Annotated in this window: 50 protein-coding genes and 2 pseudogenes (2 of these 52 only partly in view); 34 read left to right on the top strand and 18 right to left on the bottom strand. The window is 61.7% G+C overall.

Annotated features, from left to right (window positions below; all coding sequences use genetic code 11):
• The 8 genes from ASG19_RS17570 to ASG19_RS17535 all read left to right on the top strand — a co-directional run.
• A protein-coding gene (locus tag ASG19_RS17570) for an ABC transporter substrate-binding protein (RefSeq protein WP_082476391.1) crosses the window boundary here: on the top strand, positions 1–619 show its 3' end. It extends 890 nt beyond the left edge of the window; 619 of the gene's 1,509 nt are visible here — the last part of the coding sequence; the start codon falls outside the window, past its left edge; it ends in the stop codon at positions 617–619.
• A gap of 67 nt (positions 620–686) precedes the next feature.
• Positions 687–1,613 (top strand): ABC transporter permease, encoded by a 927-nt coding sequence (locus ASG19_RS17565; RefSeq protein WP_062460129.1) that lies wholly within the window; start codon positions 687–689, stop codon positions 1,611–1,613.
• A 47-nt stretch (positions 1,614–1,660) separates the two neighbouring features.
• On the top strand, positions 1,661–2,476 hold the full coding sequence (locus tag ASG19_RS17560; RefSeq protein WP_092661010.1) for an ABC transporter permease: 816 nt from the start codon (positions 1,661–1,663) through the stop codon (positions 2,474–2,476).
• Positions 2,477–2,484: 8 nt separating this feature from the next.
• Positions 2,485–3,273: an SDR family oxidoreductase gene (locus tag ASG19_RS17555; protein ID WP_062460125.1), complete on the top strand. Its 789-nt coding sequence runs from the start codon at positions 2,485–2,487 to the stop codon at positions 3,271–3,273.
• A gap of 22 nt (positions 3,274–3,295) precedes the next feature.
• Positions 3,296–4,219, top strand: a complete 924-nt coding sequence (locus tag ASG19_RS17550; RefSeq protein WP_062460122.1) for a polysaccharide deacetylase — start codon at positions 3,296–3,298, stop codon at positions 4,217–4,219.
• A complete protein-coding gene (locus ASG19_RS17545; RefSeq protein ID WP_062460118.1) occupies positions 4,212–5,756 on the top strand; it encodes a gamma-glutamyltransferase in 1,545 nt (514 codons plus the stop codon). The genes ASG19_RS17550 and ASG19_RS17545 overlap by 8 nt, the downstream gene beginning before the upstream one ends.
• Positions 5,753–6,727: an ABC transporter ATP-binding protein gene (locus ASG19_RS17540; protein ID WP_062460116.1), complete on the top strand. Its 975-nt coding sequence runs from the start codon at positions 5,753–5,755 to the stop codon at positions 6,725–6,727. The genes ASG19_RS17545 and ASG19_RS17540 overlap by 4 nt, the downstream gene beginning before the upstream one ends.
• Positions 6,724–7,704, top strand: a complete 981-nt coding sequence (locus ASG19_RS17535; RefSeq protein WP_062460114.1) for an oligopeptide/dipeptide ABC transporter ATP-binding protein — start codon at positions 6,724–6,726, stop codon at positions 7,702–7,704. The genes ASG19_RS17540 and ASG19_RS17535 overlap by 4 nt, the downstream gene beginning before the upstream one ends.
• Before the next feature lie 216 nt (positions 7,705–7,920).
• Here the strand turns inward: ASG19_RS17535 and ASG19_RS17530 are convergent, their stop codons facing one another.
• The 4 genes from ASG19_RS17530 to ASG19_RS17515 all read right to left on the bottom strand — a co-directional run bounded on the left by ASG19_RS17530 (position 7,921) and on the right by ASG19_RS17515 (position 12,219).
• A complete protein-coding gene (locus tag ASG19_RS17530) occupies positions 7,921–8,952 on the bottom strand; it encodes an SMP-30/gluconolactonase/LRE family protein (protein WP_062460112.1) in 1,032 nt (343 codons plus the stop codon).
• A gap of 39 nt (positions 8,953–8,991) precedes the next feature.
• A complete protein-coding gene (locus ASG19_RS17525; RefSeq protein WP_062460110.1) occupies positions 8,992–10,374 on the bottom strand; it encodes a tripartite tricarboxylate transporter permease in 1,383 nt (460 codons plus the stop codon).
• Between the two features lies 1 nt (position 10,375).
• On the bottom strand, positions 10,376–10,834 hold the full coding sequence (locus ASG19_RS17520) for a hypothetical protein (RefSeq protein WP_156466543.1): 459 nt from the start codon (positions 10,832–10,834) through the stop codon (positions 10,376–10,378).
• Between the two features lie 101 nt (positions 10,835–10,935).
• Positions 10,936–12,219 carry a hydroxymethylglutaryl-CoA reductase, degradative gene (locus tag ASG19_RS17515; protein ID WP_062460106.1) on the bottom strand — a complete coding sequence of 428 codons (1,284 nt, stop codon included), beginning with the start codon at positions 12,217–12,219 and terminating at the stop codon, positions 10,936–10,938.
• A gap of 136 nt (positions 12,220–12,355) precedes the next feature.
• On the opposite strand from ASG19_RS17515, the gene ASG19_RS17510 reads away from it, so the two are divergent.
• The 9 genes from ASG19_RS17510 (at position 12,356) to ugpC (ending at position 21,913) form a co-directional block, all read left to right on the top strand.
• Positions 12,356–13,753 (top strand): PLP-dependent aminotransferase family protein, encoded by a 1,398-nt coding sequence (locus ASG19_RS17510; protein WP_244476205.1) that lies wholly within the window; start codon positions 12,356–12,358, stop codon positions 13,751–13,753.
• A complete protein-coding gene (locus ASG19_RS17505) occupies positions 13,746–14,636 on the top strand; it encodes a hydroxymethylglutaryl-CoA lyase (protein WP_062460102.1) in 891 nt (296 codons plus the stop codon). Before ASG19_RS17510 ends, ASG19_RS17505 begins: the two co-directional genes overlap by 8 nt.
• A gap of 545 nt (positions 14,637–15,181) precedes the next feature.
• A complete protein-coding gene (locus tag ASG19_RS17500; RefSeq protein WP_200933917.1) occupies positions 15,182–15,817 on the top strand; it encodes a TetR/AcrR family transcriptional regulator in 636 nt (211 codons plus the stop codon).
• Between the two features lie 41 nt (positions 15,818–15,858).
• The gene (locus tag ASG19_RS17495) at positions 15,859–16,710 is read left to right on the top strand and encodes a metallophosphoesterase (RefSeq protein ID WP_062460098.1); all 852 of its coding nucleotides are present in this window, start codon (positions 15,859–15,861) and stop codon (positions 16,708–16,710) included.
• A 29-nt stretch (positions 16,711–16,739) separates the two neighbouring features.
• Positions 16,740–18,038 carry an ABC transporter substrate-binding protein gene (locus ASG19_RS17490; RefSeq protein ID WP_062460542.1) on the top strand — a complete coding sequence of 433 codons (1,299 nt, stop codon included), beginning with the start codon at positions 16,740–16,742 and terminating at the stop codon, positions 18,036–18,038.
• Between the two features lie 89 nt (positions 18,039–18,127).
• Positions 18,128–18,847: a tyrosine-protein phosphatase gene (locus ASG19_RS17485; RefSeq protein ID WP_062460096.1), complete on the top strand. Its 720-nt coding sequence runs from the start codon at positions 18,128–18,130 to the stop codon at positions 18,845–18,847.
• A 76-nt stretch (positions 18,848–18,923) separates the two neighbouring features.
• Positions 18,924–19,844 (top strand): sugar ABC transporter permease, encoded by a 921-nt coding sequence (locus tag ASG19_RS17480; protein WP_062460094.1) that lies wholly within the window; start codon positions 18,924–18,926, stop codon positions 19,842–19,844.
• Entirely contained in the window at positions 19,834–20,706 is an 873-nt protein-coding gene (locus ASG19_RS17475; protein ID WP_082476388.1) for a carbohydrate ABC transporter permease, read from the top strand. Before ASG19_RS17480 ends, ASG19_RS17475 begins: the two co-directional genes overlap by 11 nt.
• Before the next feature lie 85 nt (positions 20,707–20,791).
• Positions 20,792–21,913 (top strand): sn-glycerol-3-phosphate ABC transporter ATP-binding protein UgpC, encoded by a 1,122-nt coding sequence (gene ugpC, locus ASG19_RS17470; protein WP_062460089.1) that lies wholly within the window; start codon positions 20,792–20,794, stop codon positions 21,911–21,913.
• A 210-nt stretch (positions 21,914–22,123) separates the two neighbouring features.
• On the opposite strand, the gene treS is transcribed toward ugpC, so the two are convergent.
• The 8 genes from treS to ASG19_RS17430 form a co-directional block, all read right to left on the bottom strand.
• Positions 22,124–24,190 (bottom strand): maltose alpha-D-glucosyltransferase, encoded by a 2,067-nt coding sequence (gene treS / locus ASG19_RS17465; protein ID WP_062460087.1) that lies wholly within the window; start codon positions 24,188–24,190, stop codon positions 22,124–22,126.
• A gap of 423 nt (positions 24,191–24,613) precedes the next feature.
• Positions 24,614–26,266, bottom strand: a complete 1,653-nt coding sequence (locus ASG19_RS17460; protein WP_062460085.1) for a dihydroxyacetone kinase subunit DhaK — start codon at positions 26,264–26,266, stop codon at positions 24,614–24,616.
• Between the two features lie 11 nt (positions 26,267–26,277).
• Positions 26,278–27,273 (bottom strand): ABC transporter ATP-binding protein, encoded by a 996-nt coding sequence (locus tag ASG19_RS17455; protein ID WP_062460540.1) that lies wholly within the window; start codon positions 27,271–27,273, stop codon positions 26,278–26,280.
• Positions 27,266–28,363: an ABC transporter ATP-binding protein gene (locus tag ASG19_RS17450; protein WP_062460083.1), complete on the bottom strand. Its 1,098-nt coding sequence runs from the start codon at positions 28,361–28,363 to the stop codon at positions 27,266–27,268. The genes ASG19_RS17455 and ASG19_RS17450 overlap by 8 nt, the downstream gene beginning before the upstream one ends.
• A gap of 3 nt (positions 28,364–28,366) precedes the next feature.
• Complete coding sequence (locus ASG19_RS17445; protein WP_062460081.1) at positions 28,367–28,555, bottom strand: hypothetical protein; 189 nt, start codon at positions 28,553–28,555, stop codon at positions 28,367–28,369.
• A complete protein-coding gene (locus ASG19_RS17440; RefSeq protein ID WP_062460078.1) occupies positions 28,552–29,496 on the bottom strand; it encodes a carbohydrate ABC transporter permease in 945 nt (314 codons plus the stop codon). The genes ASG19_RS17445 and ASG19_RS17440 overlap by 4 nt, the downstream gene beginning before the upstream one ends.
• Entirely contained in the window at positions 29,493–30,440 is a 948-nt protein-coding gene (locus ASG19_RS17435; protein ID WP_062460076.1) for a sugar ABC transporter permease, read from the bottom strand. Before ASG19_RS17435 ends, ASG19_RS17440 begins: the two co-directional genes overlap by 4 nt.
• Positions 30,441–30,651: 211 nt before the next feature.
• Positions 30,652–31,938 carry an extracellular solute-binding protein gene (locus tag ASG19_RS17430; RefSeq protein ID WP_062460537.1) on the bottom strand — a complete coding sequence of 429 codons (1,287 nt, stop codon included), beginning with the start codon at positions 31,936–31,938 and terminating at the stop codon, positions 30,652–30,654.
• Positions 31,939–32,252: 314 nt separating this feature from the next.
• Between ASG19_RS17430 and ASG19_RS17425 the strand changes: the two genes are divergently transcribed.
• Positions 32,253–33,275 carry a LacI family DNA-binding transcriptional regulator gene (locus tag ASG19_RS17425; RefSeq protein ID WP_062460074.1) on the top strand — a complete coding sequence of 341 codons (1,023 nt, stop codon included), beginning with the start codon at positions 32,253–32,255 and terminating at the stop codon, positions 33,273–33,275.
• A 573-nt stretch (positions 33,276–33,848) separates the two neighbouring features.
• Here the strand turns inward: ASG19_RS17425 and ASG19_RS17420 are convergent.
• On the bottom strand, positions 33,849–34,604 hold the full coding sequence (locus ASG19_RS17420; RefSeq protein WP_062460072.1) for a phosphatase PAP2 family protein: 756 nt from the start codon (positions 34,602–34,604) through the stop codon (positions 33,849–33,851).
• 95 nt (positions 34,605–34,699) lie between these two features.
• On the opposite strand from ASG19_RS17420, the gene ASG19_RS17415 reads away from it, so the two are divergent.
• The 7 genes from ASG19_RS17415 to ASG19_RS17385 all read left to right on the top strand — a co-directional run bounded on the left by ASG19_RS17415 (position 34,700) and on the right by ASG19_RS17385 (position 41,327).
• Positions 34,700–35,398, top strand: coding sequence for a response regulator transcription factor (locus tag ASG19_RS17415; protein WP_062460070.1), 699 nt, complete (start codon positions 34,700–34,702; stop codon positions 35,396–35,398).
• A complete protein-coding gene (locus ASG19_RS17410) occupies positions 35,391–36,533 on the top strand; it encodes a HAMP domain-containing sensor histidine kinase (protein ID WP_156466541.1) in 1,143 nt (380 codons plus the stop codon). The genes ASG19_RS17415 and ASG19_RS17410 overlap by 8 nt, the downstream gene beginning before the upstream one ends.
• A 357-nt stretch (positions 36,534–36,890) precedes the next feature.
• Positions 36,891–38,456, top strand: coding sequence for a GMC oxidoreductase (locus ASG19_RS17405; protein ID WP_200933916.1), 1,566 nt, complete (start codon positions 36,891–36,893; stop codon positions 38,454–38,456).
• Positions 38,457–38,523: 67 nt separating this feature from the next.
• Positions 38,524–39,267 (top strand): SDR family oxidoreductase, encoded by a 744-nt coding sequence (locus tag ASG19_RS17400; RefSeq protein WP_062460066.1) that lies wholly within the window; start codon positions 38,524–38,526, stop codon positions 39,265–39,267.
• A complete protein-coding gene (locus ASG19_RS17395) occupies positions 39,264–39,710 on the top strand; it encodes an SRPBCC family protein (protein WP_062460064.1) in 447 nt (148 codons plus the stop codon). Before ASG19_RS17400 ends, ASG19_RS17395 begins: the two co-directional genes overlap by 4 nt.
• An 84-nt stretch (positions 39,711–39,794) precedes the next feature.
• On the top strand, positions 39,795–40,715 hold the full coding sequence (locus tag ASG19_RS17390; protein WP_062460062.1) for a LysR substrate-binding domain-containing protein: 921 nt from the start codon (positions 39,795–39,797) through the stop codon (positions 40,713–40,715).
• 36 nt (positions 40,716–40,751) lie between these two features.
• Positions 40,752–41,327: an NADPH-dependent FMN reductase gene (locus ASG19_RS17385; RefSeq protein ID WP_062460060.1), complete on the top strand. Its 576-nt coding sequence runs from the start codon at positions 40,752–40,754 to the stop codon at positions 41,325–41,327.
• Positions 41,328–41,472: 145 nt separating this feature from the next.
• Here the strand turns inward: ASG19_RS17385 and ASG19_RS17380 are convergent, their stop codons facing one another.
• The 3 genes from ASG19_RS17380 to ASG19_RS17370 all read right to left on the bottom strand — a co-directional run bounded on the left by ASG19_RS17380 (position 41,473) and on the right by ASG19_RS17370 (position 45,338).
• Positions 41,473–42,480: an Atu2307/SP_0267 family LLM class monooxygenase gene (locus ASG19_RS17380; RefSeq protein ID WP_062460531.1), complete on the bottom strand. Its 1,008-nt coding sequence runs from the start codon at positions 42,478–42,480 to the stop codon at positions 41,473–41,475.
• Positions 42,481–42,615: 135 nt separating this feature from the next.
• A complete protein-coding gene (locus tag ASG19_RS17375) occupies positions 42,616–44,199 on the bottom strand; it encodes a Na+/H+ antiporter (protein ID WP_062460057.1) in 1,584 nt (527 codons plus the stop codon).
• 365 nt (positions 44,200–44,564) lie between these two features.
• Complete coding sequence (locus tag ASG19_RS17370) at positions 44,565–45,338, bottom strand: SDR family oxidoreductase (RefSeq protein ID WP_197978113.1); 774 nt, start codon at positions 45,336–45,338, stop codon at positions 44,565–44,567.
• A 108-nt stretch (positions 45,339–45,446) separates the two neighbouring features.
• Here ASG19_RS17370 and ASG19_RS17365 point away from each other — a divergent pair, with 108 nt between their 5' ends.
• Positions 45,447–46,322, top strand: a complete 876-nt coding sequence (locus ASG19_RS17365; RefSeq protein WP_062460056.1) for an AraC family transcriptional regulator — start codon at positions 45,447–45,449, stop codon at positions 46,320–46,322.
• 1,007 nt (positions 46,323–47,329) lie between these two features.
• Here the strand turns inward: ASG19_RS17365 and ASG19_RS17355 are convergent.
• Positions 47,330–48,316 carry an MBL fold metallo-hydrolase gene (locus tag ASG19_RS17355; RefSeq protein ID WP_062460052.1) on the bottom strand — a complete coding sequence of 329 codons (987 nt, stop codon included), beginning with the start codon at positions 48,314–48,316 and terminating at the stop codon, positions 47,330–47,332.
• Positions 48,317–48,625: 309 nt separating this feature from the next.
• Here ASG19_RS17355 and ASG19_RS17350 point away from each other — a divergent pair, with 309 nt between their 5' ends.
• Entirely contained in the window at positions 48,626–50,530 is a 1,905-nt protein-coding gene (locus ASG19_RS17350) for a PAS domain-containing sensor histidine kinase (RefSeq protein ID WP_156466540.1), read from the top strand.
• Positions 50,520–51,137: a response regulator gene (locus ASG19_RS17345; protein WP_062460050.1), complete on the top strand. Its 618-nt coding sequence runs from the start codon at positions 50,520–50,522 to the stop codon at positions 51,135–51,137. Before ASG19_RS17350 ends, ASG19_RS17345 begins: the two co-directional genes overlap by 11 nt.
• Before the next feature lie 126 nt (positions 51,138–51,263).
• On the opposite strand, the pseudogene ASG19_RS24505 reads toward ASG19_RS17345, so the two are convergent.
• Positions 51,264–51,840: pseudogene (locus tag ASG19_RS24505) on the bottom strand (integrase core domain-containing protein); the annotation flags it as partial.
• Positions 51,841–52,044: 204 nt separating this feature from the next.
• Between ASG19_RS24505 and ASG19_RS17340 the strand changes: the two are divergent.
• The 6 genes and pseudogenes from ASG19_RS17340 to ASG19_RS17315 form a co-directional block, all read left to right on the top strand.
• A pseudogene (locus tag ASG19_RS17340) lies at positions 52,045–53,173 on the top strand (transporter substrate-binding protein).
• A complete protein-coding gene (locus ASG19_RS24690) occupies positions 53,170–53,751 on the top strand; it encodes an ANTAR domain-containing protein (RefSeq protein WP_062460048.1) in 582 nt (193 codons plus the stop codon). The pseudogene ASG19_RS17340 and the gene ASG19_RS24690 overlap by 4 nt, the downstream one beginning before the upstream one ends.
• A complete protein-coding gene (locus tag ASG19_RS17330) occupies positions 53,751–54,599 on the top strand; it encodes an ABC transporter permease (protein WP_062460046.1) in 849 nt (282 codons plus the stop codon). The genes ASG19_RS24690 and ASG19_RS17330 overlap by 1 nt, the downstream gene beginning before the upstream one ends.
• The gene (locus ASG19_RS17325) at positions 54,599–55,519 is read left to right on the top strand and encodes an ABC transporter permease (protein ID WP_062460044.1); all 921 of its coding nucleotides are present in this window, start codon (positions 54,599–54,601) and stop codon (positions 55,517–55,519) included. Before ASG19_RS17330 ends, ASG19_RS17325 begins: the two co-directional genes overlap by 1 nt.
• Positions 55,520–55,541: 22 nt before the next feature.
• Positions 55,542–57,170, top strand: coding sequence for an ABC transporter substrate-binding protein (locus tag ASG19_RS17320; protein ID WP_062460042.1), 1,629 nt, complete (start codon positions 55,542–55,544; stop codon positions 57,168–57,170).
• A gap of 69 nt (positions 57,171–57,239) precedes the next feature.
• On the top strand, positions 57,240–57,671 hold the start of the coding sequence (locus tag ASG19_RS17315; protein WP_062460040.1) for an acetamidase/formamidase family protein. It continues 513 nt past the right edge of the window; only the first 432 of its 945 coding nucleotides appear in the window; its start codon is at positions 57,240–57,242; its stop codon lies beyond the right edge, outside the window.

The raw sequence follows: 57,671 nt of genomic DNA, 5'->3' as shown, positions 1-57,671 counted from the left end.
GATCGTCGATGGTCTTCTCGGTGGCGTCGACAAGCCGCTCGACCAGATGGCGACATCGGCGCATTTCGGTTACGTGGAAGGCCTGAAAGGCTACCCTTATGATCTTGATGAGGCCAAGCGCCTGATCAAGGAAGCGGGTGCGGCCGGCAAGTCGGTCGCCTTTGCGACATCTCCGACATTCGACCAGCGCATCGTTCAAGCGGTGGCGCAGATGATCAGCGATACCGGTCTGACCGTCAACATCGAGATGACGGACATGGCGACCTATCTCAAGAAGGCCCAGAGTGCGCCGGCAAGCCAGCCGTCGATCTCCTTCGGCCGCTGGTCCTGCGCCTGCCAGGATGTCGATGGCGTGCTGTTCTCGCTGCTGCATTCGTCCAGCGCGTGGGCTTCGATCGCCGACCCGAAGATCGACAAGCTCTTGGAAGATGCCCGCAACACGCTGGATGAGAAGAAACGCCTCGAAGCCTACAAGACGGTGAGCACCTACGTCGTTGAGGAGGTGCCTATGGTGCCGATCTATCAGGCGGCGATCATCTACGGCGCAGCCAAAAACCTTGAGTGGCAGCCGACGGCGAACGAAAGCCTGTTTCTCAACCGGATGAAGTGGACCGATTGATTTCGGTTCAGGGCCGGCCCCGGTTGCGGGGCCGTTTTGCCCGCAAGTCACGAAGTGGACTGCAATATTGCCGGCATTCTTCCTCAAGCGCGCTTTCCAGGCCCTCATCGCCATTATCGGCGTGATGACGCTGATCTTCTTTCTGCAGCGGCTTGCGGGGGATCCCGTGCTTCTGCTCGTGCCTGAAAATGCCACCAAGGCAGATATCGAGGCGCTGAGGGCGTCGCTCGGTTTCGATCGGCCTCTGTCGGTCCAGTATCTCGAATATATGGGCGCGCTCCTGACCTTCGATTTCGGCCGTTCCTATGTTCAGAACGTGCCGGTCTGGACGCTGATCGCCAGCCGTCTTCCCTATACGCTGATGCTGGCCGGCGGCGCTCTCGTCGTCGCCTTCGGTGTCGGCATTCCACTGGGTGTGGCAATGGCCGTGCGCCGCGGCTCGGCGGATGCCAAGGCGATGATGGGCGTGGTTCTGGCGGGACAGTCGATGCCGACATTCTGGAGCGCCATCCTGATGATCATGGTGTTTGCGGTGTGGCTCGGCTGGTTGCCTCCATCGGGCGCCCGCGACTGGCCAAGCATCATCATGCCGTCGATAGCACTCGGTCTTCTCTCCATGGCGACCTTCGCCCGTGTTTCGCGCACGGCGGTTCTCGACGAACTGGAAAAGGACTATGTCCGCACCGGCCACGCCAAGGGGTTGCCGATGATCCGCATCGTCATGCGCCATCTGCTGCGAAACGCCGCGATCCCGGTGGTAACCGTTGCAGCTCTCGAAATCGCCAATCTTCTCGCGGGTGCCGTGATCGTCGAGACGGTGTTTGCCTGGCCGGGGCTCGGCCAGTTGACCGTGCAGGCCATCAACGCGCGTGATTTCATGCTGGTTCAGGGCGTCGTACTGCTTGGCGCCATCACGGCCATCGTTCTCAACCTCGTCGCCGATCTGCTCTACAGCATCATCGATCCCCGCATCCGCATCGAAGGGAGCGCCTGATGGCAGCGACCACTCCCGCACCGCGCGCGGTGTCGCGATCCCGGCGCATGCCGTGGACCGTGGTGCCCTTTGCCGCCATTCTGGTCGCTCTGGTGCTGATGGCGATCTTTGCGCCTCTCGTGGCGCCGCTCGATCCCAATGCCCAGAACCTTCTGGCGCGCTTGAAGGCACCGGGGTTTCAAAGCCGCGGCCTTGTCTATTATCTCGGCTCGGACGAACTCGGCCGTGATGTTCTCAGCCGGACGATCTATGGCGCAAGGGTGTCGCTGCTGGTTGCCTTCGCCTCGGTCATCCTGTCGGGCATTTTCGGAAGCGCGCTCGGCATGATCGCTGCCTTCTATCGCGGCTGGGTCGAAACCATCATCATGCGGCTGGTCGATATCGTCTTGTCGGTGCCCGCCATTCTTCTCGCGATCATCACGGTTGCGGTACTCGGCCCGAGCCTTTCCAACGTGGTCATCGTGCTGGCTCTGACGCGGTGGCCCCGTTACGCGCGCGTTGCCTACGGCCAGACGCTGTCGGTCGCGAACATGCCCTATGTCAGGCTCTCGCGGTTCATGGGCGCAGGCTGGTTCCGGCTGCTGTGGCGCCACATCCTTCCCAATATCGCCGGCGGCCTGATCGTCGTCGCGACGCTCGAGTTCGGCCTGATGGTGCTGTTCGAGGCTGGACTTTCGTTCCTCGGCCTCGGGGTGCAGCCGCCAACGGCGAGCTGGGGCGCAATGCTTTCCACCGGCCGCAACTATGTCGGGTCTGCCTGGTGGATCGCGACATTTCCGGGACTGGCGCTGTTTCTGCTGGTTCTCTCCATCAATCTGATTGGCGATCATGCCCGCGACCGCCTCGATCCGCGTGGGCGATAGGAGTTTTCATGAATTTCGAAAATGAATTCAAGGCGAAGAAGGTCATCGTCACAGGTGCCTGCGGCATCATCGGCGGATGGATCGTCGATGCGTTTGCGCGCGAGGGGGCAGAGGTCTGCCTGACCGACCGCGATGCCGAAAAGCTCGAGGCGAAACTGGCGACGCTGCCCGGCACCGGCCATCTGGCGATCGCCGCAGATCTCACCGATACCGGCTCGATGACCGCATTTGCCGATGAGGTTTCGGGACGCTGGGGCGCTCCGGATATTCTCGTCAACAATGCCGGCATCTATCCGTCGGGGTTCCTGCTCGACATCTCGATCGACGACTGGGACGACATCATGGGCGTCAATCTGCGCGCGCCGTTCCTGTTGTCGCAGCTGTTTGCCAAGCAGATGATCAGCGCCGGCAAGCCGGGCTCGATCGTCAACATATCCTCCGGTGCGGCGCGGAAAATGCGCACGACGGTGGTTCCCTACTGCACGTCGAAGACCGCACTCGACCGCCTGACCAAGGGTTTTGCGCTGGAACTCGCCGAATACGGGATCCGCGTCAATGCGGTGGAGCCGGGGTTCATTTCCGGCAGCGATGTCAGCGCGCTGGCGCAGGATCATATCGACACGGTGACGGCCTCCATACCGCTTGGCAGAACGTCGTCGGCGCAGGATGTCGCTTCAGCGGTTCTCTACGTCACGTCAGCCGGCGGCGCCTACATGACCGGCGCGACCTTGACCGTCGACGGCGGCAATTCGATCGGCTCCCAGGTCGTCTTCCAGGCAAAGAAAAAGGCGCTGTAACAAGCGCTTCAAGCGAGGTCGGATGTCAAATCCCCTGCAGATAAAGTCCCCCTGGCCGGCCTATGAGTGGCCGCAAGACAAGCAGTCGGCAGTGCTGCTGTCGGTCGACGTGGATGCGCATGTGCCGTTCATGTGGGCGAACAAGGACTATGTGCCGGACCGGATGGGCACGCTCGAAATCCGCCGTTTCGGTCCGCGCACGGGGATCTACCGGTTGCTCGACCTGTTCGCCCGCTATGAGGCAAAGGCCAGTTTCTACGTGCCGGCGCTGACGGCCGAGACCAATCCCGAGATGCTTGCCGCCATCCTCGAAGGCGGCCACGAGATCGGCCTGCACGGCTATTTCCACGAGATCGTCTCGGAAGTCTCCGACGACGAATTTACCGGTGCGCTCGAGGCCAGCATGGAACTGCTGACCCGGGAAACCGGGGTAAAGCCCGTCGGCTTCCGCTCCCCGGCCTGGGAAATGACGCCGCATATGCTGACCGAGTTGCGTCGTGTGGGCCTCGCCTACGATTCATCGCTCTCGGGCTTCGATCATCCCTACGAGATCGACGGTGTGGTCGAGATCCCGGTGCAATGGGCGCTCGACGATGCGATCTTCTTCAAGTTCGAAGGGGGAGGCCGCGACAAGTGGCCCTATCAGTCCGGCCGTGCGGTGCTGCAGGACTGGATCGCGGAATGGCAGGCGCTTCACCGCTTCGGCGGGTTGTTCACGCTGACGGTGCATGACTGGATTTCCGGCCGTGCCCAGCGCATTGCGCTTCTCGAAGAGCTGCTGGATACGATCACTGCCGAAAAGGGCAGCTGGATCGGGACGGCCGCCGAGATTGCCCACCACCACGCCACATCCGGCAATGCCGGCCGCTTTGCCGTTGATGGCAAGGCTCCCGAGGCGATCGGAACCCGCAGGTTCGGACAGGATATTGGACACAGCCATGGGTGAACACTGGAACGTCCACAAGGGCGAGCGGCGCAGTGCCGGCGGGCTCGTCGCCTGCCAGAACTGGATGGCAGCGGAAAGCGGCGCCGATGTGCTGTCGCGCGGCGGCAATGCCATGGATGCGGCCGTCACGACTGCACTGACACTCAGCGTCGTCGAGCCGTGGCTTTCGGGTGTCGGCGGTGGCGGGTTTTTGCTGCGGGCCGACGGGCAGGATGGCCGGGTCGATACGCTCGATTTCAACGTCCGCTCGTCGCGCAACATCGATCCAGCCGATTATCCTGTCGTGGCGGGCCGTGACGGAGACTGGTTCGACTGGCCGCAGGTGCGCGATGATCGCAACCTCATCGGCTACAGCTCCATCTGCCTGCCCGGCGCCATTGCCGGCCTTTCGGCAGCACTGGAACGGTTCGGCACGATCAGCTTTGCCGAGGCACTGCAGCCGGCGATCGAGCATGCCCGCCGCGGCCTTGCGCTCGACTGGTTCACTGTGCTCTGTCTTGCCATCGATACGGAAGGCCTCGCACGCTTCCCGGCATCGTCGCAGCTGTTTCTGAAGGATGGCCGTGCACCGCGCGTGCAGGAAATCGGACCGGGCAGCACGATCCCGATGCCGCGCAAGGCGGCCATGCTGGAACGACTTGCAAAGGCCGGTGCGCGCGATTTCTACGAGGGCGAAACCGCAGCATCGATCGTCAGCGATCTCAACGCCGGCGGATCGCCGATCGACCTTGCCGAAATGCGTGACTACCAGCCGCGTTGGTCCGATCCGCTCCAGGTCGATTACCGCGGCATGACGATCAATGCGATGCCGGGTCTTTCCGGCGGTCCGACGCTCGTCGAGGCACTCTCCGAGCTTGACGGGACCCTGCCGCAGGACGGGCCGCTGTCCGGCGGGACGGCGCTTGCGTTTGGCCGCGCCATTCGCCGCGCCTCGGAACATCGCTTGCGCACGCTCGGCCACGGCAGCAGCGGAGAAAGCTGCACCACGCATATCAGCGTTGTCGACCGCGACGGCACGATGGTCTCGCTCACCAATACGCTTCTGTCGCGCTTCGGCTCGAAAGTGGTTCTGCCTTCGAGCGACCTTCTGATGAACAACGGCATGATGTGGTTCGATCCACGCCCCGGACAGCCCAATTCGATCGCCGCAAACGCTCGGCCGCTGGCCAATATGTGCCCGATTATCGCAACGAAGGGCGGGCGGCCGAAGCTTGCTCTCGGGGCTGCCGGCGGACGCCAGATCATGCCGGCGGTGGCGCAGATCCTCTCCTATGTCGCGGCCTTCGGCATGTCGCTGGAAGAGGCGATGCATGCGCCACGGATCGATGCGAGCGGCGTCACGCTGCGGGTCAACGACAAGGCAAAACCCGATGTCGCATCACGGCTCGGCGAGGAGTTTCCGGTCGAGATCATCGCCGACACGCTCTACCCGGTGAATTTCTCCATTCCGTCAGCGGTTCTTCGCGACGGAGCAGAGAATGTCGGGATGGCGCATCCGAACCATCCGCTTGCGGCCGTCGGGGCGGAGCGCACATGACCGGACCTGTGCTTGTGGTTGACGACCTCAGGGTTTCGATCGGCGCGCAGCCGGTGGTCGATGGCGTCAGTTTCCATGTCGACCAGGGCGAGATCCTGTCCGTCGTCGGCGAGTCCGGTTGCGGAAAGTCGATGACGGCGTTTTCCGTGATGGGCCTGCTGCCAAAGGTCGCCCGGGTCGATGGCGGCCGCGTCCTGTTCGGTGGAGAAAACCTGCTGACGGTGCCGGAAGCCAATCGGCGACAGTTGCGCGGCAATGATCTCGCGATGATCTTCCAGGAGCCGGTCGCCTCGCTCAACCCGTTGATGAAGATCGGCCGGCAGATCGAGGAAAGCCTCGTCGTGCATCGCGGGCTCGACGGCAAGGCGGCCCATCGTGCGGCGATCGCCATGCTTGAAGAGGTGGGTATTCCAGAGCCTGAAATCCGCTCCGGCCAATACCCGTTCGAGCTTTCGGGCGGGATGTGCCAGCGAGCGATGATCGCCATGGCGCTGATCTGCAAACCGAAACTGCTGATCGCCGACGAACCGACCACGGCGCTTGATGTCACCATCCAGGCGCAGATTCTCGACCTGATGAAACGGCTGCGCGACGAGACCGGAACCGCCATCCTTTTGATCACCCACGATATGGGTGTGGTTGCCGATATGGCCGACCGGGTCGCTGTCATGTATGCCGGGCGGGTCATCGAGGAGGCGCCGGTCGATACGATTTTCGCGCGTCAGGAACACCCCTATACGCGGCTGCTGCTATCGACCATCCCGCGGCTGGACGGTCAGCCGAAGGCGCTGCTGCCGACGATCGAGGGGCTTGTGCCCGATATCGGCCAGTGGCCGGTCGGCTGCCGTTTCAGCCCGCGCTGTCCGCTGGCCGACCAGCACTGTCTCGACGAAATCCCGCCGCTTGCGCCTCGCCGTGACGAGGGCAGTGCCGCCTGCTGGCATTCGGAACGGGTGGGAGAAATGCTATGACTGAACCGCTTCTGTCGCTGTCCGGCCTCAAGGTGCATTTTCCCATCCGCGGCGGCCTGCTCGGACGTCCGACCGGGTTCGTCAAGGCCGTCGACGGCATCGATCTCGACATCGCCCATGGCGAAAGCGTCGCTCTTGTGGGCGAGTCGGGCTGCGGGAAATCCACGCTCGGCGCGGCCATTCTGGGCATGACCAAACCGTCGGCAGGCAGCATCCTGTTCGAGGGCAAACCGATCGTTCACGGCGAGACCGCGTCTCGGCGCGCTCTGTCCCGCGAGGTGCAGATCGTTTTCCAGGACCCGGTTTCCGCTCTCAATCCGAAAATGTCGATCGGCGAGAGCATCGGCGAGCCGCTGGCGATCCATGGTGTCGGCAATGCTGCAGAGAGGGCCGAGCGCGTCGCCGAGCTTCTCGCCCTCGTTGGACTGCATCCACAGCATGCGGAGCGCAAGCCGAACGCGTTTTCGGGCGGGCAGCGTCAGCGGATCGTGATCGCGAGGGCTCTGGCACTCAACCCCAAACTGCTGATCCTCGACGAGCCGGTCTCCGCCCTCGATGTGTCGATCCGCTCGCAGATTCTCAACCTGCTTCTCGATCTGCAGAGGCGGTTCGGTCTGTCCTACCTGTTCATCAGCCACGACCTCTCCGTCGTCCGGCATTTTGCCGACAGGGTTGCGGTCATGTATCTCGGGCATCTAATCGAAACGGGCCGGACGGACGATGTGTTTGCGCGCCCGGTGCATCCCTATACGGAAGCCCTTTTGTCGGCGGTGCCGCTTCCAGATCCTGTAGCGCAGCGAAAGCGGCAGAGGATCGTGCTGAAGGGGGATCTTCCGAGCCCTGCCAACCCGCCCAAAGGCTGCAAGTTCGTCACCCGCTGTCCTCTGGCTGTCGATATCTGCCACGTCACGCACCCGCCGCTGGTCTCGACCGGGCCGGGCAGGGAGGCTGCCTGCCATGTCCGCGCCGGATTATGACCAGACGGCAGCATTCCCGCCGCTCTGGGAGCTCAAATGGCCTCCCATACCAGTAAGGCTGACATTCGATTCTGAGTGATCTCAAACAGATAGCTGTCGCAATCACAGGGTCGTCGGTTCGTATTCGTTCAGAAGCTTGAGAGCCTTAGCAGGCTCCGAGCGGCGTCGATCTGGAATGCCGATAGTGAAACTGGTAACGCACAACAGCTGCCAGCTTTAAGGCAGGAATGATGGTGCTGCTTTGCCGACTGCTTTTGCCACAAAGATGGTTGAACCTCGGCCCTTGTCCCAGTCATTCGTCAAAATCAGCAGCTCGTCCGTGCCAGGGCGGATAACCATGGAGGTTGAACGGAGATTGTGCCCGTCATCGCGACCGGGCAGCAGGTACTGGGCGATCGGCAGCCCCAGCGGATTGAAGACCATGATCCGCCCCTGACCGTACATCGCCACGTAGACGTTCCCGTCGGCGTCGACGCGCACGGAATCGGGTCCTCCGCCGACGAAGTTGTAGACGACAGATGATCCGAACGGCGCGATGGTGGTGGCGTCGGCAAGGGAGATGCGATGCAGCTGGCCACCTGCCAATTCCGTGACCCAGAGCGTCTTGCCATCCGGGCTCAGGCCGATGCCGTTCGCGATCCGCAGGTTCGGCACGACCATCACCGGCTTACCGCCGCCGGGTGCGATATAGTAGACGCCTCCGGATGGCAGGCTGGAGCCGCCTTTGAAATCGGTGAGGTAGAAGCCGCCCTCCTTATCGAAGACGAGGTCGTCGGGTAGAAAGCCGTCATCTCTGGAGACAATGGTGCGCACGTCGGATCCGTCGGCCGCCATCGAGACGACCGAACCTCGCGATTTGAAGTCCCCAAGTTCGGCCATGTAGACACGGCCACCGCTGTGGACTGCCAAGCCTGCAGGACGAAGCTCCCGGTCGGGCACGACGCTCGACAGTTGCTTGTCTGGCGTGAGACGGAATACCGTTCCGCCGAAGACCTCGCAAAACAGCAGATCGCCTTTCGCATCGAAGGTTGGGCATTCAAGCTGAACGCCCTTGTCGGACACCTTGAAGTACTCCCGTGCCTCCACCGAAGGCAGTTGCGATTCCGCCATCGGCAAGGGTACGACCCCTTGCAGGGACTGGGGAATGTCGAGTGCGGGCAGTATCGGCTTGTCATCGGCAGCCTGGGCTGCGGCACCGATCAGGATCAGGGCCACACAGAGAGCTGACGTGCGTAGATCCAAGGTCATTGTTTTCTCCTCTTATCGTTCGGTATGCTGACCGGCTGTTCAGCCGATCAGCTTCATGATGGCCGGAACGCTAAGAATCGCGGCATAGTAGCCCATGAACTGTACGCCGGTGTTCATGCCAAGTACGCGATAAAGCAGGCCTCCGACGAGACCGACCGTCACGATGACCAGCAGAGCGAGCAGTCCACCTTCCCAAAGACCGATCACCAAGATCAGACCGACGAATGTCGCGATAATGGCTTCATGGCTGATGTACTTGGCGACGAAGGCTGCGGCACTTCGTGCATGGTTCATAGCGAAGGGATAGGCGATCGCCGCCGCGATGACGACCGACACCAGCCCCCAGATCAGAAACTCCGACACTGACATCATCGTGTGCAGGTTGTTGACGACGCCGGTCCCGGCATCGACCGTGAAGCGTGGCGGCGCGTTGAACAGCGGCGCTGCCGGGCCGGCAGCGACCGGGCTGAGCGGCAGACCAAAGGCAATGAGCGGGATCAGCGCTTCGGCAATATAGGTTGACTCTGTCACGCCGTTTCGGACAGCCAGCACGGAGGTCAGCCGGTGATACGCGTGCTTGATGCGCGCGCCGACGATCTCGCCGGCAATGACGGTGACGGCGACAGGGCTGAACACGAAGGTTGCACTGGTCACGGCAGCCGCTGTCGCGGTCGTCACCACTTGGCTCCGGTCAAGCACGCGGAACGGATTGGGGAAGTAGCCACCCCAGCCTTTCACGTCGGGTGCAAGCGTAGTCTGCCGAGGCTCGCTGCGGTCCATGCGCTTGCGCTCGAGCGGCGACACGGAAGAGAAAAGCTCTGCAACCAGAGGCCCCACCGCGATGCCGAGAAAGTAGCTCACGCCGAGCTTAACGTTGTGCGTGGCGGTGTAGCCCTGCAAGGCTACGATCAGCAGCGTGAACGGTATAAGCGCCAGGATGGACGCCCAGCGACCGGCCGAGAAATAGGCGATGATGAGTGCCGCTCCGATGAATAGCCACGGCGCCGAGGCCGTGATGTAGGTTCCGAACGGAGCAAGAATGACCGCAAACAAGACTGCCAGCGGAACGGCGATGAATGCGGAGATGACGGAGCCCGCCAGCATCTTTCGCAGAGCGACATGTGGTGCCCCGAGATTGCGAAGCGCCGTTGCCTGCTGGAGAAGCGGCAATGCCATGGTATCGCCGGGAATTCCAAGGAGGGCGGTCGGTACCGCATGTGTCATGTGCTTGGAGACGGCCGCACACATCCAGAAGGTGAAGACGGCAACAGGCGGCGCACCCAGAAGAACGACGAGGAGCGTGACCGGGGCGATCGTGGTCGTTTCATCCGTTCCCGAGATCAGGCCGATGGCTGAAAACAGGATCGCTCCGAGAAGGCCGAGCGAGATGGCCATGATGATTTCATACAGCATGCCGTCCATGTCACTCTCCCTGCCGGCCGGCGCCGGGCCGGTCCTGGTATGTCTTGAACAGGTCGTAGAGACCGACCTCGCGCATTTCCTGAGCGACTTCGGGCGGAAGATCCTCAACCCGGCCGATCGGGCCTCCCTCCTGTTCTAGCTGTTGGAGGATGTCGATCTGCCATTCGGTGCCGGTCTGTGCCTGTTCCACCACAATGCGTTTGGGCAAGAACAGCCGCGAGCAAATGGCGCCGCTGACAACCGAGCCGACGATGCCGGTCAGCATCGCCAGCGCCTTTCCGATGGCCGGAGTGGCAGCCATGGGCGCGATCGTTGCGAGCGTGACGTAGTAGATCGCAACGCTCAAGATCGCGCCGATGATCATGGCCTTCCCGAGTTGGGGTCGAGATACGACGTCTCCCCAGATCTCGGCAAGTTGACCGTGCGGGCCGGCGGCGCGCGCACCATTCTGTTCTGTCATCAGATAACCTCCCCAGGTGTCGGCCTGTCGGCCGAAAAAAATTCCCATCAGTGCCCGGCAGCCGGCAAAGCTCCCCCTTTGCCCGGCTTGCGGTGTCAGTCCTACTTTCGCAATTCAGCGAGAATTTCCTCGGCCCGCGCAGCGCGAACGTCGTGATCGGCTGCAAGCCGGCGCGCAACGGCATCGATTTCATCACCGGAAGCCCCGGCGCCGATCGCGATGTTACGTGCATGCAGCGCCATATGGCCGCGCTGGATACCCTCCGTCGCAAGCGCCCGAAGCGCTGCCATGTTCTGTGCGAGGCCCACCGCGACCGTCACTTCGGCCAGCTCCACGGCTGAGGCAACGTTGAGGATCTGCAGGGCTGCCTGCGCCGCCGGATGGGTCTTCGTCGCGCCGCCAACCAGGCCGAGTGCCATTGGCATCTCGATCGTGCCGACAAGTGTCCCCTTGGCGCTGATCTCCCATGTCGTCAGCGAGGTATAACGGCCGGAGCGCGCGGCATAAGCGTGGGCGCCGGCTTCGATTGCGCGCCAGTCGTTGCCCGTTGCGACGACGACAGGATCGACGCCATTCATGATCCCCTTGTTGTGGGTCGCGGCCCGGTAGGGATCGACGGCTGCGAATTCGTAGGCGTCGACGATGCCCTCCATCATCCGGCGGCCGGAAAAATCCTTGGTCACAAGGGCTTCTTCCGTGAGCTCGATACGGGCTCTCGCAAGCCTCAGGTCGGCGAGGTTCGACAGGATGCGCAGACGGACTTCACCTCCGGTGATCCGCTCGACAATCGGTGCGATGGCTTCGGCCATGGTGTTGACGGTGTTTGCCCCCATGGCATCGCGGACATCGACCAGCAGATGCAGGACGACCATCGGACCGCGGGAGGTCGATGGGAAGACATGCACCTCGATGTCGCGGCAGCCACCGCCGAATTTCACCAATACCGGATCCTTGGAATTGGCGAGGGTGATGATTTCGTCGCGCGCGGCCAGAATGGCCAACCGGGCACCGTTGGGATCCGACAGGCCGATAATCTGGACCTGGGCGCGCATGATGGGCGCCGTCGATGACGTCTGGAAACCGCCGCAGCCGCGCACGATCCTCGCCATATAAGAGGCGGCAGCAACAACCGAGGGCTCCTCGACAGCCATCGGCACCAGATATTCCTGACCGTTGACCAGAAAGTTCGTCGCCACGCCGAGCGGCAGCTGGAACGTTCCGATGACGTTTTCAAGCATTCCGTTCGCGCGCTCGACGGACAGAGCGTCCGGTGCCGACAAGACGGCGCGTGCGCTGTCATCCATCTGCGTTGCTGCCGCAACCTGTACCAGCCTCTCGGCTGGAGAAAGATTGCGCATGTTCTCAATGCGCGATGTCACGGTCATTTTCGTCAACGGCTCACTCCCAAATCAACGCATACCCTTGCGTGGACGGCAAACTGTCCTAGAATGTCGGCGATGAGCAAGGGACAGTTGGCAGAATTATTACCTGTACTGTCCCAGCCGAAGGGTGGGACGATCGGTGAAGGTGGTTGATAGGATCCTTGGCGTTGTCAGCGAGCAGATCGCCAGCGGTCTGTACAAGGCCGGGCAGAAACTGCCGTCTGTCCGGGGCGGGGCCGAGCAATTCGGTGTTTCCAAGAACACGATGGCGGAAGCCTATGACAGGCTTGTTGCCCGAGGGCTCGCCACTGCGCGGCAGGGCTCCGGTTATTACGTGGCGGAGAACCGCCCAGCGCCGGTGCCGAGGATAAAGCCCGACGTCTCCGAGGCGACCAGCATCATGTCGCTGTTGCGGGAACAGCTGGACCAGAATTATCAAACGCGTCCTGGCGATGGCCGCCCGCCGGTCAGCTGGACGGAAGATTCCGACATGCGCCGTATCCTGCGCACGAGCCGCAACGCCACCGCGGAGGTGGATTTCGGCTACGGCAGTTCCTGGGGGCTTGGCCCGCTAAGGGAATGGCTTCGGGTTTCGCTCGCAGAACGGTCGATCGCGACCGAGCCCGACGGCGTCATGCTGACGAGCGGGGTCAATCACGGACTCGACCTGATTATCCGGCATTTCCTCGAGCCTGGCGACACGGTGTTCGTCGACAGTCCAGGCTATTATCCCCTCTATGCGAAGCTTCGGCTGGCCAAAGCAAACGTCATCTCGATAAGCCGGCTCCATGACGGTCCCGATCTCGACGAAGTGCGCCAGAAGCTCGCGCGCTATCGGCCGAAGCTGTTCTTTACCCAGAGCCAGGCCCATAACCCCACCGGCGGCACGCTCACGCCCGCGCATGCCTTCGCCCTCCTGCAGATGGCAGAGGTTCACGATTTTCGATTGGTTGAGGACGATATTTTCGCCGACCTGATCGCCCCGACACTGCCGCGGCTCGCGGCATTTGGCCAGCAGCAGCGGGTCCTCTACGTCGGATCATTCTCAAAGACTTTGTCGGCAAGTCTGCGATGCGGATACGTCGCAGGCGCGCCTGAGGCGATCCGTAGTCTTGTCGACCTGAAGATGATCACGATGGTTGCCACGTCCCTGCATGTCGAGCGGGTGGTGCTGGAGATGATCGAGAGCGGTCAGTATCTGAAGAACCTTAGGCGCTTGCGCGGGTGGATCGAGCATGGGGCAAAGGCGACCGCCCAGGCTCTGACAGCCGTCGGTTTGGAAGTTTCGCTCCCTAAGGTGCAGGGCTTCTACATCTGGGTACCGCTTCCAGCGGCTCTGGACGAAAGCGCCTTCTGTATCCGGGCTGCGAAAGCCAATATTTTCATCGCGCCGGCAAGTGTCTTCTACGCGGATCGCGAGAAAGCCATGCCGGCGGCGATGCGGGTGAATGTTGCGTATGGCGCAGATCCACGCTTCTGCGCCTTTCTGAAAGACGAGATGAAAATATTGACGGTCGTTGGAGGACACGATGGATAACGTTCGGCTGGTCGAAGTGGGGCCTCGCGACGGACTTCAGAACGAGAAGCGTCCACTCAGCGTCGCTGATCGCGTGCAGATGATCGAAGGTCTCATCGAGGCCGGCCTGACAACGATCGAAGCAGGCAGCGTCGTTTCGCCGAAATGGGTGCCGCAGATGGAAGGATCGACGGAGGTTCTGTCCTCGGTCGGTCATCGCGAGGGGATCACCCTGCAGATGCTCGTCCCGAACTTCAGAGGTTTTGAAGCCGCTCGCGATGCCGGCGCCGAAGAAATCGCAATCTTTGCATCGGCATCCGAGAGCTTTTCACAAAAGAACATCAACTGCTCGATCGCCGAAAGCTTCGACCGATTCCTGCCGGTCATGGAGGGAGCGCGCAACGCTGGGATGCGCGTGCGCGGCTACGTGTCATGCGTCCTGGGTTGCCCCTATGAAGGCCCAGTCGCACTGAGTTCCGTCGTCGCTGTCGCGAGCCGTCTCCACGCGTTCGGCTGCTACGAAGTCTCGCTTGGGGACACAATCGGTATTGGCACCCCGAGGGCTGCAGCCACGATGGTCAGGGCGGTTGCGGCCGAAATCCCGGTTTCATCGATCGCGCTGCACGAGCACAACACCTATGGCCAAGCGCTCGCCAACATCCTGGCCTGCCTCGAAGAAGGAGTGAGCGTGTTCGACAGCTCTGTGGGCGGGCTCGGCGGATGCCCTTATGCAAAGGGTGCAACGGGAAATGTAGCCACTGAGGAGCTCGTGTTCATGCTGGACGGCATGGGCATCAAGACCGGTGTCGACCTGCCGAAGCTGGCACGTGTGGCTGTGGAGACGGCGGCAAAACTCGGACGTGATCCCGTCTCTCCGATCTCGAGGATTTTGGCGGCCTCATGAGCCCATATCCGGGGCGATCGGCAGAATGACGTCATGTCTCGGAGTAACTCCCAACGCACGTTTGTACTCGCGATGGAATTGTGACACGCTCCCGTAACCGACGGTGTAAGCGAATTGTGCAATATTATCAGTCACCGCGGTGAGCAAGGAACGCGCATGCAGGAGCGCATCTGCTTCTGGTATTGCAGCGGCTTCATTGACGTCAGCGCGTTGAAATGCTGGTAGAACGACGGCGGGCTCATAGCGGCTGCAGCGGCAAGCTCCTCCACTTTGATCGGCTGCTGATAGTGCATCCGGAGGGTTTGGACGGCTTCCAGAACACGCCGTACCGCACCTTTGGCCAGCACCGGTCGGGTCGCAATATCAACAGGTGTCGGGACTGCTAGCGCGCGCGCTGTCCCTCATCCAGCGCGACCAGTAGGGGGCGCTGGAAGTGATGCATCGGGCAACGGCGCTCCGCGCCAGCCTTCACCGTGGACCTTCACTCGGATGTCACAGAGTTTGCGCTACGCAACCGTATGATAGTGAGCCATACGCGAGAGAAATTGCGCACTGCGTGCGAGCAACTGCTGTCGGCTGCTCGGCACCCCGATGACGTGACGGTGCGGACGATCACCTGTCGGGCGGGCACCAATGTGGCGGCGGTCAACTATCATTTTGGAACCCTTCAGCACCTGATTTTTTCGGCTGCCGAGCGCGTCTATCTCCGCCTTAATGCGGAGCGCCTGGCATTGCTTCAGGCGGCGGTTCAACGGGCCGATCCGGCGCCTGCCTGCGCCGGCGATCTTATCGCAGCGCTTGTCGGGCCATCCATCCGCTGGAGCCTCGATCCCCATTCCAGTTACGGGGTGCTCCGTCATCTGACGACGCTGGCACAATCCAGCGACGACCCAGAAATATTCCGGCCGATGGTTGAGGATATCGAGCATCATCGCCAGTTCGTCCCGCACTTCAGAAAAATCGCGCCATGGCTGAGCGAGGTCGATGTCGGATTCCGCATCTCGTGCCTTCTCGGGGTGCGCACGCAGATGACGAGAAGCCGCGGCCGCACCTACGAACTGACGGACCACCAGCTCGATCTTGGCAATGCCAGCAGCATCATTGCCCTCGTTGTTGCAGCAACGGAGCCGATGTTTACCACGCCGATTTCAAACAGCGTTTCAAAGCCGTCATCCCGCTGAGACGGGAAGCGCCTAGACAGGCTCCAACGCAGGAGCTCCCCATGGTCGAAACGACGTTCATCCACATCACCGATCTACATGTCGGCAATCCTTCCGTCGCCGATAGCCATCTGTTCAGCGACACCTCGGCCACGCTTTCGCGCGTGCTCGCGCTGATCGGGTCGATGGATCAGAAGCCGCAGTTCATTATCGCCAGCGGCGATCTCACCAATCGCGGCGATGTCGAGAGCTACCGCCAGCTGCGGTCGCTGATGGCCGCCACCGACGTGCCGGTCGTCTACGCGATCGGCAATCACGACACGCGCGCCGGGTTCTACAAAGGCATGCTTGACCGAACCAGCGATCTCGATGCCCCCTATGACCACGACCAGGTTATCGGCGGCATCCATATCGTCACGCTCGACACCACGACCCCTGGCGAGATCGGCGGCAGCCTGACGCCCGCGCAATTCGCCTGGCTCGCTCACGCGCTCGACCGGCACGGCGATCTGCCCAAGCTGATCGTTGCCCACCACGCCCCGGTGCTGGGCGACGCTGTTCCGTGGGACCACTGGCGCACGATCGAGTTCAGCCAAAGCCAGCAGCTGGCCGGCGTGCTCAAGGGCCGCAACATCCTCGGGATTCTCTCCGGTCATATCCATCACGACCGGTTCTCCTCATGGCATGGCATCCCCGTCATCGTCGGCATGGGCCAGCATGCCGCGACCGATATCCTGACGACAGACATCCTGCGCATGGTCGAAGGCGCCTCCTTCGGGATCGGCACCATTCGCACCTCGGGCCTGACCATGGCGCTTGTGCCCCTGCCGCAGACCCGCAACGAACTCAACCGCTACGACCTCTCGCTGCTGCGCCACAAGCAGGATGCGGCCATGGCGGGCGCCACCGAATGATCAACTTCTCCCAACAGGAGCTTCCCGCGATGAGAAAACGCACCTTCCTCGGCCTTGCGGTCGCCGCAGTCCTCGGTGCCGCCGGAACAACCGGCGCCGCGCATGCCGAAATGGCTGCCGAGATTACCAAGCCGGTAACCATCACTTTCTACAACTACAACCTCGCCACGGCGAGCGCCGGTGCGGACGCCACCCGCGAGATGATCGCCAAGTTCGAGCAGGAAAACCCGCTGATCAAGGTGAAGACTGTCGGAGTTCCCTCCAACGACATCATCACGCGCCTGCAGGCCGATATGGCCGCCGGCATGCAGCCCGACGTTGCCCAGCTGGTGTTTCGCGACCTCATCTATCTTGCCTCGGATCTGGGTGCACAGCCGCTTGAGGACTTGGCGGGCCCAAAGGGATATGCGGCCCTTACCGACGGACTGATCCCGCGTGGCGTCGACCTCGGCAAGATCAACGGCAAGACCTATGGGCTTGCCTATACGTTCTCGACGCCGATCCTCTACTACAACGCTGATCTCTTCCGCAAAGCCGGCCTCGATCCCGAGACGCCACCCAAGACCTGGGCCGAGGTGAAGACGGCAGCCGAAGCCATCGTCGCCAAGACCGGCGTGGACGGCTTCTTTCCCGGCGCCTACGGCCCGACAGACGGCACCTTCGTCTATCAGGCGATCCTGATGTCGAATGGCGGCAAGGTCCGCGATGGCAACACGCTGACCTTCGCCGACAAGAATGGCATTGAAGCGGTGCAGATGCTGCGCGACATGGTCGACAGCGGCGCCCATGCCCGCCTCGACCCGGCCAATCCGCAGGAGGCTTTTGCCGCCGGCCGGCTGGGCATGTATCTCTACACCAGCGCCCTGCAGAACTCCCTGTCCAAATCCGCCGACGGCAAGTGGGAACTGCGGGTGACCGGCATGCCGGCCTTCGGGACCAAGCCGACCGCGCCCACCAATTCGGGCTCGGCGCTCTATGCCTTCTCGCAGGATCCGGTTAAGCAGCGCGCCGCCTACGAGTTGATGAAGTTCCTCACCTCCGACTACGGCTACACAATCATCACCTCGAAGATCGGCTATCTGCCGCTTCGCCTCAACATCGTCGACGATCCGAAGCTGCTCGGCCCCTGGACAGCGACGCACCCGCTGATCCGTCCGAACCTCGAACAGCTGTCGCGCCTTACCCCCAATGTCGCCTTCCCCGGCCCGAACTATCGCCAGGCCGAAGCGATGATGAAGGAAGCCGTCTCGGAGGCGGTGCTCGGTCCCAATGACGTGGTGAAGGCCCTGTCTGAGGCGCAGGCCAATGCTCAGGCGCTGATGCCCTGAGCACGCGCGAGTGGGGGCGTTGCATCCGCGACGACGCGCGCCCCCATTTGTACCAAGACGAACAGACCGAAGCACAGCAGGAGGCCACCATGCGTCACTGGACGCTGCCCGACACCCACAACATCCGCGACCTCGGCGGCTACAATCGGCAGGCCGGCGGCACCACGCAATGGCGCCGGATCCTGCGCGGGGAAGCACTGCACCCGCTCAATGGCGAGAGCCTGGCGACGCTTGTCGCCGATGATCTCTCGCTCGTCATCGACCTGCGCGGGCCGCACGAGACTGCGGTCACAGACCATCCCTTCATCGGCCACGAGACGGTGTCCTACCGCAATATCGTGCTCTTCGACGCGCTGGCGCCGATCGCAATGGTGCGGCAGCCCTTCGACATGGCGGAGCGCTATTGCAGCGCGCTGGATCATTGTGGCGCGCAGTTCGCCACGGTCTTTCGCGCCATCGGGCAAGCCCGGCCGGGGATGGTGCTGTTCCACTGCACGGCCGGCAAGGACCGCACCGGCGTCGTCGCTGCCATGCTTCTGGCCACCGCCGGCGTCTCACATGCCGACATCGTTGCCGACTATGCGCTCACGGCCTCCGCCGAGGGCCTGATCGCGCAGCTTCGCGCCCGTTCGCTTGCCGCAGGCATCGATGCCGACCATGTGGAGCGGATGCTCGCCAGTGACGCCGCGACGATGGAGGCCTTCCTTGACTGTCTCGATGCGGCGCATGGCGGGATCGCGGCCTATCTCGAACGTATCGGTCTTAACGCAGCAGAGATCGACGCGCTGACGGACCGTCTGTGCGCGTAACACACCCGTCGCGCGCTTTTGCCACGACCGGACCGACGGAAAAGGCCAACGCCTTTCAAACCCACTGGAGCGTAGAATGGCCCTGGCCGCACAAGCACCGACCCGCCGCAGACGGATGACCCAGTCGCGCTGGGCACCCTGGCTCTACCTGTCTCCGGCCCTTATCCTGCTTGTGGTTTGGATCTACTGGCCGCTGGTCGATGCGCTGCGTCTGAGCTTCTACCAGTGGAACATGCTGCCCAATTCGCCACAGATCTATGTCGGCTGGAACAACTACACGCGCATCTTTGCCCTGCCCAAATTCTGGCAGTCGCTGCGCAATACCGGGATCTACATTTTCGGCATTTTGCCGCTGGCCGTGCTGATCCCGCTGGCGATCGCCATCTATACTCATGACCTTCCCGAGCGCTCGCGCAACATCTACCGCGCCATCATCTTCGTGCCGATGATCATCGCGCCGGTGGTGGCCGCCGCCGTCTGGCGCTGGCTGCTCGATCCCGGCTACGGCCTGGTCAACCAGATGCTCCAGGGCATCGGCTTCAAGCCCGTGAAGTTCCTCTCCGATCCCAACACCGCGATCTGGACCGTCATCCTGATCACCGGCTGGAAGCTGATCGGGTTTTCGACGCTGATCCTGTCTGCCGCCAATGCCAACATCAACCCCTCCCTGGTGGAGGCCGCCCGCATGGACGGCGCCAGCAAATGGGAGATCATCCGCGACATCCGCCTGCCGCTCCTCAGTTCCACGGCTCTGTTCCTGGTCGTCATGACGATCCTGCTCGGCGCGCAGTGGAGTTTCACCTATATCAACGTGCTGACAGGCGGCGGCCCGCTCGGCTCCACCTCCAACATCTACTATCTCCTTTGGGATTTCGGCTTCTCCACCATGTCGGTGGGCTGGGGCTCGGCTGCGGCCGTCATCCTTTTCCTCGGCTTCGGCGCAGTGGCCTTTGTGCTCTTCCGCCTGATCGACAGGTATACCTTCCATGACAACTGACGTCCTGCGCGCGCCCCGCCCGATGGCGCGCCCGCTTCGCCGCATCTCGGACAAATCCGGCCTCGACACCGCGGCTGGTCATGTTCTCATGGTCCTCCTGTCGATCCTGTGCCTTTTCCCGGTCTACTGGATGCTGGCGAGTTCGCTGCGTCCCGCCAATGCCATGTTCGAGACGAGCCTATGGCCGACGAGCATGTCGCTCGACAATTACCGGCAGGCTCTGGAGGCCATCCCGATCGGCCGCATGCTGGTCAACACGCTGGTCTTTTCCGTCGTCTCCACGGCCTTTCAGCTTCTGACCGGGCTTCTTGCCGCCTTCGCCTTCGCCCGCTGGACATTCGCGCTCGACAAGCTGGTGTATAGCGCCGTGGCGCTGACCTGGCTGGTACCCTTTCAGGTGGTGATGATCCCGAACTATCTGCTGATTGCCCAGATGGGTCTGCTCGATAGCATCGTGGCGCTGATCCTGCCGAACCTTGTCTCGGCACTTGCCATCCTGCTTCTTGCCCAGGCAATGCGCAGCTTCCCCCGGGAAGTCATCGAGGCGGCGCGTATGGACGGCGCACGCAACTGGCGGATTCTCTGGGAGGTGATGGTGCCCAATCTGCGCGGCACGATCGCCTCGCTTGCCATCCTCATCTTCATCTCGACCTGGAACGAGTATTTCTGGCCACTGCTGCTCAGCCGCACGGCCGAAAATTCCGTCATCCAGATCGGCATCCAGATGTTCATGACGGCCGAGGGCAACCAGTGGGGACCACTGATGGCCGCCTCGACGCTCGCAAGCCTGCCGGTCCTCGTCATTTACGTCGTCCTGCAGCGCCAGGTCGTCCAGTCCTTCATGAAATCCGGTATCCGCTGATGCGCGGCAGGCCCAATCTCGCAGGCATCGGCCGCGACACGTCCACCCTCGCACACCTGCACAACCGTCGTCCGGGAGACATCTGATGGCTGATCTGACACTCTCAAACCTGAAAAAATCCTACGACGGCAAGCCGGTCCTGCATGGCGTCGATATCACCATCCCCGATGGCCATTTCGTCGTCATCGTCGGTCCGTCGGGCTGCGGCAAGTCGACCCTCCTGCGTATGATCGCGGGACTGGAGGAGGTCACGTCAGGCACGATTTCCATCGGTGAAACGGTGATGAACGACATCGAGCCGGCCGATCGTGGCTGTGCCATGGTGTTCCAGAACTATGCACTCTATCCGCACATGACCGTGCGCCAGAACATCGCCTATCCGCTTCGGATCGCCAAGCTGCCGCGGGCCGAGCGCGACAGCAAGGTCGAGGCTGTGGCGAAGATCCTGAACCTGACGGAGTATCTCGACCGGCGCCCGGCGCAGCTCTCCGGCGGGCAGCGGCAACGCGTGGCCATGGGCCGCGCGATGGTGCGCGAACCCGACGTCTTTCTGTTCGACGAACCGCTGTCCAATCTCGATGCACTGCTGCGCGTCCAGATGCGCATCGAGATCAAGAAGCTGCACCGGCGCCTCAAGGCGACGTCGGTGTTCGTGACGCATGATCAGGTCGAAGCGATGACGCTTGCCGACACGCTGATCGTGATGAATGCCGGTCGCGTCGAGCAGATCGGATCGCCCGCCGAGGTCTACCGAAAGCCGGCCTCGGTCTTCGTCGCCGGGTTCATGGGGGCGCCGGCCATGAACCTTTTCCCGGCCGCCATCGGGGCCGGCGGCGCTCTCGTCATCGATGCGCCAACTGGCGGGGTCGGCATCGGCCGGACAAGCCTTGCGGAAGGAACTCCGGTCACCGTCGGCGTCAGGCCGGAAAACCTCCTGCTGAGTGAAACTGCCGGAGCCGGCCTTCCGGCGACGGTCGACTTTGTCGAGGAACTGGGTGGCTCGCGTGTCGCCTATTGCACCCTTGGCGACCGGGAGATCGCAGCGACCCTGCCACCCGGCGACCAGCAACTGGAAGGCCGGCCCGTCTGGCTGACCCTGCCGCCAGAGGCACTGCACCTCTACGACCGGATCACAGGACAGCGCATCGACGTGCCGGTCCATGCCGCCAGGAGCAGCATCCCGAGCGCTTTCGCGCCGTCCATGTGATGTGACGCATGGAGGCAGCTCAATGTCGCCCGCTTGGTCCTGCGATTGGTTGCCACTCGACAGCAGGTGAAGGCGTCAGAGATCCCGTATCGTTGGATCACCGCCGGCCAAGGCGTGTAAAATCCCGTCATGTATCACGTCCGCAAGCGGGTCGTAGACCCGCAAGCGAACGCACAAGCGCGGCTATTTGCAGAGATATACGCGTGACATTTAGAGCGTCGGGAGCGTTCCAACAACTCTGAGGGATAGACCCTCGTAGGGCTCCAGATTGATAGTCAATGCGCCATCTTCTGTAAGGTCGCCTTCGATTGACTCCGCAATCATGTCGACGACAGGTCCTGGCCTGACGTTCTGCAAGATCACGACTTCGGAGATCGCCGAGGAGCTGAAATTCAGGGCGGTCACCTGCGTGCCTCGTAGATCCGGAAGTTCGTGGACCATGATGAGCAAACCTGGGGCGGTGGTATCAGGTATCGAGACTTGTCGACTGGCCGCGATCCCATAAGCTTCCCGAACGGCCAGCAGGCGTTTGAGCTGCGAGGCAAACGAGTCCGGCTGCGCGAGCTGCTCGCTGATCGGGCCGTATAGGGCGCGGGCACGCGGCATGCCGTCGGCGGAAAACTCCTCGCCAGAGTTCTGACCCGTCAGATCATAGGCGCCGCGTTCGATCCAGCGGGTGTCGCCGTCGGCCATCAGGTGCTGCACCTGAGCCGGCGTTAATGGCAAAGCGCCGACCAGATCCCATCCGGAAAGCGCGAATACGCCCGGCTGAAAAGCGTTGTACATCACCAGCAGAAGGTGAATTTTCTGGATCAGCTTTGTCGTCTCGTCATCGATGCTTTCCAGGTCGGCAATGTCGAGGGCTGCGGCAATGACGCTCGCTGTCGTGCAGGCGATGCCGTTGGTGACAAAGGGAAGGTTATAGGGGGCGTTGGGTCCCGAAAGGCGCTCGCGTATTACGTCGCGAATATGCATGCGCAGCGTACGCCCCTGCCAGGTCTGGCCGGCAAAGGTGTAAATATCGTCTGCATGCAATGTCCAGAAATGCACGAGTTCCGTCGTCAGTTCATCGTGATTCTGGAGCGCATGAATAAGCGACGCAGGATCGATGCCAAATTCATGGACCATCCGCAGCATCATGCGCAAGAACTCGGTATTGCCTGTCAACAGCGCGTGATGATAGGCCGGGCGCGTGATGAAATCGTAGGACAGATCCGCTCCACCCTTTGACATCGCGGCAATATCATCGATCGTCAGGTTAAGCTCCTGAAACGAAAACCCGCCGGCCTTGCGGATCATGCCAGCGAGCAGTGCGTTGCCCGTCACGGAAAGCGGATGGCTTTCCGACCATGCCGGCCCCTCCACTCGGCGCTCGACGCCGAGAAATCCATTCGCGTCCAACCGCAGGCCACGGGCGCCCATCTGGTCGATCGAATGCAACGCATCGCCGATGATCATCTGTTGCGCGGCAAATGATGGATCCAGCCAGTTCAGGCTCGGCTGCCCCTCCTTGAAGTAGTGCAGGTAAACCCAGCGGCGCTCCTTGCCGTCGACGCCGGTAATAGGGCCGGTCGCACTCCAGTCCGTCTCTTTGACGCCGGGCTCGAAGAAAATGACCCGCTGGAGCTGGCCGACAATCAAGCCACGATCCCTCAGGTAGTCAACGGTATCGGCAGGCAGGTTGACCGCCTCCCGGCCCTCAGGCACGTCCGGAAGACGCTGCCATTCTTCCTCTGGAATTTCGACCATGTGATAGAGACCAGGGTAGGTCGAATGATTCATTTCGGCGAGCCGAAAATCCGGACCCTTGCCCGTGTGTGAAGGAATGACATCGTCAATGACAATGGCGTTGTGTGCCGCCGCCATGCGGCTGATGGCAACGAATTCCTCGTTCGTGCCGAAAGTCGGATCGATGTCGAAGCTTATTCTGTCGAAATTGCCGTCGATCGTCGGGCTGTAGACGCCGTCTTTCATACTGCCGGCACGTTTCATCGGTCCCGTGTGAATACCGCGTACGCCGATCGCCGAAAGGGCTGACCACAGATGTGCGTCGCCAAGGGTCCTGAGAACGGATTCGCCGGGCAACGGGATTACCGAAGGGGGATAGGCCGTCATCCATACCGATGCGATCGATGAAGCGACACGAGGCCGCGCCTCTGCATAGGGCCGCTGCCATAGGCGCGACTGCCCGCCGTAGGCCTCGGCAAATGTACGTGCTTGTTGCAACATCGACAAAGCGACGAGCTCTTCGATTGATTCATTGCTTGGTAGCGTCATTAATGCCTCGAAGCCGGAGCGGGAGTACAGGGATTATTGCAGGCCGATGCAGGTAGCAAGCCTCCCGAAAAGAGCCTGCCTATTGGAAACTGCATCCTCACTTACCCCGGAGTTGTCGGTTCTACCAACAGACTTCTTGCTTTCCTCACACCCAAAGCGTCCGAACACCGATAGCGCGACATCCTCAAATCCAGGTTTCGCGGTGCCCAGTAAAGAGCGGAGCTGCCGGCACACCCACTCTGCAAACCGCGTAAGTACCGAGTCGACGGTTCCTTTGGGTTTAAGGCGGTCGAGTTTTCAGATCGCTGCGCCATCAGGCCCCGCAACCAAATCATCAAAAAGCACACTTAGCTCTAAGCTGCGGGTGTTTTGCGTTGCGGCGGACCTCGCCCAGGATGGCTCCCGCCGCGCCGATCCCCGCCGTCACTCCGCGGGTTTGCCCTCCGACCTGCTCGTTCGAAGGGAAAGAAACTCGAAAAGACGCGCGACGGCCTCCGCGCCGGGATCGATGTGACCTTCGAGCTGCCGGGCATTTATGTAAGCCGCCCGGCCTGCGCGTGCGCTGAGATAGGTTGCGGTCAGGTTGGCGCCGGCGCGGGCTGCACTGGCCGCTGCTGCAAAACCCTTGTCATAGGCGTCCAGTGCAGGCGAGAGCGCATCGACCATGGTGCGGTCGCCGAGCTCTGCGCCGCCGATTTCCTGCATGCGGGCAAGGCCGGCTTTGAGCGCGTCGCGCATGCCAAGCCCACTTGAGGCCCCATCGCCTGCCGCGGCAAAGAAGATGGCGAGCAAGACGCCGGAAGAGCCGCCCATGGTCTGGCTGAGTTCCTGGCCCATGGCGCGAAAGAGCTGGGTGTGATCTGCAAGCGGTAGCCGATCGAGGGCCTCGATCAGGGCACGCGCGGCGCTTGCAAGGGTCGAGCCGGTGTCACCGTCGCCGGATTTGGCATCGAGCGCGTTAAGGTGTTTTTCCGCCTCGATCAGGAGCTTGCAGCACTCTGTGAGGAATTGACGGGTGGGCAGATGCTGCGAGGCAAGCGGCGCGATCGGGGTCAGTCCATCGGGCAGGGCGATGACGTTGACGGGTCGCATCGCCGTCACGCCTGGCCATGCTGCAAGGCCGACCGGCTTGGCCAGCAAGTCGAGATCGGCCTTTTCCGCCGGCAATACGGAGATCGAAAAGCCCTGCATGTCGAGCGAGGTCATCATCGCAGCAGGCCCGACGATATGCGAGAGGCGCGCGCCGATCGCCGATTGAACCAGTTCGTTGACGACCACGGCCATTTCCAGCACGGAGGTGCCGCCGAGATTGTTGACAAGTACGACATGCGGCTTGTCCTCCATGCCCGCCGCAAGCCGGTCCACCATGGCGGCCACGGCGCCGCGCACGCCGTCATACTCGATCTGCTCCACACCCGCCTCACCGTGGATGCCAAGGCCGAGTTCGGCGTGACCTTCGGGAATGCGTTTTTCCTTCGGCGAGCCCGGCACGGTACAGGTGTCGAGTGCAATGCCGATCGAGCGGGTATTGGCGATCACCCGCCGCGCAGTGTCGATGACGTCATCAAGACTTGCGCCGTTTTCCGCCATCGCACCGGCGATCTTGTGGACGAAGAGCGTGCCCGCCACACCGCGGGACTGCGGCAGATCGGGGAGCGCGATGTCATCGTCCACGATCACCATGCCGACATTCAGCCCGAATGCACGGGCGCGTTCAGCCGCAAGACCGAAGTTCAGCCGGTCGCCTGTATAGTTCTTGACGATCAGCAGGCAACCGAGCGGCCCAGTTACGGCGAGAATTGCGGTCAGGATGGCATCAACGCTCGGCGAAGCGAAGACATCACCACAGACGGCGGCTGTCAGCATGCCGCGTCCGACGAAACCGGCATGGGCCGGTTCATGGCCGGATCCGCCGCCCGAGACAATCGCGACCTTCGACTTGTCCCAGTCGGATCGCAACACGACGCGGATGTGCGGATAGCCGTCGAGGCGGCTCAGCGCTCCGGCCGAGGCCATGAGCATGCCGTCGATCGCCTCGGTAACGGCATTTTCGCGGCTGTTGAGGAATTGAGACATGAGACCCTCCCTTAGACGAGACGCATTCCGGCCGCATCGAAATAGATCGGCTGGTGCGGCTGGATTTTGATGATGTCGCCGCCCTTCAGGGCGGTGTGGGCATCGGTGACGGTGATGATCGGATATTCCCCAAGTATGAGATGAAGACGCGTCTGATCGCCGAGATGCTCCACCCGGACCACCTTGGCTTCCTGCCCTTCTCCCTGGAGAATATGCTCGGGCCGAAGCCCGATCGTATGGGCCCCCGCCGATGCTCCGGGGAAGAGGTGTGCGGGGAGCACGTTGATGCGCGGCTGGCCTAGCCGGGTCGCGGCATAGATGCTGACCGGCGCCTCGTAGATCTCGCGCGGCGAACCGAACTGCACGAGGCGTCCTTCCTTGAGCACGCCGACATGGGTTGCCATGGTCATCGCCTCGATCTGGTCATGCGTCACGTAGAGGAAGGTGGCGCCGGACCGGGCCTGGATGTTCTTCAGTTCGACCCGAAGGTCGGCGCGGAGTTTCGCATCGAGCGAGCTCAGCGGCTCATCCATGAGATAGATCTGCGGATTGCGGACCAGCGCCCGGCCGATCGACACGCGCTGCATCTCGCCGCCCGAAAGGGCCGTTGCCCGGTTGTCCAGCTTGTGGGCGATCTGCAGGACCTCGGCGATTGCCTTCACCTTCTGGTCGATCACCGCCTGCGGCGTGCGCAACAGCGGCGATTTCAGCGGAAATTCGAGGTTCTGCCGCACGGTCATGTGCGGGTAGAGGGAATATTGCTGGAAGACCATGGCGACATTGCGCTGTGCCGGCGTCAGCCCGGCCATGGACTGTCCGGCAATCCTGATGTCGCCGCTGTCCTGCGTGTCGAGGCCCGAGACCAGGCGCAGCAGCGTGCTCTTGCCGGCTCCGGTCGGACCGAGAAGCACCACGAAGGCGCCGTCCGGTACGGTCATCACCACGTCGTCGAGCGCGCGGGTGGCGCCAAACGACTTGCGGATGCTGGAAAGGACGACTTCAGCCACGGGTGAGAACTCCTTCATTGGCTTCGGACACCAGTGCGATCCCGCTGTTCGCATCAAACAGGGTGAGTGAGCGGCGATCGAATTCAAGCCCGACGGGAACATCCGTCCGGATGGCATCGCTCGACGCCGTCCGCGCCTTGATCTCGCCATGGGCCGTCTCGATCGTGACGATCTGTGTGGTGCCGAGATATTCGACGGCTGCCACCCGTCCGCGAAGACCGGCTTCGTCCGACAGGTGGACATGTTCCGGCCTGACGCCGAGCGTGAGCGCACCCTTGCGGCCTTCGCGGGACTTTGGAACCTCGATGCGGGATACACCGATCGTCACCGCGTTGCCCCCGTCGTCGATCGCACCTTCGAATTCCAGGAACGACATCGGCGGCGAGCCGATGAATTTCGCCACGAACTTGGTTGCCGGCCAGTCATAGATCTGCTGGGGCTTGCCGAATTGCTCGATCACGCCATGGTTCATGACGACAATCTTGTCGCCCATCTGCATGGCTTCCAGCTGGTCGTGGGTGACATAAACGGTGGTCGCCCCCATGCGGTCATGCAGGGCGCGCAGCTCCTCCGCCATATGCTCACGGAACTCCGCATCGAGCGCCCCGAGGGGCTCATCCATGAAGAAGGCCTTCGGCTGGCGCACGATCGCACGGCCGAGTGCGACGCGCTGGCGGTCGCCGCCCGAAAGCCCGCCGACCGGTTTGTCGAGGATGGATTCAATCTGCAGGATACGGACGACTTCCGCCACGCGGCGATCGACTTCCGAGCGCGCTATGCCCTGGCTGACCAAGGGATAGGAGATGTTCTTGCGCACGTTCATGTGCGGATAAAGCGCAAACATCTGAAAGACGAAGGCGATGTCGCGCTCGCTCGCGCGCTTCATGCCGACCTCTTCGCCGCCGATATAGATCTCGCCACTGGTCGGCAGTTCAAGGCCGGCCATCATCCGCAGCGTCGTCGTCTTGCCGCAGCCGGACGGGCCGAGCAGCATGAAGAACTCTCCATCCTCGACGGTGAAGCTGGACGACTTCACCGCATTGAAGGCACCGAAGTCCTTGCGCAGGTTTTCAACGCGAATCTGGGCCATGACTTACTCCGGAAAATGACTGACGACGATGAACATGAGGGTTCCGATCAGCGTCACCGGAAAGGAGAAGGTAAAGAGTGTCAGCGAAAGCGGCTGCATGAGCATGATCACGCCGAGCGCGATCAGCGCCGAGGCGAACATCTCCCATTCGGGTCGCCGGAACCGGCGCAGGCGGGCAAGGAAGTTCATCATTTGCGCACGGCTCCGAAGGTGATGCCGCGCAGCAGATGCTTGCGCAGCAGCACGGTGAAGATGATCACGGGCAGCAGGAACAGTGTCGCTGCAGCCGCAACGGCCGGCCAGTCGATACCGCCGCCAACCGACAGGATGGTCGGGATGAAGGGGGGCGCCGTCTGGGCATTGCCGCTCGTCAACAGGACTGCGAAAGCATATTCGTTCCAGGCGAAGATCAGGCAGAAGATCGCGGTCGAGGCGATGCCTGTTGCCGCCTGCGGCAGGACGACTTTGTAGAAGGCCTGGAAGCGGGTATAGCCATCGATTAGTGCCGCTTCTTCGTATTCGCGCGGGATTTCGTCAATAAATCCCTTGAGCAGCCAGACCGACAGCGACAGGTTGACCGCCGTATAAAGCAGGATCATGCCGAGGTGCGTATCCGAAAGCCCCAACTGACGGAACATCAGGTAAATCGGGATTGCGACGGCGATCGGCGGCATCATGCGTGTCGACAGGATGAAGAACAGGAGGTCATCCTTGAGCGGCACCTTGAAGCGGCTGAAGGCGAAGGCTGCCAGCGTCCCGAGGAAGATCGACAGGAATGTCGAGCCAAAGCCGATGATGACCGAGTTCAGGAATCGTTGCCCGAAGCGCGACGGGCCCGAAATGATCATGCCCCTTTCCCGTGTGATCTTGTCATACCACGTGGTGGGTGCCGGCAGTTTGGCGAGGTCTTCCGCCGAGGGGCGCGACTGTGTCGTGAAGAGGTTTACGTAGCCTTCAAGCGTCGGCTCGAAGACGACCTTCGGCGGATAGCTGATCGAATCCGGGCCGGACTTGAAGCTCGTCGAAATGATCCAGATGAGCGGGATCAGCGTGATCACCGCATAAAGTCCGACCAGGATGCCGGCAATCCACTTCGAGGCGGGCGACGGTTCGGTGACGGAATGGGCGCTCATCGTTCCTTAACCTTGTTCAGGGCCTTCACGTAGATGGAGGCGAGGCCGAATACCGTGACGAACAGGACAATTGCATAGGCGCTGGAATAGCCGGTCCGCCATTTCTCGAAGGCCTCGCGCTTGAGGTCGATCGAGGCGAGCAGCGTCTCGTCCCCCGGCCCGCCGCCGGTAAGGAGGACCACGAGGTCGAACATCCGGAAGTTCTCGATGCCGCGGAACAGGACTGCAAGCATCAGGAATGGCAGTGCCATCGGCAGCGTGATCGTCCAGAACTGCCGCCACTTCGATGCGCGGTCGACTTCCGCTGCTTCATAGATGTAATCGGGGATGGAGCGCAGCCCGGCGAGGCAGATCAGCATGACGAAGGGCGTCCACATCCAGGTGTCGACAATCACGATCGCCCAGCGCGCCCAGCCGCCGGGGCCAAGCATCGAGAAGCTGTCGGCGGGAATGCCGGTCAGGAATTCGACGGCGTAGTTCACGAGGCCGATCTGCGGCTGGTAGAGGAAGGTCCAGAAGTTGCCGACCACGGCGGGCGAGAGCATCATCGGGATGACGATCAGCGTCGTCACCAGGTCGTTGCCCTTGAACTTGCGGTTGATCAGCCATGCCAGGGAGAAGCCGATCAGCACCTGGAAGGTGATCGTCCAGATGAGGAAATGGGCGGTCGTCTGCATGTTCGCCCAGGTGTCGGCGTCGGTGAGGATGCGCGTGTAGTTGCGCAATCCGACCCATTTCACCTCCGCGTTCGGCTTGTTCGCGGCAAAGTTCGTGAAGGACAGGCGGATCGTCCAGATCAGCGGAAATATGTTGACCGACAGAAGCAGGAAGATCGTGGGTGCTACGAAGATCCAGGCGATGGCCCTGTCGCTTAAGCCCCGGATGCGTCTGGCAACCGGTTGTGGCGTCGCACGGGCGAGGCGGTCTGCGGGTGTGTCGGTCATCGTCCGGATCCGTGTGGCGTTTCCAAAGGGCAACCGCATGCGGTGCCGTGGCCGGTGAGGCAACAAGGCAAAGCTCGGGTTGTGCCGGCAGGCTGGGTTTCTAAAGATGTGCAGGCGGCAACGCTTGGCTTTGGCTTTCCCCCGGCATTACCGGGGGAAAGATTAGAGACACTGCGCCAGGATCAGATCCAGGAGCCAAGATCTTCTTGTGTCAGAGCTTGCCTTCGTCCTCGAACGTTTCCGTCCAGTCGGCAATCAACCCGTCCAGAGCTTCCTTCGCGGTGCCATTGCCAGCGACGACATAGTCGTGGAACCGCTTCTGCGATGCCTGCAGCAGCGTCGCATAGGACGGCTCGGCCCAGAAGTCCTTCACGATCGCCATGCTGTCGAGGAAGGTCTGTGCATAGGGCTGGCTCTTGGTAAAGTTCGGGTCTTCGACAACGGCGCGAAGGCACGAGAAGCCGCCCATGGACCACCATTTGTCCTGTACATCCTTCTGGGCGAACCATTTGATGTAGCCCAGTGCGCCGTCCATGTTGTCTGTATTGGCGACGACCGAAATGCCCTGGCCGCCGAGCTGGGCGAACTTCTCGCCACCGGGCCCTGCGGGATTGACGAGATAACCAGTCTTTCCGCCCCCGACATTCGGATCAGCCTCGAACCCCGGCCAGGTAAAGGCGAAGTTCATCTGCATGGCGACCTGGCCCGATTTGTAGGCGTCGATGCCTTCGCCCATGTAGGTGTTGGATGTGCCCGGTGCGACGCAGCAATCATAGAGCGACTTGTAGAATTCGAGACCCTTCACGGCGCCTGCGGAATCGACGAAGCCTTTCATGTCATAGGGCTTCTTCGGGTTTTCGTACTTGAAGCCATAGCTGTAGAGCACGTCCATCACGCCCATCGTGATGCCTTCAGAGCCACGTTCGGTATAGATCGAGGCGCCGTAGACGGTCTTGCCATCGATCTTGCGGCCCTGGAAGAATTCGGCGACCTGCTTCAGTTCGTCGAAGGTTGCGGGCGGCGTCAGGTCGCGACCGAACTTTTCCTTGAAGGCGGTCTTAATTTCGGGCCGCTCGAACCAGTCCTTGCGGTAGGTCCAGCCGACCACGTCCCCGAAGGCTGGCAGCGACCAGTAGTTCGGGGTGTTCTTCGGCCATTCGGAATAACCCGTGACGGTTGCCGGAACGAAGGCATCCATCTTGATGCCTTCCTTGTCGAAGAACTCGTTGAGCTTCACATACCAACCGTTCTCGGCGGCGCCGCCGATCCACTGGCTGTCGCCGATCATCAGATCGCAGAGCTTTCCGCCCGAGTTGAGTTCGTTGAGCATGCGGTCGGCGAAGTTCGGCCACGGGACGAACTCGAATTTCATCTTGATGCCGGACGACGCCTCGAAGCCCTTGCTGAGTTCGACGAGTGCGTTTGCCGGGTCCCATGCGGCCCAGCAGAGCGTCAGTTCTTTTTCGTCGGCATGCGCCATCATAGTGCCGAAACCCATCGAACAGGCGACCGTTCCGGCAGTAAGCAGACCTTTCACGTAAAGCGATTTCATCATGTCATCCTCCCAGCGCCGTCCGGTCTCCTGCGGATGGCGAAACGCCCTTGCGGGCCAAATGCCGGCTCCGGACCCTAATCTCTGGCCGGCCTCCTCCAGCGGAACGGGGTGTAATGGATGCCTCTCCCGAACCCAGATGGAGGCTAATTGATGTGCGCACCTCAAAGCAAGTGATTTTTGAGGTGCGCACATCAATTCTTGCGTTTGCTGATGTTTTGAAGGAAAGCTCTGGAAGGCGGAAATCATGGGAAGTCGTCATGCGTCCAACAGCGAAGGATCTGGCCGAGGCTGCAGGCGTCAGCCTTGCAACGGTCGATCGTGTCTTGAACGAACGACCGAATGTGAGCCCGAAGGCCGCCCGGCTGGTCAATGACGCAATCGAGCGGATCGGCTTCGTTCGAAATCCGGCGGCTGTCAGCCTTGCCCGCAACAAGGTGTACCGTTTTCTTTTCCTGCTTCCGGCAAGCGGCGATCTATACCTCAAGGAGCTCCTGCGGCACGTTGAAGAGCTGACCGATGCGCTCAAGGGCGACCTCACCGAGATTGCCTACCGCCAGATCGGGATCGACGATGCGCATGGCGTGGCAAAGCTGCTCTCCAGCCTCGACAAGGAGGAGGTCGATGGCGTGGCTGTCATGGCGCCCGAATCGCCTCAGGTGCGAGACGCCATGGCGCGGCTTCTCCAGCGCAACATCAAGGTGGTGCAATTCCTGTCCGGTCAGGAAAAGCTGCCAGAGGCTGATTTCGTCGGTATCGACAACTTTGCGGCGGGTGCGAGTGCGGGCAAGCTGATGGGCATGCTTGCGGGTTCCCATCCGGGAAAGGTCATGGTGATCGCGGAAACCATGCAGTCGCTCGACAGCATCCAGCGCCGCCTTGGCTTCGACCACGTGATCAACAGCGCCTTTCCGCATCTGACCTGTCTGCCGTCCATCGAAACCCACGCCGACGAGGCACGTAGCCAGCAGGTGATGGCCCGCGTGTTGGCCGGCAATCGCGATGTTTCCGGAATCTACGTGCTGAGCGCAGAGGCTCGCGTGCCGATCCTGGCTGCTGCCGGAAACGTCGATCTCGGCACCATTGCCGTGGTTGTCCACGAGCGAACTCCCTTCACCGAACAGGCGCTCCGGGACGACCGTATCGATGCCGTGATCGCACAGGATCCGGGCCATGCGGTGCGCAGTGCAATTCGCATCATGCGCGCCCGCTCGGATGCCCGCGAGCCGCTCGCCGCACAGGAAAAGATCCGCATCGAAATTCTACTCAAGGAAAACCTTTGAGCCGTACGAAGGGCCGGCGAATCCGCGGGCAATTTTTCAGAGGCTTTTGGGTCAGCCGGATGCGCAGCAAATAAACGAGTGCTTGCAACAGTTTACTGGATTTGATCCATTGTTTGATTGTGGGATCTGATTGTGTTCAGGGGGCAAATTATGAGCCTCTGTGCGCTCGGCACCCGGAATCACTGAACCTTGCGAATTTCCGGTAAACATCTCTTTTCGAGTTTGTGTTTTATGTCGATTTTGCTGGCAGCGATCATGGCGACGAATTGTTCTGCGCAACTGCGGCCAACTGCTGCTCCATCACATCGAGGACCTCCATCTGTAAGAAGTCGATCAGGCCAGCGCACGATCGAATTTGGCTTAATCTAGCTCCAGTCGAGAATCTGTTTGAGCGAACCTTGTTGAGCCGTCCGTCCGGCTGACTCCAGCCTTCTTGCCGACAGGTCTCCCATCCAAGTTGTCTATTTATCCGAAAGAGCGCTCCACGAGTTTCTCAGGCATGACGTCGCGATGGCCTTATCCAGCGCCATGACGACGGTGGGCCGCACGCTCTGATGCGATCTCGACGAAGACTTACGTTCGGCACGGATCTCTCTTAAATAGTGCGTCGATCTGAGGCGCGTTTTGAGAAAACGATTGCCAGAGGAGCACGGCCAGAACGAACATCACATTCCAGGCAATCACCACGTCCGAGAGGAAGTGGCCTCCGAACATCACTCGGTTGAATGAGAAGGCTGCCGCGACAATGCCGACCGCTGCGAGATAAGTTGTCCGGTGTCTGGGGGTGACGAACACGACAAGTGTGAGCAGCGCAAAGGCGCTTGCGGCCTCTCCCGAGATGAAGGAACAATTCCTGACGCATTGGTCGGTGAGCTGCCACGGAGGGGTAAAGATCGCACTGCCGCCGAATTCGTCGAGTGCTCTTGGACGCGCCCTCCCGACCAGCATCTTGATGACTTGAACGCCCAGCCCCGGACCTGCTGCAAAGAACGTCAGCACGAATAACAACTTATGCGGTGCGGCTGAGTATTTCGGGTTCCTGAGGAAAGGACTTGCAAGCAAAAGCACGATTGCAAACCCGATCACGACCCAAGGCAGAAGCCTGTTGAGGTCACGAAACGCAATGAGGAAACTGTTTTCCTCGAAAGCGAAGCCCGCGATGGGATCCCAGAAATAACGACTGACGATCAGGTCGATTTCCGGCACAGTTGCAAAGATCAGCGATACAAAACCCAGAAGCATAAGCGCCTCTGGAAGCAAACGGTGTGCTTCGTCTTCAACGGTCTTCGGATTTGCTTTTTGAACGTGGTTGAGATCAGTTGCGTCCATGGGTGGTTCCTATGTGAGGACCACGTTCTCTCGCCGGATTATCAAGATTTGACCGAGAACCGGAGAAGAGCATGTCAAAGTCAGAGAGTTTGACGATGATCTCATCGCTCGTGCTGGTCGTCGAGGACGACCAAGAGATTGCTTCCCTTATTGAAAAATATCTCGCAAGAGCCGGCTACAGGACGGTAAAGGCTTCGACAGGCCTTACGGCTCTCACCCATGTCCAGAGATTGCAGCCCGACCTGATCCTGCTCGATATCGGCCTGCCTGACATCGATGGCTTCGATCTTCTGTCGAGGGTCCGGGCAAATTCGAGCGTGCCGGTCATCTTCCTGTCGGCGATGGATGACAGTACCGACAAGTTGCTCGGCCTGAAGCTCGGCGCCGATGACTATGTCACCAAACCGTTCAACCCGCAGGAAGTAGTGGCGCGGGTGGGCGCTGTCCTCAAGCGCACCAGAGGCGTTGGCGCTCATGAGGTTGTCCGGCACGACGGGGTCGAGGTTCAGCTGGAGTCCCACATCGCGATTGCCTCGACGGACAAAGGCCGGGTCGAACTGCCGCTGACCGCAACGGAGTTTCGCCTTCTCGTTTGTTTCGTCCGGTCGCCGTTTAAGACCTTCGAAAGAGCATCCTTGCTGGACGCGTGCATGCCCGAAAGCGATGCGCTCGATCGAACCGTCGATACGCATATCGCCAACCTCAGGCGAAAGCTGGCGAGTTGCGGCCTGGACGGCTTTATCGTTGCCGTGCGCGGGATAGGCTATCGTTTCGCGAGGTCGACAGGTGTCTAGACCGGCTCTATCAACACTGACGGCGGCTCTGGTTTCCGTCATTCAACTGATGACCATCGCGCTCCTCTATATCCTGACCGACTGGTATATCGATCATGCCGAATTATCGGCACTGGACGCGCTGCCCCCCGATGCGAAACGTGCCTGGGTCAGCATCAACAATGGCGAGATCCCCGCACCGAGCGATCTCGCGGCACTCGCGCCGCTCTATCCGACACTGGAAGAGGCGACCGAGGCGTCCCCTGTCGAGGGTGTTTTAGGTTTCGGATTTCTGCTGATCGTGTTTACCAGCGGCATTGGCGTCGTCCTGGCCTACCGGCTCGTCGCGCCGCTCACCCGCCTGACGGCCGCAGCCGAAAAGATCCGGCAGGGCGATTTTCAGGTCACGGTCGAACCGGGCGCAACCAAGGAAGTCGAAACGCTTGCGATCACCATCAATCGCATGGCGAGCGAGTTGCTTGCATTGGAGACCCGCCTGAAATTCAACACGCGCGCGGTGGCCCACGAATTGCGCACACCACTGACGGTGCTGCAGGGCAATCTGCAAGGCATGACTGACGGCGTCATTCCCGTCAGCGAAGCCCAGTTGCGTGCGCTTTTGGCGCAGACACGGGGCATGTCGCGGCTGGTGGACCAGCTGAACACGCTCTCACTGGCAGGCACGATCGACTTTGTGACCGCGACCATGGCGACCGACCTGGCCTTGCATGCTTCGGAGACGGTGACCCTGTTCCAGATCTCCGCAGGCGGTGATGTCAATTTCCGAACCTACCTTGCGCCCGCACCGGCAATGATCGATCCGGACCGTTTCCGCCAGGCTATCCTCGCTCTTCTGGAAAACGCACGGCGATACGCGGGCAATTTCGGGCCGATCGATGTTCATACCGGGGTGGATGGCACGGGGCGGTCGTTCATTTCTGTCCAGGACAAGGGTCCAGGACTACCAGACTATGCGCAGCACTCCTCTTTCGACATGTTCTGGAGAAGCGAGAGGCTCAGCGGTCGTGGCACAAGCGGTTCAGGGCTTGGTCTGACGATCGTCAAAGCGATTGCGGAAGGCCACAATGCCCGCTTGGAGGTCGGAAACAATCCTGACGGCGGCGCATACGCCAAGGTTACATTTGAGGTCGCGTAGACCTAAGCGATCCCGAGGACACTCCAACTGAAATGGAGGCGAACAGCGCCTGCCTGTCGCACCGGGTAAGAATCTACCGCTTCTGACCGGCAGCGGAAATGCCTCCGCCTTGCGCCTCAAATTCGGTCGTCAAGCACTGCATCGCTCAATTCAGACAGTTGGCCTAGCTTCGTGACGTCGTCACGTCGTCGGTGTGCATCGTCCATCCTGTTGAACGTAGCTTCCGGGATGGGGCCGCTGTTCGCACAATCCCGTATTCGCTACTTCCCTGAAACAGAAGTGAAGCCTTGCCTGCAGCGCTCATAGCGCTCGACGAGGGACAATTTCACGCAAGTGGCGATGACGAGGAGACGTTTCATGGCTGGAAGCGGCAAAGCAACGGGCGCTGTCCTGATCGGCCTGGCGCACGCCCATGCCGAAGCGCCACCGGTCGACGTGATCATCGTCGGAGGTGGGTCCGCCGGAGCGGTGCTTGCGACGCGCCTCAGCGCCGATCCTCATCGCACCATACTGTTGCTGGAAGCGGGGCCTGATTTCGCGCCGAGCGCCTATCCGCAGAGCCTGACCGATGCCGGCACTGTGGGGACTCCGGATTTCGATTGGCACTATCACAGCGACGACACGACAAAGCTCGGCCATGACATTCCATTGCCGCGGGGCAGGGTCGTCGGTGGCAGTTCCGCCGTCAATGGTACGGTCGCCATGCGGGCACGGCCGTCCGACTTCGCACGCTGGGCGGCGCGCGGGATCGAAGGTTGGTCCTGGAACGATGTGTCGGCCGCTTACAAGGCTTTGGAAAACACCCCGACCGGCGACGATACCCTGCATGGTCGATCCGGCCCCTTTCCGGTCCGGCAGCGAACCCTCGAGGAACTGACCGCGTCCTCTCGCGGCTTCGTTCACGCCGCGTGGGCCTTGGGTCTGGCTGACGTTTCGGATTTTAACAGCGCGGCTGCGGACGGGGCAGGGGCCTATCCGCTCAACGTCGTCGACGAGAGGAGGATGAATACCGGCATCGTCTATCTCACCGAGGAGGTTCGCGCCCGCCCGAACCTCACCATCCGCGGCGAGACAGAAGTGGATCACGTTGTCTTCAGCGGCAATCGGGCCACCGGCGTCCGGCTGGTGACGGGAGAGGTTTTGACCGGCGGCGAGATCATCCTGTCGGGCGGGGCGTTCGGAAGCCCGGCCATGCTGCTGCGCTCCGGCATCGGGCCTGCCGGCGATCTCCGCGCGCTGGAGATCCCTGTTCTGGCGGATCTGCCGGTCGGATCCCGTCTCCAGGACCATCCGTTCTTTTACAACGTCTACGCACTGAAAGCCTCCGACAGGGCCATGAGCCCCGCAGCCGGTGCGCTTGTCTGGACGGGCTCATCGTCCGCAACCGGCGGCGATCTCGACCTCCAGGTATCCGCGACCCACTTCATCGACCCGAAGGCGAGCCCGACGGGCGGCGCGATCATTCTCGCGGCTGCGGTGACGCTGCCAAAGTCGGTCGGCAGCTTCCGCCTGGCCTCGCGAGACCCGCGCGTTGCGCCGCGCATCCACTACAATTTCTTCAACGACCCGAGCGATCTCGACAGGATGTTGGAGGCGGTCAAGCTGTCCCGCGAAATCGGCAGAACCGCGCCTTTCGCGGGCATGGTCGATCACGAGATGGCCCCGGGGGACGGCGTGCACAGCGACGCGGACCTGCGCGCCAATATCATCGCCAACATCGCGGCTTACCAGCATCCGACCTCGACGGTTCCGATGGGGACAGACACCGACGAGACCGCCGTTGTCGATGCCTTCGGGCGCGTGCGCGGCACCGAGAACCTCCGCGTCGTCGACGCCTCCATCCTGCCAGACATCCCATCGGTCCCGACCAACGTCACCACCATCATGGTCGCCGAGCGGATCGCCGCGCGCATCCTCGCCTGATCGATCGGACCGAACGGTCAAGCCGACGGTCTCGCCCATCATCGCCCACATACGAAGGAGCATTCTCATGACATCTCTTATAGGCAAGGTGGCGCTGATCACCGGTGCATCGCGCGGCATCGGCCGGGCGATCGGTGAACGGCTCGGCCGCGAGGGCGCAACGGTCGCGATCAATTATCGCAGCCGTCCGGAGGAAGCGGCGGAAGCGGTGCGGGCCGTCGAGGAGGCCGGCGGCGTGGCGCGTCCCTTTCAAGCCGATGTCGCCGATATGGCGGACATCCGCCGGCTGTTTGCCGAGGTCGATACGGCCTTCGGCGGCCTCGACATCGTGGTCGCCAATGCCGGGCTGCCGTTCATCGGCGTGCCGGTCGTCGACGTGAAGGAAGAGGATTTTGACCGAATTTTTGGTCTCAATGCCAAGGGCTCGTTCTTCGTGCTCCAGGAGGCGGCCAAGTGGGTGCGGGACGGCGGAAGGATTATCGACATCTCGACCTCGACCACCGCGTTCACGGCACAGGGCATGGGCCTGCACGCGGCCTCGAAGGCCGGATCGAAGCTGATCGTCGAGGTTCTGGCGATAGAGCTGGGTCACCGCGGGATTACCGTAAACTCGGTCATGCCCGGCGCAACCAACACCGAGTTCATCAAGGATGCGCCGCAGGAAGAGCGTGACCGGATTGCGGCCGGGTCGCCACTCGGACGCCTTGGCGAACCCGACGAGATCGCCGATGTCGTCGCCTTCCTAGCTTCCGACCAGGCACGCTGGCTGACGGGGCAGCACGTTCTGGCCAACGGTGGAGCACGGGTATGAGCAAGAGCTATGTCGCCGTCTATACCGCGACCCTTGCCGCAAGCCCGGAACGGATCTGGTCCGTCGTTCGCGATTTCGCAGCGCTCGCCTCGTGGAACCCGATTGCCCATGAAAGCCGTCTGCTCGCCGACGGAGAACGGGAGCTGGTCACGACCGACGGGACGACCGTCCGCGAGCTGCTGATATCCAGTGATGACGGGGCGCGTCATCTCACCTACCAGATGGTGACGTTTCCGATCCCAGTCAGCGAGCAGACGAACCAGATCCAGGTTCGTCCCGGCGTGAGCGCCGATGAAGCCAGCATCCGCTTCGAGGCGTCGTTCGTCCCGGTGAATGGCGTCGATTCGGAGGTGGTGATGGGGATCAACCTCTCGGCGTTTGCGGCGGCATCTAGAGGGCTGGCCGATTATCTCGGGGTTGCGCTTGTCAGGGCGTCTCTCTAATGCTGGTCGTGGTCTCCTTGGAATTGGCCCATCAAAAACGGCCTTTGGCGGTCTTTGCGCCGATCTCGTAAAGGGACTGAACCAGTGCTCGACCTCAATGATTTCCGTACCTTCGTCCAGGTCGTCGACAGCGGCGGCCTGACAGCTGCAAGCCGCAGCACGGGCGTTGCGAAGTCGACACTCAGCCATCGGCTGCAGCAGCTTGAAGCTGCCCTCGGCGTCCGGCTGATCAATCGAACGTCACGGGTGCAGACGCTGACCGAAGCGGGCACTCTCTTCTATCGCCACGCGCTTGTCATGCTTCAAAACGCCGACATCGCGGAGAACGCGGTGCGCCAGAGGCTGGAGGAGCCGACGGGGGTCATCAAGTTCACGACGGCAATCGCGACCTCGGTCTATGTCCTACGGCAGATCATACCGCAGTTCGCGATCGACCACCCGAAAATCCAGCTCGTCCAGCACACGGGCGACGAGCAGACGGACATCGTCGGCGGCGCTTTCGATCTCGCGATCCGGGCTCACGAGGGGCAGATGACCGATTCGGCACTGGTGCAGCGGACGCTCTCTCCGGCGCCCTGGTTCATTTTCGCAGCGCCGAGCTATATCGAGCGTCGTGGCGAACCGAAGACACCGGACGAGCTTTCAGAACATGACCTTCTGGCGATGCACCGTCCCGGGCAGGCAACGGTGTGGAAGCTCAGCCATCCCGTGATTGGCGACCGGGTGCTTTCCGTCCAGCCACGCATGGCGGGCAACGACCTGATCATGCTGAAACAGGCTGCGGCAGACGGCATCGGGATCGCGGCGCTTCCCGGTTACATCTGCCGGGAAGACGTGGCTGAGGGCAGATTGCAGAGGGTCATGCCGGAATGGCTGGCCGGCAAGGCGGAGATCACCGCCGTCCTGCCGTTCCGGGATTATGTGCTGCCATCGGTGCGTGCGTTTCTCGACTATCTCATCATCGAGCTGCCGAAAGTGGTCAATCCGGATTCTGATCCCGTTTGATCCGCCTTTTCGTCAGCATTCTCATTTGGAGCCTTTATGTTTGAACCTAAGCCGCTGCACTTCGTGACCCTTCTCGGAAGCCTGCGTCATAAATCCTACAATGCTGCAATCGCTCGCTCCCTGCCGTCTCTCGCCCCCGAGGGCGTGACCATCACGGCACTCGGCTCGGTCGGCACGTTCCCGCTCTACGACGAGGATGTGCAGGCGGCAGGGTTCCCCGCGGAGGTGACGGCGATGGGTGAGGCGATCCGTCTCGCCGACGGCGTAATCATCGTCACGCCCGAGTACAACTACTCGGTCCCGGGTGGCATCAAGAACGCGCTGGACTGGCTTTCACGGCTGCCGAACCAGCCGTTTGCCGGCAAGCCGGTGGCCATCCAGACGGCGTCAGCCGGCATGCTCGGCGGCGCCCGGGCTCAGTACCATCTCCGACAGATCCTCGTTTATCTGGATGCCGCCGTTCTCAACAAGCCGGAGGTCATGATCGGGCATGTCGCGGCCAAGGTGCACAGCGAAACGCTGGAATTGACCGATGCCGAAACCCGTCACTTCCTGGAAAAACAGGTTTCGGCCTTCGCGCACTTTGCGCAAAGGTACCGAGTCTCAGGCTGAACGCCGCCTGCAACGCGTGCGGATAACCGACGGACCAGGCGCCTTTTGGCTCAGTAGGTCGGAACCCGCATTTTCGTCGCCTTGTCCTCCGGCGGATACGGAAAGGCCGCCTCGGCAACCGTCGCTTTGAGAAACGACCTTTTGCTCAGGCCGAGAGGCGTGGCTTCACCTCGCGGCCGAGCATTTCGATCGACCGCAGCATCGCCGGCTGGTCGCTTGCCGCGGAGCTCATCTGGAACGTCAGCCGGTCGATGCCGCCGAGGTCCTCGGACGTCTGCCGGATCTTTGCCGCCACCGTATCGAAATCACCGACGAGGAACGCGCCGCCGGGCCGAACCAGGTTGTCGAACTGCGCGCGCGTCGACGGTGCCCAGCCACGCTCGAGGCCGATCTTGGTGAACATCGCCTGCCAGCCGGGGAAGAAGCGATCCTCCGCCTCGCGGTCCGTCTCGGCGACGAAGCCGAGCGCATGAATGCCGACGCGCAGTGCTTCGGGCGCGTGCCCGGCGCGTGCTCCGGCCTCCCGGTAGAGATTGACCAGCGATCGAAACCGCCGGAATTCCCCGCCGATAATCGCCACCATCAGCGGAAGACCAAGGATCCCGGCACGGGCGAAGGATTGCGGCGTGCCGCCAACCCCGAGCCATATGGGCATCTTTGGCTGGGCAGGACGTGGGTAGACACCCTGGCCGTCGAGTGGCGCCCGAAACCGGCCGGACCATGTCACATTGGTCTCGTCGCGCAGGGCAAGCAGCAGTTCCAGCTTTTCCTCCGACAGGGCATCGTAGTCGTTGAGGTCGAGACCGAACAGCGGATAGGCCTCGATCGAGGATCCCCGACCAACGACGATTTCAGCCCGTCCCCGCGAGATGAGGTCCAGCGTCGCGAACTCCTGGAAGACGCGGACGGGATCTGCGGCGCCAAGCACCGTTACCGCGCTAGTCAGCCGGATCGACTTCGTCCGCGCGGCGGCGGCGGCAAGGATGACGGCCGGTGCGCTGTCGAGATAGTCGCCGCGGTGGTGCTCCCCAATGCCGAACACGTCGAGGCCGGACGTATCGGCCATCTCGATCTCGTCGAGCAGGAAACCCATGCGGTCCATGGCGCTGACACCCTTGACGGTTGCCGCAAAACTGTCAATTCCAATTTCCAAAACCATAGTTCCTTCATTTGCAGTCGATCGCCGGTGATGCGCTCGTTTTAAGTCATGGGCTCCGGCATCAGAAGGGACACGAGCAGGACGCTAAGTCCAGCATGTTGGACAGAGGTAAACGCCGCAAGCGCCATGTCAGAGGGATTTTGCGGCTGTCGCCGATAGCTCTTCCAGATCGAGGTCCCGCTCCAGGTCATGCAGCGTTTCGTCACTGATCTGGTGGGCGCGATGAAGGCGCACGAGTTCGGCCCGGCCGGCCCTTACCGCCTCGAGGACGAGGTCGTAGTGGGCCGTGATCTCGTCTACGAAAGTGTCTTCATCGTCCGCGTTCTGGAATGCCTGGTCGGCGCGCCGCTGGAAGCCCTCGAGCAATCGCGGGTGGGCAAGCGTTCCGTCGTCGGTATAGGCCTGCGACCGGACGGCGACGAGCTGGGCTGCTGCGACCGCGGCTTCCGCCTGTGCAAGGCTCAATGCCGGGCGCACGCCCCGATCAGACAGGTTCGCCGCGCGGATAACCAGCCCAAGCGTCGTCCCCTGGAGAAGAACAGTGACGAGAATGGCGGCGAAAGCTGCGACCAGCATGAGGTCGCGACCTGGCATTGTTTCGGGGACGGTCAGGGCAACAGCGAGGGTGACCACGCCACGCATGCCCGCCCAACTCATCACCGTCGCGGCCCTCGGGCCAAGCGGGTCGTCGATGGGAAATCCGATCCGGTTGAGCAGCGCAAGAACGGCGTCACAGCCGAAGATCCAGACGAAACGCGCCAGCGTCATCGCGACGATCACGCCCACGACCGGAACCGCCATGGTGGCAAGGACAGTCTCGAATCCCCCGACGCGTTCCAGCACGCCACGCAGCGAAAGACCGATGAGGATGAAGATCATGGCCTCCATCAGGAACACCATGACGTGCCAGAAGGCGCCGGCGCGGATGCGAACGCTCGCGGTAAAGACGACGTGCTGGTACCAGCCGAAAACCAGGCCCGCAGTGACTGTGGAGATGACGCCCGAGACGTGGATCGCTTCGCCAGCCAGATAGGCGGCCCAGCCGAGGATCAGGGAGGCAAGGATCATCAGGGTCTCGTCGCCCAGCCGTCGGAGGAGGAAGGTCCAGGCCCCACCCACGACGGCGCCGACCATGACGCCGCCAATCGCCAGGAAGCCGAACTCGAGGCTCGCATCCACGGCATCAAAACTTCCCGTCAGGGCTGCCGCGACAGCGAAGCGGAAAAGCACCAAGCCGCTGGCGTCGTTCAGGAGGCTTTCACCCTCGAGAAGCGTTGTCAGCCTGCGGGGAAGCTTCACGCGCTGCAGAACCGCCCGTGCCGAGACGGCATCCGGTGGCGAAACAATGGCGCCAAGGGCGAAACAGGCGGCCCAGGGCAGCGCCGGGACCAGCCAGTGGACAACAAGTCCCACCACCAGGGTGGTGAAGACGACCGCGCCGATGGCCAGCGACAGAATGCCGGCGCTGTGGCGGCGGAAGGCGGCAAGCGCGGTATAATAGGCCCCGTCCATCAGGAGCGGCGGCAGGAAAAGCACGAGAACCAGCTCGGGATCCAGCTCGATCACCGGCAGTCCGGGAAGGAAGGCCAGGGCCCCGCCGCCGACGAGAAGGGCGACAGATGGCGGAAGCTTGGCGCGTTCGGCAAACCAGTGCAGGGCGAGGATCGCGAGAAGCAGGGTGAAAACCAGTTCGAACGTTTCGGCCGGATTCATCTCTCTCTCCCCAAGGTGCCAATCTCTCTGATGGCGGATACCTCCAGAGTATAGGGCCAGTCGCCCAAAATTTTTGGTGTGTAACAGATCAATGGATGTGCATTGCTGCTCCTGCACCCTTAGGTATTCGAACAGCTGCTTAAGGCAGTTACTCTGAGCATTTGCGACATAGCAAGAACGGCCGCCTGATCCCAACGCTGCTGATGAACCGATCATATGGTTCGTCGCGGGCATGCAGACCAAAAGATAGGATGGGTCGCGATAGCGGGCCACACCTGATCAAGTTCGCGCTGCCTCAGGCGGGTTGGATGCCGGCTGACGTCCTGATCGATGGGCCGTCAGCCTTGTTGCGTGCAGTCGAGGGATCAGCGGGCGATGAAGCCGCCGTTGATGAAGAGGGTCTGCGCGGTGACCCAACTGCCGCCCGGGCTGACCAGGAACTCGATCAGCGGCGTGATCTCGTCGATTTCGCCGAGCCGGTTCTGCGGGCTCATGCCGGAGAGGAAGGCCTTCGATTCCGCGCTTTCCACCGGGTAGAAGAAGGAGGTGTTGAGCGGGCCGGGTGCTACGGTGTTGACGGTGACGCCCCGGTGGCCGATCTCCTTGGCAAGCGCGCGCGTGAAGTGTTCGAGCGGCGCCTTGGAGCCCGCATAGATCGCGTATAGCCCGGTCGTTGCCGCCTGCAGCGTCGTGCCGATGTTGATGATACGGCCGTTGTCGGCGATCCTTTTTGCGGCTTCCTGCATGCAGAAGAACGCCGCCTTGCTGTTGATTGCGAAGCTCTGGTCGAAGTCGGCCTCGGTGATCTCGACAAATGGCTTCTTGACCACCTTGCCGACCGTGTTCACCACGATGTCGAGCTGGCCGAACGACTTGTCGACCGCGTCGAACAATCTCGCGACATCGGCGACCTGGGTCAGGTCGGCGCTGAACAGGAGGGGTTCGGCACCGTGATGCTTGATCTCGGCGGCAGTTTCTTCCGCTTCGCCGCGGGAGGCCTCGCCGTGATAGTGGACGGCCACGCCGCGGCAGCCGTTGCGCGCCAGCATGACGGCATAGGCCCGACCCTGGTTGCGCGTTGCACCCATCACCACTGCAACCTGGCCGTCGTTATTTTTGATCATGTCGCTGGTCGTCATTGTCTTTCTCCTTGTTGATGATCAAGGAATAGGCGACATGGAGGGGGTGCGGCTTTCAGGATACGCGCATCGTTGTTAGTAAATCCGCACGCTGGACGGGAAACAGCCATGTCAGATGCCATTCCGCCCGAAGCACCGCATGTCGCCACTGCCGACACGCCGGTGCCGAACTGGGGTCGGCTCGTCCGGTCCGATTTCGGGACGGCGGCGTGGAACCGGCGGAACGCAGGCGAGATCAGCCAGTCGATCCCCCATCATCTCGTGCTCTTGTCGTTCAAGCCCTTCAGCAACCGCGAGTCACGCCTTGGCGGGACGCGGATCCGCACCGCCTCGGCTGCGAGCGGATGCTGTGAAATCGTTCCGGCAGGCGCAGACTACTGGGCGCGCTGGCATGAGCCCAAGGAAGTGGCGGCATTCTCGCTGTCGCAGCCATGGCTTGACGGTCTCGCCCAGTCCGACCTCGACCTGCCGGCCGCAACCGTCGTCGCGGATGCCTTGCCGGTCGTCGACCGGCGTGTCGGGTTGATCGGTGGCATGCTGCGCGACGAACTGCGTTCAGGCACGCATGGCACGATGGCCGGCCTCGAGCTCGACTCGCTTCTCAACCTGCTTGGCATCCACCTCATCCGGCAGTACGGCGTAGCCCGGCCCCAGAAGGATCTGGGTGGGCTGTCTGATCGGCAGTTCCGACAGGTGCGCGATCACATGCAGGCGCATCTCACACTGGGTGTCAGGCTCGAGGACCTGGCCTCGCTGGTCGGGCTTTCGTCGAGCCAGCTGCTTCGCTCGTTCAGGCGTCGAACGGGCACGAGCCCGCACCAGTACTTCACCCGACTTCGCCTCGACGAGGCCCGTGCACTGATTGTCAACGGACCGCTGCCACTGGCAGAGATCGCGCTTACCTGCGGCTTCTCCAGCCAAAGCCACCTGACGGCCATCATGCGCCGGGAAGACGGCCTCACCCCCGGCGCGCTGCGGGTGTGATGAGGTCCGGATTATTGAGGTTTCCGACGGTCTCATGCTTTTCAATTCAGCCGGTGAACGGCCGAAGTTCGCGGCGCAGGTTCTAACGATCTCGGGCAAGCCAGCGGGACGATCGTGTTGGCGTGGGTGCCGGACGCGTACATGGCGCCAGTTCCTACCGGCGTTCGATCATCCAACGCAAAGAAGCACGACCAACCATCCTTACCGACAATGGCGGACCAGAGTTCTGCCAAGGTTGGCGGGAAACCGAAACCTTCGCACATTATCGATCCGAACAGCGGGGCCTGTTCGAACTGTACCATTCGCGTCTGGACCCGGCTGGCCCCCGGGATGGTGCCTGCGTTCGCGCTGCGTGTAAGCTTCGTCCAGCCGAGCCCATCTTCGAGAAGATGTTTCGATCGGACCTGGTCTCTTACCTCGTCAGACGCTGTGTCCAAATTCAGCTGCAGGTAGCGGTTCCTGACTTTCGGCGCAGCCAATCATACCCCGTTTCCAGATCCTCGACCAAGCTATCCCCAGAACACGATTAAGGCCGATCACAGGTGCATCCGGGAGCGAGATCGCACGGCCTCCGTTGATGGAAATGCAGTCGAAATGCTCCTCTTTGCGAAGGCGACTTGGTGCCACCCTATGCAGATCGAGGAACGCCATGGCTTCTATGGCGTCTTCCTGCGCTGGGAGCGAGGGATTTGGTGATGGACATTCCACGGCAGCTCCTTGCGGCCCGTTCAAGACCAAAGAGCAGGTGTGGCCTAAAATAAAGCCCGAGTTCGGTACCGGGATGAGCGTCTGGCCGACGACCAAGCAGCCGTTGGAAGAGGAGGTCGTCGGCGCTTCAGCGCGACCCTCGCGGGGGTCGCGGCGGCTGCATCTGTCTGCGTCACTTGACCTTCTCGACGGCTCTTCGGCGTGAAAGTCGGAAGGGATAGTCATTCAGATTGGGGCATCTCACAGCTCCTCCAACCGGAATGCATGATCGTCGGTGCCGGTCTTTCCGAGTGAGTGATCTAATCCTGGAACGCCCAGTCTGCCACCTGCCAACGCAACGCCCCGTTATCGGCGACGATACGGCCGAGTCCAGGGAAAGGCATGTGCGTCGCCGCAATCAGCGCGCCCTCAGACGCGGCACGCGGAAAGAAGCGATCACGCATTGCTTTGGCTGCGGCCTGATCCTGTTCGAACAGGAAGAAGACGTCAGTTGCGACCGGGTGCACGACCGGAAAAACCATGTCCGAAACCATGATCAGGCTTTCACCGCCGTCTTCGACCCGCACGCCTACGTGGCCGGGGGTATGACCCGTCAGATCGATAATCGTAATTCCCGGCATGATCTCCCGCTCCCCGTCGATTGCCTGGAGCCTCGGATAAAGCCGTACGACCTCTTCTGCCATCTTGAAGCTGGTCTGAAGGTAGTCGGGCGCCCCGGCACGCTTGGCAGGGTTGGTCCAGTGTGAGACGTCGCGACGGTCGATGTAGACCTCTGCCTCGGGGTAGTTGTTCTTGCCTCCTAAAACCAAGCCGCCCATGTGATCCTGATGCATATGCGTCACAATCACGGCGTCGATCTGGCTGCGTTGCAGGCCGAGCGTGACAAGGGCCTGTGGCAAACGACCGGTCTGCCCGATCGAACCTGCCGCACCGGCGTCTATCAGAATGCGGCGTTCGCCATCCTCCACGAGATACTGGTTAAAGAGGAAGCGGACCCCGCTCGGTCGCGCAGTGGATTGTGCGCTGGCCATCTTCTCCACCTCGGGCGCCGCGCGTCCTGGGAAGTAATCATACGGCATATCCGCATACCCGTCTGTCAGGGCAGTCACGGTAAACCGCCCTATGCGGATCTGAGCGGACGGGGTGACGGATAGAGGCGTCCTGCCAGCCGCTTGTGTTTCCGCGCTGGCGGGGGAGTTTGGCAGCAGGGTCCCACCCAGCAGGCTTCCCCCGATGAGGCCGATAGGCAGGGCGCTGGCAAAGGCACGACGCGAGAGTTGAGGCATGACATTCCTCCAGATTGGCCAAAGACGTTCGCAGCCTTCGGCTACGTCCGGCAGGGTGAATTTCTTCGCATGCAGTTCCCGAGGCCTTCGATGATGGTGCGCATCATCTGGCTGTCCGAGCTTTGGCTTCGTTGTCCCCGGTTAACGCTATGAGTAGGTTAGATCTGGCCCGGCCTCAATTTGGATCTTGGTCAGGCGAAACTAGACGAAAGCACTGCGAACCTAGACCTTCGTCTATCAATCTGGCCTAACGCTCCGCTAGAAAAAAGCTTAGCTTTCCAGTCTCCGACGAAGCGCACGAGCCGAGAGATGGACTTGCAAAAACAGGGGAATGCCGATGCGATTATCGACCTGATCCCGGCAATGGCATGGTCAGCAACGTCCGAAGGAATGCTCGATTTCGCAAATCAGCATTTCCTTGAGTTTATTGGGCTACCACTGGCAGCGATTGCAGGGGAGAACTTCTACCGTTTATTCCACCCCGACGACGTGGCGCGCCTCGCGTCGGAATGGCACGACATCATGGCGACAAAGAACGTCCGTGAAGTCGATGGACGGATCCGGCGGGCCGACGGGCGTTTTCGCAGATGCAGCCTCCGGCAAAAGCCAAATCTCGATATCGAGGGCAACGTCGTGAAATGGTACGGCGTCGTTCTCGATATAGAGGATCGCAAAAAGGCCGAGGATGAGCTCGAGCAGACAAAGTCGGCACTCGCGGCCAGCGAAGAGAACCTTAGGCTTATTATCGACTCGCTTCCTGTCCTCGTCTGGTCGGCGCGGCCCGACGGAAGTGCTGACTTCGTCAATCAGAGTTGGCTGGACTATGCCGGTCTGCCGGCCGATCAAATCCTCGAATGGGGGTTTTTGAACCTCTATCATCCCGATGACATCCCGGAGATGGTGGAGATCTGGAAACGGGACCTTGAGCATTCCGACTTTACGCAGTTAAAGGGCCGTATCCGCGGTGCCGATGGACGGTACCGCTGGTTCTATTTTTCCGGGCGTAAGCTTACGGATGCGAATGGCCTTGTACGCTGGTTTGGGGTCAACATCGACATCGAGAACCTGCAGTACGCGGAGAATGCTCTTCGAGAGAGCGAGGCCGCGCTGAGGGAGAGCGAACGCAAGCTCAACCTCATCATCAACACGATCCCTGCCATGGCTTGGTCCTGCACGCCGGACGGACAGCTTGAGTACTGGAACCAGAACCTGATCGATTTCGTCGGTCTGCCTTTCGAGCAGATTGTCGGGTACGGCTTTTACCGTATGTTCCATCCCGACGATGTCGACCGTATGCGCATGACCTGGGAGGACATCATCGCAACAAGGCAGGGGCGTCCAGTGGATGCCCGCATCAGACGCGCCGATGGCGAGTACAGGTGGTTCAACCTGCAACAGAATCCACTGCTCGACGCGGATGGAGATGTCGTGCGGTGGTATGGCGTCGTGGTGGATATCGAGGATCGCAAGCGGGCTGAAGAGTCCCTGCGTCAGAGCCAAAGTAACCTTGCACAGGTTACCCGAATGACCACCATTGGCGAACTAGCGGTATCAATAGCGCACGAGATCAATCAGCCGCTCTTTGCAATCGTTACCAACGCCGGGACCTGCCTGAGATGGCTTCAGGACGGGCTCGTGGATCTCAAGCAGGCTAGATTGGCCGCCGAGCGGGTCGTGCATGACGGTCACCGTGCCGGCGAGATCGTTGCCAGCATACGTGCCATGGCACAGAGGTCACCCGTGCGAATGGAGAGAACGGACTTCAAGAGGACCCTGCGCGATGTGCTTTTCCTTCTTCGGGAAGAGCTGCAGTCGCGGGGCCTGCAGGTGGTCGCGGATCTTCCTCCGGAACCTGTCGAAGTCTTCGGAGATCGGACCCAGCTACAGCAGGTTCTTCTGAACCTGATCATGAACAGCGCCGAGGCGACGCCCGATGCTGCGGAGGCACTGATCCGCATTGCGTGCACGCTGCGCGAAGGCGAGGTCGAGGTGAGCGTTTCGGATACCGGGGTGGGAATACCGGCGGAGCAACTCGATCGGGTATTCGAGGCGTTCTATACCACGAAGTCGGACGGAATAGGCATGGGGCTTTCCATCTGCCGCTCCATCGTGGAGGCCCACGGAGGGCGCATCCGGGCCACGGCCAACCTTCTTGGAGGAGCCTCGTTGAGCTTCACGCTTTCCAGGTATGAGGACACGACCGTTGATCGATGACAGAAAGAACAAGCGACCCACCGTCATCGTCATCGACGACGATCGGAGCGTCCGCGACGCACTCAAGGGACTGTTTGAGTCTGTGGGCCTCAGTGCTGAAACTCACGGCTCAGTGAGAGAGTTCATCGCGGCTGACGACCCCGAAAAGGCTGGCTGTATTGTCCTAGACATCCGTCTTCCTGGCCAGAGCGGGCTTGAGTTTCAAGAGGAACTGGCAAGGAGCAGTGTTCGCCGGTCCATCGTCCTGATCAGCGCCCATGTGGACGTGCCCATGGCGGTCCGAGCGATGAAAGCGGGTGCCATCGATGTTCTCAGCAAGCCGGTTCGGGAGCAGGACCTCCTGGAAGCAGTCAATCGCGCGATCGCGGAAGACGCAGCTCGTCGAGAGGAAAGCACAGCGAGAGCTGCCACTACGTCGAGATACCAGACACTGACGCCACGCGAGCGACAGATCATGACGTTGGTGATCGCCGGCAAGCTGAACAAGCAGATCGCAGCCGAACTGCAACTAGCGGAGCCGACGGTGAAGCTTCACAGAGGCCATATGATGCAGAAGATGAAGGCGACATCCGTCGCTCATCTCGTCAGGATTGCCGATAGACTTTGATGGCGACCAGTTTAATTTCGCTCCTGGGGTTTGGGTTGCTGTATCCCGGGCGGTAGCGGCGGGTTGCGGGCGAAGCCACCCTGGCTCTACAGTACCTCATCACCTGGCGGGTTGATGATCCGATAAAAACTCCGCCGGTGTTAGCCAACCGAGGCCCGAGTGTGGGCAATGGTCGTTGTGGTCATTGCGCCAGCTCAAGAGAGCTGATGGAACCTCGGTCAGTGACGAGAAGACGCCTCATTCGAGAGATGATCTCGCGGCCGGCGCATTGAAACTTTTGATAAAGCGTTCTGGAATGGCTTACCCGGCGCGATGTAGTGCCATCGCAGCTTGATCCTGTGCGTCCATTGCGGGAGCGCATCGCTGGTAAACTCGCTACGTTGTCGCTGACAATCAACCCTCGTTTGCCAAGCTTCCCGACGAACTGACCCCGTTCACAGGCAACCTGCAAGCCGGAGAGCGACATGACCACGCTCGGACATTCTCTGGTGCGATCATCGACGATCGTCAGACCTGGAACCTGCCGATCGGCGTTGCTGATTCGACATGAGGTCCAGCGACCAGCGATCGTTGGCGGCAAGCGGGATCAGCATCGGTGTTCGTATGCCTATCGCTCGCTTCCGACCGCCGCGCTTGCGCCCGTCAGTCACTCTCCTCGATAAAGCCGGAAGAGCCGCTTGCGGGTCACAATGTGACCTTCGCGTCCGAACGTGGGGACGCAACACAGTCAAGTCGAAGACCCATCGCACTTGACAACGTGGTGCTGCCTGTATTTTACTCAAGCTCGCGGAATAGGCATGTGCCGCCGCATCACATGACTTCGATTGTCTCCAGGCAGTTTCGCCTCACATCGCCCCGCCCCGTGCGGGATCTGCGTTGTGGGGTTTTTTGGTTTTGGTGCACCCGCATGAGCGACCCGATCAGGATTGGCATTCTCTTTTCGACAACCGGACCCTATGGGTCGATGGGGCGGGACGCGCGCGACGGTGCCGATCTCGCGATTGCCGAATTCGGCGACGTGTCTGATGGCGGCGTCGATGCTCTGTTCTTCGATCCCCACGCGGATCTTGCCGCCTATCTGGATGGTGCCCGCGATCTGCTAAGACAGGGATGCCGCCACATCGTCGGCACCATCACTTCGGCTGCCCGCAAGGAAGTCCTGCCGCTGATAGAAAAGCATGACGGTCTTCTCTGGTACATGTGCCCCTACGAGGGGTTCGAGGCCAATGAGAGCGTCATCTATCTCGGCGGCTGTCCGAACCAGCACCTCCTGCCGCTGTTCGAGTATCTCATCCCGCGCTATGGCAAGCGGCCCTATCTGGTCGGCGCCAACTATGTCTGGGGCTGGGAAATGAACCGGCTGGCGCGCGAACTGGTGGGCAGTGCCGGCGGCGAGGTTCTCGGTGAGCGTTACCTGCCGCTTGATGAAACCGCCGTCGAACGGATCATCGCGGAGATCGAGCAGCGGCGTCCAAGTTTCATTCTGAACAACCTTATCGGGCCTTCGAGCTATGCGTTTCTGGCCGCGATGCGGGCGCTGGCTGACAGGGATCCTGCGTTTCGGCCTGAGGTCTGCCCGGTCGTAAGCTGCGATCTGATGGAATGCGAGCTTGCCGATATCGCGCCGGGTGCTGCCACGGGGCAGCTTTGCGCCGCCTCCTATTTCGATACGCTGGCGACGTCCGAAAACGCGCGCTTCAAGCGGAATGTTCATGCGAGGTTCGGTGAGCGCCGGGTGTCGAGTGTCTTTGCGAGCGCCTACACGGCGGTCAAACTCGCACTTGCGGCGATTTCGGCGGCGAGTACCGACGATCCGCGGGCCGTGCGGCAGCAGCTGAGCCGCCAGCCCCTGGCCGAGCCTGTTTGGGCCGCTTGCCATCGATGCGGAAACCAACCATGCGGCGCTGCCCTTCCATCTCGGCCGCATCAACAGTTCCAACAGTTTCGACGTGATCGCTTCGCGGCCGCCGCTTGCGGCAGATCCTTATCTCACCGGCGGCAACCGTCTGCAGCCGAGACTGCGGGTGGTGTCATGAGGCAGACCCCGACTTTCGCCGGCTCAAAGGTGACGATTCTCCACCGCGAGGACGGCAATACCGAAAAGCTCGTGCGCCAGCTTCGCCTCCTCGGTGTCGAAGAAAATGTCCAGTGGGCGCCGCTGTCTTCGAGCGATCTGCCCGACATCATCATGGTCGATGCGGACCAGGGCTGGGACGATCTCCTGCCGTTCGACAGGCAGGCACCGCTTCGCCCCGTCGTGGCACTGCTCGGATCGGAAGCGCCCGGTCGCATTGCCTGGGCGCTGTCGCAAGGGGCGGGCGCCATCATCGCCAAGCCCGTCGCCAGTTCCGCCGTCTATCCCGCGCTCGTCATGGCGCTGTCCATCCAGCAGGAGCGCGAGGAGGCACAGGATCGCATCCGGCATCTGGAGGAGCGCTCGCGCCTGCGGCCTCTGGTCTATGCGGCGGTCGAGCGTCTGATGGTCTCGCATGCGATCGGTGAGGATCAGGCCTATCGGACGCTGCGCGAATGCGCCATGCGCCGCCGCTTGCCGATGGAGCAGATCGCTGCCTTTATCGTCGCCGGCGCCGAACCGCTCCCGGAGGCAATCTGATGCGGGTGATGAAAGAGCTTCTGAGGCAGCCGGTCGCGTTGTTCGGCATTCTCATCGTCCTCACGGTCGTCATTGCAGCGCTCGCCGCGCCGATGATCGCGCCGTTCGATCCTGACAACCAGATGTTCGACGGACTTTCTCTCGAGGGTGCGCCGTTGCCGCCCGGCGGACCGTTCCTGCTCGGCACCGACACGCTGGGTCGGGACCTGTTTTCGCGTCTTCTCTACGGCGCCCGCACATCGCTGATCATCGGGCTCGTCGCCAATGGCGTGGCGGTGACGATCGGCCTGTTCGTCGGCATCGTCGCCGGCTATGTGCGCGGCTTCTTTGGCACGCTCTTGATGCGCTTTACCGATCTGATGATGGCGTTTCCCGCACTGCTGCTCGCGATCGTGCTTGCCGCCCTGCTTCGCCCCAGCCTCTGGATCGTCGCGATGGTGATCGCGCTGGTCAACTGGGTGCAGGTCGCCCGCATCGTCTATACGGAAACCCGAGGGCTGGTGGAGCGCGACTTCATCATGGCCGAACGCTCGCTCGGTGCCGGTCACGGGCGGATCCTGTTCCTGCATATCCTGCCGCATCTGATGCCGACAGCGATCGTCTGGGGCACGCTCGGCATCGCGACGACCGTGCTTCTTGAAGCGACGCTGTCCTTCCTCGGGATCGGTGTGCAGCCGCCGCAGCCGTCCTGGGGCAATATCATCTTCGAGAGCCAGAGCTATTTCCAGGCGGCACCGTGGCTGGTGTTCTTCCCCGGCGCGATCATCCTTTTGACGGCACTCTCCTTTAACCTCGTCGGTGACGCCCTTCGCGATATTCTCGACCCGACGCAGCGGGGACGCGGCTGATGGCGATCCTCTTTATCAGGCGACTGGTGCAAATGGCGCTGATCCTGCTGGGTGTCGCGGCGATCACCTTCGTGCTGCTCTACGCCCTGCCGGCGGATCCGGCCCGGATGATTGCCGGCCGCAGCGCAACGGCGCAGACGGTTGCCAACATTCGCCGGGAACTCGGCCTCGACCAGTCGTTGCCGGTGCAGTTCTGGTCCTATCTCTCCAACTTGCTGCAGGGCAATCTCGGTCGCTCCTATGCGCAGAAAACCGAAGTCGCGACGCTGATCATGGCGCGGCTGCCGGCCACCCTGACGCTGATGTTTTCCGGCATCGTCGTCGAAGTGGTGCTCGGGCTAACGCTTGGAACGATCGCTGCCGTCCGCCGCGGCGGGTTCGTCGACCGGCTGGTGATGATGGCATCCTTTGTCGGGGTGTCGGCGCCGCAATTCGTGGTGGCTTTGCTGCTGCTTTATGTGTTTGCCGCAACGCTCGGCTGGTTTCCGATGAGCGGCTACGGCACGTTTTCGCATGTGGTTCTGCCGGCCGCCACGCTCGGCGTGCTTGGTGCCGGCTGGTATGCCCGCATGGTCCGCTCGGCAATGATCGACGTGCTCAACCAGGATTACGTGCGCACGGCCCGCGCCAAAGGGTTGTCGTCCCGGCGCATCACCTTCCGCCATGCGCTGCCCAATGCGGTGCTGCCGGTCATTGCCATGATCGGCATCGACATTGGCCAGTTCATGGGCGGCGTTGTGGTGGTCGAGGCCGTCTACGGCTGGCCGGGCATCGGACAGCTGGCCTGGCAGGCGATCCAGCAGGTGGATATTCCGATCATCATGGGCGTGACGCTCACCTCGGCACTCGCCATCATTCTCGGCAACCTCGTTGCAGACCTCATCGCGCCGGTCATCGACCCGCGCATTAGAACCCGCTGACAGCAACAAAAAGGGGAACGACGTGTTCAAACGCTGGCTTCGAAACACAACCGTTGCAACCATGGTGGCAATCGCCCCCGTGGGCACCATGTCCGCAATAGCGCAGGGCGCACCGCAGCAGGGCGGCGATATCGTCGTCACCTACAAGGACGACATCACCACACTCGATCCGGCGATCGGTTATGACTGGGTCAACTGGTCGATGATCAAGAGCCTCTATTCGCGGCTGATGGATTACGAGCCGGGCACGCCGAACCCGGTGCCGTCGCTCGCCGAAAGCTTCGAGGTCGCTCCGGACGGGCTGACCTACACGTTCAAGCTCCGAAAGGGCGTGAAATTCTCCAACGGTCGCGAAGTCGTCGCCTCCGACGTCAAATACTCGATCGAGCGTGCCGTCGATCCGAAGACGCAAGGCCCCGGTGCCGGCTTCTTTGGCGCCATCAATGGCTTCGAGGACTTAACGGGCGGCAAGTCGACGACGTTGTCGGGCATCGAGACGCCGGATGCCGGCACGGTCGTGTTCAAGCTGTCGCGTCCGGATGCGACCTTCCTGCACGTGCTCGCCATCAACTTCGCCTCGGTCGTGCCGAAGGAAGCCATCGAGGCAGCCAGTGGTGATTTCGGCAAGAGCCCCGTCGGTTCCGGCACCTTCACCCTGAAGGAATGGACGATCGGCCAGCGTCTCGTGTTCGAGAAGAACCCGGCCTACTACGTCAAGAACGTACCGCATATCGACAAGTTCACTGTGGAGGTTGGCCAGGAGCCTCTCGTCGCATTGCTGCGTCTGCAGAAAGGCGAGGTCGATATCGCCGGTGACGGCATCCCGCCGGCAAAGTTCCTGGAAATCAAGAACTCGCCCGACGGCGCCCAGATCATTGTCGACGGCGCGCAGCTGCATACGGGCTACATCACGCTCAACACCAAGATGAAGCCGTTTGACAACGTCAAGGTGCGCCAGGCCCTCAACATGGCGGTCAACAAGGATCGCGTCGCGCGTATCCTCAACGGCCGCGCCACGCCCGCCAACCAGCCGCTGCCGCCGCTGATGCCCGGTTACGACAAGTCGTTTACCGGCTATGCCTACGACGTCGCCAAAGCCAAGGCGCTGCTTGCCGAGGCAGGCTTTGCCGACGGTTTCGAGACCGTGCTCTATTCGACCAATACCGATCCGCAGCCGCGCATTGCCCAGGCCATCCAGCAGGATCTGGCAGCAATCGGCGTCAAGGCTGAAATCCGGGCGCTTGCGCAGGCGAACGTGATTGCTGCCGGGGGCACCGAGGGCGAAGCGCCGATGATCTGGTCGGGCGGCATGGCCTGGATCGCCGACTTCCCGGACGCGTCGAACTTCTACGGCCCGATCCTCGGCTGCGCCGGCGCGGTACAGGGCGGCTGGAACTGGTCCTGGTACTGCAACAAGGATCTTGATGCCCGCGCCGTTGCGGCAGATTCGATGTCCGATCCGGCAAAGGCTGCGGAGCGTACCGCTGCCTGGGGCAAGGTCTTCACGGACATCATGGCCGATGCGCCATGGGTCCCTGTGATCAACGAGCGCCGCGTCGTTGCCAAGTCGCTGCGCATGGGCGGTGCCGACAACATCTACATCGATCCGACCCGCGTCATCAATTACGACGCGATCTTCGTGAAGCAGTAAGCCTTCTCGCAGTTACCCTCCCGGCCAGGAAGCCGGGAGGGTTTCGATAAGAATGAAGGGAGAGACCCCATGTGCATAGCCTGTACCCACACCATTCATCGCGCTCAGCATAATTTTGGCTGGAACAAGGATTTCGAACCGGCAGTGGTCGCGAAACCGGGCGAGACGATCCATTTCGAGTGCCTAGATTCCTCCGGCGGCCAGCTCGGGCGTGATGCGACGCTGGAGACGCTGAACAGCCTCGATTTCGGCAAGATCAATCCGGTTTCCGGACCTGTTTATGTGGAAGGCGCCAAGCCGGGCGACGCGCTGAAGGTCACGCTGCGCAAGTTCATTCCGTCAGGCGTCGGCTGGACGGCCAACATTCCGGGCTTCGGTCTTCTGGCCGACCAGTTCAAGGACCCGGCGCTGCATGTCTGGACCTATGATACCGCCACCATGGCGCCGTCGCTGTTTGGCCCCGGCGGACGGGTGCCGCTGAAACCGTTTGCAGGGACGATC

Source organism: Rhizobium sp. Leaf306 (genome assembly GCF_001423425.1).
In the GTDB taxonomy this organism is placed as follows: domain Bacteria; phylum Pseudomonadota; class Alphaproteobacteria; order Rhizobiales; family Rhizobiaceae; genus Neorhizobium; species Neorhizobium soli.
Note: the sequence above shows the minus strand (reverse complement) of the source record. Positions and strands in the feature narration are given on the sequence as shown.

What these genes read in the sequence shown, in the direction of transcription:
- ASG19_RS17560 (WP_092661010.1), top strand. Translation starts at nt 1,661, where the DNA reads ATGCCGTGGACCGTGGTGCCCTTTGCCGCCATTCTGGTCGCTCTGGTG.
- ASG19_RS17555 (WP_062460125.1), top strand. Translation starts at nt 2,485, where the DNA reads ATGAATTTCGAAAATGAATTCAAGGCGAAGAAGGTCATCGTCACAGGT.
- ASG19_RS17550 (WP_062460122.1), top strand. Translation starts at nt 3,296, where the DNA reads ATGTCAAATCCCCTGCAGATAAAGTCCCCCTGGCCGGCCTATGAGTGG.
- ASG19_RS17545 (WP_062460118.1), top strand. Translation starts at nt 4,212, where the DNA reads ATGGGTGAACACTGGAACGTCCACAAGGGCGAGCGGCGCAGTGCCGGC.
- ASG19_RS17540 (WP_062460116.1), top strand. Translation starts at nt 5,753, where the DNA reads ATGACCGGACCTGTGCTTGTGGTTGACGACCTCAGGGTTTCGATCGGC.
- ASG19_RS17535 (WP_062460114.1), top strand. Translation starts at nt 6,724, where the DNA reads ATGACTGAACCGCTTCTGTCGCTGTCCGGCCTCAAGGTGCATTTTCCC.
- ASG19_RS17530 (WP_062460112.1), bottom strand. Translation starts at nt 8,952, where the DNA reads ATGACCTTGGATCTACGCACGTCAGCTCTCTGTGTGGCCCTGATCCTG.
- ASG19_RS17525 (WP_062460110.1), bottom strand. Translation starts at nt 10,374, where the DNA reads ATGGACGGCATGCTGTATGAAATCATCATGGCCATCTCGCTCGGCCTT.
- ASG19_RS17520 (WP_156466543.1), bottom strand. Translation starts at nt 10,834, where the DNA reads ATGACAGAACAGAATGGTGCGCGCGCCGCCGGCCCGCACGGTCAACTT.
- ASG19_RS17515 (WP_062460106.1), bottom strand. Translation starts at nt 12,219, where the DNA reads ATGACCGTGACATCGCGCATTGAGAACATGCGCAATCTTTCTCCAGCC.
- ASG19_RS17505 (WP_062460102.1), top strand. Translation starts at nt 13,746, where the DNA reads ATGGATAACGTTCGGCTGGTCGAAGTGGGGCCTCGCGACGGACTTCAG.
- ASG19_RS17495 (WP_062460098.1), top strand. Translation starts at nt 15,859, where the DNA reads ATGGTCGAAACGACGTTCATCCACATCACCGATCTACATGTCGGCAAT.
- ASG19_RS17490 (WP_062460542.1), top strand. Translation starts at nt 16,740, where the DNA reads ATGAGAAAACGCACCTTCCTCGGCCTTGCGGTCGCCGCAGTCCTCGGT.
- ASG19_RS17485 (WP_062460096.1), top strand. Translation starts at nt 18,128, where the DNA reads ATGCGTCACTGGACGCTGCCCGACACCCACAACATCCGCGACCTCGGC.
- ASG19_RS17480 (WP_062460094.1), top strand. Translation starts at nt 18,924, where the DNA reads ATGGCCCTGGCCGCACAAGCACCGACCCGCCGCAGACGGATGACCCAG.
- ASG19_RS17475 (WP_082476388.1), top strand. Translation starts at nt 19,834, where the DNA reads ATGACAACTGACGTCCTGCGCGCGCCCCGCCCGATGGCGCGCCCGCTT.
- ugpC (WP_062460089.1), top strand. Translation starts at nt 20,792, where the DNA reads ATGGCTGATCTGACACTCTCAAACCTGAAAAAATCCTACGACGGCAAG.
- treS (WP_062460087.1), bottom strand. Translation starts at nt 24,190, where the DNA reads ATGACGCTACCAAGCAATGAATCAATCGAAGAGCTCGTCGCTTTGTCG.
- ASG19_RS17460 (WP_062460085.1), bottom strand. Translation starts at nt 26,266, where the DNA reads ATGTCTCAATTCCTCAACAGCCGCGAAAATGCCGTTACCGAGGCGATC.
- ASG19_RS17450 (WP_062460083.1), bottom strand. Translation starts at nt 28,363, where the DNA reads ATGGCCCAGATTCGCGTTGAAAACCTGCGCAAGGACTTCGGTGCCTTC.
- ASG19_RS17445 (WP_062460081.1), bottom strand. Translation starts at nt 28,555, where the DNA reads ATGATGAACTTCCTTGCCCGCCTGCGCCGGTTCCGGCGACCCGAATGG.
- ASG19_RS17440 (WP_062460078.1), bottom strand. Translation starts at nt 29,496, where the DNA reads ATGAGCGCCCATTCCGTCACCGAACCGTCGCCCGCCTCGAAGTGGATT.
- ASG19_RS17435 (WP_062460076.1), bottom strand. Translation starts at nt 30,440, where the DNA reads ATGACCGACACACCCGCAGACCGCCTCGCCCGTGCGACGCCACAACCG.
- ASG19_RS17430 (WP_062460537.1), bottom strand. Translation starts at nt 31,938, where the DNA reads ATGGGTTTCGGCACTATGATGGCGCATGCCGACGAAAAAGAACTGACG.
- ASG19_RS17425 (WP_062460074.1), top strand. Translation starts at nt 32,253, where the DNA reads ATGCGTCCAACAGCGAAGGATCTGGCCGAGGCTGCAGGCGTCAGCCTT.
- ASG19_RS17420 (WP_062460072.1), bottom strand. Translation starts at nt 34,604, where the DNA reads ATGGACGCAACTGATCTCAACCACGTTCAAAAAGCAAATCCGAAGACC.
- ASG19_RS17415 (WP_062460070.1), top strand. Translation starts at nt 34,700, where the DNA reads ATGATCTCATCGCTCGTGCTGGTCGTCGAGGACGACCAAGAGATTGCT.
- ASG19_RS17405 (WP_200933916.1), top strand. Translation starts at nt 36,891, where the DNA reads ATGGCTGGAAGCGGCAAAGCAACGGGCGCTGTCCTGATCGGCCTGGCG.
- ASG19_RS17400 (WP_062460066.1), top strand. Translation starts at nt 38,524, where the DNA reads ATGACATCTCTTATAGGCAAGGTGGCGCTGATCACCGGTGCATCGCGC.
- ASG19_RS17395 (WP_062460064.1), top strand. Translation starts at nt 39,264, where the DNA reads ATGAGCAAGAGCTATGTCGCCGTCTATACCGCGACCCTTGCCGCAAGC.
- ASG19_RS17385 (WP_062460060.1), top strand. Translation starts at nt 40,752, where the DNA reads ATGTTTGAACCTAAGCCGCTGCACTTCGTGACCCTTCTCGGAAGCCTG.
- ASG19_RS17375 (WP_062460057.1), bottom strand. Translation starts at nt 44,199, where the DNA reads ATGAATCCGGCCGAAACGTTCGAACTGGTTTTCACCCTGCTTCTCGCG.
- ASG19_RS17370 (WP_197978113.1), bottom strand. Translation starts at nt 45,338, where the DNA reads ATGACGACCAGCGACATGATCAAAAATAACGACGGCCAGGTTGCAGTG.
- ASG19_RS17365 (WP_062460056.1), top strand. Translation starts at nt 45,447, where the DNA reads ATGTCAGATGCCATTCCGCCCGAAGCACCGCATGTCGCCACTGCCGAC.
- ASG19_RS17355 (WP_062460052.1), bottom strand. Translation starts at nt 48,316, where the DNA reads ATGCCTCAACTCTCGCGTCGTGCCTTTGCCAGCGCCCTGCCTATCGGC.
- ASG19_RS17350 (WP_156466540.1), top strand. Translation starts at nt 48,626, where the DNA reads ATGGACTTGCAAAAACAGGGGAATGCCGATGCGATTATCGACCTGATC.
- ASG19_RS24690 (WP_062460048.1), top strand. Translation starts at nt 53,170, where the DNA reads ATGAGGCAGACCCCGACTTTCGCCGGCTCAAAGGTGACGATTCTCCAC.
- ASG19_RS17330 (WP_062460046.1), top strand. Translation starts at nt 53,751, where the DNA reads ATGCGGGTGATGAAAGAGCTTCTGAGGCAGCCGGTCGCGTTGTTCGGC.
- ASG19_RS17325 (WP_062460044.1), top strand. Translation starts at nt 54,599, where the DNA reads ATGGCGATCCTCTTTATCAGGCGACTGGTGCAAATGGCGCTGATCCTG.